Raw genomic sequence first — 56233 nt, 5'->3', positions numbered from 1 at the left:
ATTTCTTCCTGTTCCGTGGCCTGACCTTTGCGCACCACACAGGCATACAGGTCGTGGGACACCGCCGAAGCGCCGGAAAGCGCAAGGCCGGCGACCACGGCAAGGATGGTGGCGAACGCCACGGCGGAGATGAAGCCGAGGAACAGGTTGCCGCCCACGGCCTGTGCCAGGTGCACGGCGACCATGTTGCCGCCGCCGATGATCGCGCCGGCGGCATCACGGTAGGCAGGCTCGGTGCCGACCATGACGATGGCGCCGAAGCCGATGACGATCAGCAGCAGGTAGAAGTAGCCGATGAAGCCAGTGGCATAGAACACGCTCTTGCGCGCTTCCTTGGCGTCGCTGACGGTGAAGAAGCGCATCAGGATATGCGGCAGACCCGCCGTGCCGAACATCATGCCCAGCCCCAGCGAAATCGCATCCACCGGGTTCGACAGCAAGCCGCCCGGCGCCATGATCGCCTGGCCCTTGGCATGCACGGCCACGGCACTGGCGAACATCGCCTCGGTGCTGAAGCCGAAGTGCTTGAGCACCATGAAGGCCATGAAGGTGGTGCCCGACAGCAACATGACTGCCTTGATGATCTGCACCCAGGTGGTGGCCAGCATGCCGCCGAAGGTGACGTAGGCGACCATCAGCACGCCGACCAGCATCACCGCGTACAGGTAGTCGATGCCGAACAGCAATTCGATCAGCTTGCCGGCGCCGACCATCTGCGCCACCAGGTACATCAGCGCCACGGCCAGGGTGCCGAACGCCGAGCTCAGGCGTACCGGGGTTTGCGCCAGGCGGTACGAGACCACATCGGCGAAGGTGTACTTGCCCAGGTTGCGCAGGCGCTCGGCGATCAGGAACAGGATGATCGGCCAGCCGGCCAGCACGCCCAGGGCATACAGCAGGCCGTCGTAGCCGTTCATGAACATCATCGCGGAAATGCCCAGGAAGGACGCGGCGCTGATCATGTCACCGGCGATCGCCAGGCCATTCTGCATGCCGGTCAGGCCACCGCCTGCGGTGTAGAAGTCGCTGGCCGAGCGGGTACGCAGGGCGGCCCAGCGGGTCACCAGCAGGGTGAAACAGACGAACACCATGAACATCGAGATGGCGGTCCAGTTCATTGCGCGCACTCCTGCTTGACCTTGTCGTTGAGCGGGTCGAGCACGTTATTGGCGCGGTGCACGTAGATGCCGGTGAGGGCGAACGACAGCAGCACCATGAGCACACCGACCAGCATGCCGACGGTGGTCACGCCGCCGTTCAGGGATTGGCCCAGGGTGCTGGGGGAGAACGCCACCAGCAGCACGAAGCCGTAGTAGATCACCAGCATGGCCAGGGTCAGGGTGCCGTTGAGACGGCGCTTGCGCCGGACCAGGTGCTGGAAGTCGGGGTGATTGCTGATGCTTTCGATGTGCTCGGGGGTCATGGCAAGCGATCTCTGGGTTTTGTAATTGTTTTTTGAGGTCACGCGGGGGTTGCTGGGATCGTTTGTAGGAGCGGCCTTGTGTCGCGAAAGGGCTGCGCAGCAGCCCCAAAATCTTCATCGCTGCACAAATCCTGGGGCCGCTGCGCGACCCTTTCGCGACACAAGGCCGCTCCTACAGTCAGAGCTGGTCGAAGTCGAGCACCACCTTGTCGCTCACCGGGTAGGTCTGGCACGACAGCACGTAGCCAGCCGCCACTTCGTAGTCCTCCAGCGCATGGTTGCTGTCCATCTCCACCTCGCCTTCAATCACCCGGCACTTGCAGGTCGAGCACACGCCGGCCTTGCACGAATAGGGCAACTCGGCGCCGATGGCATTGCCGGCATCCAGCACGTTCTGGGTGTTGCGCGGCAGGTCGAAGCTCAGCGCACGGCCGTCGCTGATCACGGTGATGTGGCTCAGCGCCGAATCCACCTGGCGCGCGGCCTCGCGGGCTTCACGGCGGGCTTCGCTGCCGGCGGCGGCGAACAGTTCGAAGTGGATGCGCTCCTTGGCCATGCCGTTGGCCTGAAGGCTGTCACGCACGGTTTCGGTCATGGCCTGCGGGCCGCAGATGAACGCTGCGTCGAGGCTGGCCACGTCCATCCAGCGGGAGAACAGCTGGCCGCACTTGTCGGCGTCGATGCGACCGTTGTACAGGTCGACGTCCTGCTGCTCGCGGCTGAACACGAAGATCAGGTTCAGGCGGTCCAGGTAGCGGTTCTTCAGGTCTTCGAGCTTGTCGCGGAACAATGCGCCGGAGCTCGAACGGTTGCCGTACAACAGGGTGAAGCGGCTGTGCGGCTCACTGGCCAGGGTGGTAGCGATGATCGACAGGATCGGCGTGATGCCACTGCCGGCCGCTACGCCCAGGTAGTTACCCTGGCGCGCCGGGTCCAGCGGCACGAAGAAGCTGCCGGACGGCGGCATCACTTCCAGTTGGTGGCCGGCCTTGAGCACTTCGTTGGCAAAAGCCGAAAAACGCCCGCCCGGCACGCGCTTTACCGCCACGCGCAACTCGCCATCCTGCACGGCGCTGCAGATGGAGTAGGAGCGGCGAACTTCTTCGTCGTCCAACTGGGTGCGCATGACCAGGTACTGGCCCTGGGTGAAACGGAAGGCGTCCTGCAGGTGCGCCGGCACGTCGAAGGCAATCGATACCGCGTCGCGGGTCTCAGGACGCACTTGCTTGATGGTCAGGCTGTGAAACTGGCTCATGGTGTTCTCCACGGCTCAAATGCATTTGAAATAGTCGAACGGCTCCAGGCACTCGCGGCAGCGATACAGCGCCTTGCAGGCCGTGGAGCCGAACTGGCTGAGCAGTTCGGTGTTGTCGCTGGCGCACTGCGGGCAGCACACCTGGGGCGCTTCGCCGAGCAGGCTGCGCTTGCTGGCGCTGCCTTGCGGCGGGGCGATGCCATAGACCCGCAGGCGTTCGCGGCCAAGGTCGCTGATCCAGTCGGTGCTCCAGGCCGGGGTCAGCCGGCGTTCGAGGTCTGGTGCGGCAAACCCCGCCTGTTCCAGCGCCTGGCGGATATCGCCCTCGATCACCTCGGTGGCGGGGCAGCCGGAGTAGGTCGGCGTGACCACCAGGTGCAGGTGCCCGGCGCGCCAGTCGAGGTCGCGGACAATCCCAAGGTCGACCACGCTGACCACCGGCACTTCCGGGTCCATGACCTGGCCCAGCACCTCCCAGGCGCGGGCGAGGTCGTCGCCGCGTGGCGCGCGGGCGCCACGGTCACCGACGATCAGCTCACCAGGTTGCATCGGGGTAGGCCCTTGGCAGGAACTGCATTTCGGCCAGCAACAGGCCCAGGTGCTCGGTGTGCAGGCCTTGGCGACCACTGAGGTAGAAGTGGCTGGCCGCCTTGGGCAGCGGCAGGTCGACCGTGGCGAACAGGGTGCTTACCTGCTGCAGCCAGGCCGCGCCGACCTGGGCAGGGTCGGCAGCGATACCGGCCTCGGCCAGGGCCACTTCGCTGTCGCTGCCTGCTACGAGCTCCACGGTGAAACGCCACAGGGTGGGAATCGCTTCGAGCATGCGACGGCGGCTTTCGTCGGTGCCGCCACCCAGGCGTTGCACCCACTCGGCGGAGCGGCGCAGGTGGTAGGTGACTTCCTTGAGGGCTTTGGCGGCGATGCCGGCGATACGCTCGTCGCTGGAGTCGGCCAGGCGCTGCAGCACGGCATGGTGCCAGGCGTCATAGAGGAACTGCTTGGCCATGGTCACGGCGAAATCGCCATTAGGCTGTTCGACCAGCAACAGGTTGCGGTACGCCCGCTCGTCGCGGCGAAACGCCAGGGCGTCGGCGTCGCGGCCGTCATCGAGCAGTTCGGCGGCGTACTCCAGCCAGTTGCGGGCCTGGCCAACCAGGTCCAGGCCCACGTTCATCAGGGCCAGTTCTTCTTCCAGTGCCGGTGCGTGACCGCACCATTGGCACAGGCGCTGGCCCTGGATCAGGGCGCTGTCGCCGAGCAGCAACAGGTAAGGGATGAGAGCTTGCTTGTGCATGGCCAACCTCACATGTGTCCGACTTCGTCGGGCAGTTCGTAGAAGCTGGCATGGCGGTAGACCTTGTCGTCCGAGGGCACGAACAGCGGGTCTTTCTCGTCAGGCGAAGAGGCGGTGATCAGCGCCGAAGGCACGACCCACAGGCTCACGCCTTCGCTGCGGCGGGTGTACAGCTCGCGGGCATTCTCGATGGCCATGGCGGCGTCGGCGGCATGCACGCTGCCGACATGCTTGTGGTTCAGGCCGTGCTTGCTGCGCACGAACACTTCGTAGAGGGTCCAGACAGACATTTTCAATCTCCGCATCAATCGCCGTCAGGCGGCGTTCTTGTTCTGTTGTTTGCGTGCGTAGGCCACGGCCGCTTCACGGACCCAGGCGCCATCCTCGATGGCCTTGCGCCGGGTGGCGACGCGCTCCAGGTTGCAGGGGCCGTTGCCCTTGATCACTTCGTAGAACTCGTCCCACTGGATCTCGCCGAAGTCGTAGTGGCCGCGGGCTTCGTTCCATTTGAGGTCCGGGTCGGGGGCGGTGCAGCCGAGCAGTTCGAGCTGCGGCACGGTCTGGTCGATGAAGCGCTGGCGCAGTTCGTCGTTGGTCTGGCGCTTGATCTTCCAGGCCATGGACTGGGCGCTGTTGGGCGAATGTTCATCGCTTGGGCCGAACATCATCAGGGCCGGCCACCACAGGCGGTTGATGGCGTCCTGGACCATGTCTTTCTGCGCCTGGGTGCCCTCGCGCATCATGGTCAGCAGCAGCTCGTAGCCCTGGCGCTGGTGGAAGCTCTCTTCCTTGCAGATACGGATCATGGCGCGGGAGTAGGGGCCGTAGGAGGTGCGCTGCAGCACCACCTGGTTGACGATGGCGGCGCCGTCGACCAGCCAGCCCACGGCGCCCATGTCGGCCCAGCTCAGGGTCGGGTAGTTGAAGATGCTCGAATACTTGGCCTTGCCGCTGTGCAGCTTGGCGATCTCTTCGTCGCGGTCGGCGCCGAGGGTTTCCATGGCGCTGTACAGGTACAGGCCGTGGCCGGCTTCGTCCTGGATCTTGGCCATCAGCTGCAGCTTGCGCTTGAGGCTCGGGGCACGGGTGACCCAGTTGCCTTCGGGCAGCATGCCGATGATTTCCGAATGGGCGTGCTGGGAGATCTGCCGGATCAGGGTCTGGCGGTAGGCCTCGGGCATCCAGTTCTTGGCTTCGATCTTGATTTCGGCGTCGATCTTTTCCTGGAAGTTGCGCTCTTCGGGCGACATCTCCTCCAGCGACTTGACGCGTTTGACTCCGGTTTCCACTAGCTGTGCGTACATGTTCCGACTCCTGCTAAGGCATGAGTCATTTGTAAGCGATACAAAACATAACGTCAAACAGTTTTATGTGTATCAAATAAGATTTGTGTATCGCTTTGCTGGACTTGGGGCTGCTGCGCAGCCCTTTCCCGACACAAGGCCGCTCCTACAGGGGAGGCGCAGGCCTTGTAGGAGCGGCCTTGCGTCGCGAAAGGGGCGCAACGCGCCCCCAGCTTTCTCCCAGGCAAAAAAAAGCCCCGGACTGAGCCGGGGCACAAAAGGCAGCTGATGATCAGCCGGCCAACCGTTTGTCGAACACATGGCACGCCTTGCCTTCGGAGCGCTTCAGCGTCCCGCAAGGCTGCAGCCGCACCAAGCTGCTGATACCGATGTAGGTCTTGATCTGCTTGGTCAATTCAGCTGCGATCAGCTTGCGCTGCCCTTCGTCCAGGTTCTGGCATTCCGCACGCAGTTCCACATGCACCTCGACACTGTCCAGGTTACCATTGCGATACAGATGGATCTCATAAAGCTCAGAAAGCTGTTTTATTTTAAGCACCTGCTCCTCGATCTGTGTCGGGAACACATTGACCCCACGAATGATCAGCATGTCGTCGCTGCGCCCGGTGATCTTGCCGATACGCCGCATCGGCCGCGCCGTACCCGGCAACAGGCGGGTCAGGTCACGGGTGCGGTAGCGCACCATCGGCAGCGCTTCCTTGCTCAGCGAGGTGAACACCAGCTCGCCGAGCTGACCGTCGGGCAGCACCGCGCCGGTGACCGGATCGATGATCTCGGGGTAGAAGTGGTCTTCCCAGATGGTCGGGCCGTCCTTGGTCTCGATGCACTCCATGGCCACGCCCGGGCCCATGATTTCCGACAGGCCGTAGATGTCCAGGGCATCGATGCCCAGGCGCTGTTCGATGGAGCGGCGCAACTCGTCGGTCCACGGTTCGGCACCGAAGATGCCCAGGCGCAGCTTGAGGTCGTTGGGGTCGATGCCCTGGCGCTCGATCTCGTCGGCCAGGTTGAGCATGTAGGACGGCGTGACCATGATGATGTCGGGCTGGAAGTCACGAATCAGCTGCACCTGCTTCTCGGTCTGACCGCCAGACATGGGGATCACCGTGCAACCCAGGCGCTCGGCGCCGTAGTGGGCACCCAGGCCGCCGGTGAACAGGCCATAGCCGTAGGACACGTGCACCTTGTCGCCCTTGCGGCCACCGGCGGCGCGAATGGAACGGGCGACCACGTTGGCCCAGGTGTCGATGTCGTTCTGGGTGTAGCCCACCACGGTCGGCTTGCCGGTGGTGCCGCTGGAGGCGTGCAGGCGCACCACTTCCTGCTGGGGCACGGCGAACATGCCGTAGGGGTAGTTGTCGCGCAGGTCGTTCTTGCCGGTGAAGGGGAACTTCGCCAGGTCGTCGAGTGATTTCAGGTCATCAGGGTGGGCGCCGCTTTCGTCGAAGCGCTTGCGGTAAAGCGGCACGTTGTCGTAGGCGTGCTTGAGGCTCCAGCGCAACCGTTCCAGCTGGTGTTGACGCAGCTCATCGACACTGGCGGTTTCCATCGGATCCAGCAGGGCACGATCGGCTTTATGGTACATATTCATGGCATCACTCGAATTGTTCTTGTAGACCGGCCCTGCCGAGCGAACAGCAGGGCCGTGAGTGTCATGGACGCAGCATAACCGGCGGCGTCGCGTTCAGTAACACGCCATTGGTCAGAGGCGTTCAATGACCATGGCGATGCCTTGGCCGACGCCGATGCACATGGTGCACAGGGCGTAGCGTCCGGCGGTTTCTTCCAGTTCGTGCAGGGCGGTGGTGACCAGGCGTGCGCCGCTCATGCCCAGCGGGTGGCCAAGGGCGATGGCGCCGCCGTTGGGGTTGACCCGTGGGTCGTCGTCCTGCAGGCCCAGCTCGCGCAATACGGCCAGGCCCTGGGCAGCGAAGGCCTCGTTGAGTTCGATCACATCCATGTCGTCCAGCGACAGGCCGGTCAAGGCCAGCACCTTGCGGGTCGCCGGCACCGGGCCGATACCCATGATGCGCGGCTCGACCCCAGCCACCGCCATGCCAACGATGCGCCCGCGTGCCTTCAGGCCATGGCGACGGGCTGCTTCGCTGCTGGCCAGCAGCAGTGCGCAGGCACCGTCGTTGACACCCGAGGCGTTGCCGGCGGTGACGCTGCCACCCTGGCGGAACGGCGTGCCGAGCTTGGCAAGCTGTTCGAGGGTGGTCTCGGCGCGTGGGTGTTCGTCTTGCTCGATGCGCAGGGCCGGGCCTTTGCGCTGGGCGATCTCCACCGGCACGATCTCCCGTGCCAGGCGACCGCGCGCTTGGGCGGCAGCAGCCTTGTGCTGGCTGCGCAGGGCGAAGGCGTCCTGGTCGGCGCGAGAAATGGCAAACTGTTCGGCGACGTTTTCCGCGGTTTCCGGCATCGAGTCGATGCCGTATTCGGCCTGCATCAGCTTGTTGACGAAACGCCAGCCGATGGTGGTGTCGTACAGTTCGGCGCTGCGGCCAAAGGCCTGCTCGGACTTGCCCATGACGAACGGCGCCCGCGACATCGACTCGACCCCGCCGGCCAGCATCAGGCCGGCTTCGCCGCAGCGCAGGGCGCGGGCGGCATTGCCGATGGCGTCCATGCCCGAGCCACACAGGCGGTTGATCGTGGTGCCCGGCACGTCGATCGGCAGCCCGGCCAGCAGCGTGGCCATGTGCGCGACGTTGCGGTTGTCTTCACCGGCCTGGTTGGCGCAGCCGAGGATCACATCGTCGATGGCCTGCCAGTCCAGTTCCGGGTGACGTGCGACCAGTGCCTTGATCGGCACGGCGGCCAGGTCGTCGGCCCGCACACTGCTCAGGGCACCGCCGTAGCGGCCGATTGGCGTGCGCACGGCATCGATGATCAGCGCCTCGGAAAGGGTGTGTTCAGTCATCTTGCTTCTCCTGCGCGAGCACGGTGCCGCGCACTTTGTAGGATTTGCCATGGAACAGGGCGATCAGCTCGCCACGCTGGTTTTCGATGCGCACGTCGTACAGGCCAGTGCGGCCCTTGCGGCTCTGTTCGCTGGCGGTGGCAGTGAGCAGGTCGCCGCACAGCGCCGGGGCGACATAGTCGATGCTGCAGCCCAGGGCGACGGTGGCTTCGTCATAGCTGTTGCAGGCGAAGGCGAACGCCGAGTCGGCCAGGGCGAACAGGAAGCCGCCGTGGCAGGTGCCGTGGCCCTGGATCATGTCGGCACGTACCGGCATGCTCAGGCGCGCGCGACCAGCACCGGCGTCGAGCAAGTGGATGCCTAGTGCCTGGGTGGCCTGGTCGCGGGAAAACATGGCATCGGCGCAGGCCTGGGCCAGTTCGTCAGGGGTGCGCAGGTCAGTCATGCAGGCGAGCTCCTTGGGCCTCTTTGCGGCGCAGCAACAGGGACGGGCGGTAGCGGCTTTCGCCGTAGCTGCGCTGCAGGTTGTCGAGCACGCGCAGGGTGTTGCCGATGCCGATCTGTTCGGCCCAGGCCAGCGGGCCGCGTGGGTAATTGACCCCGGCGCGCATGGCCAGGTCGATGTCGGCCGCACTGCCGACGCCCTGCAATACGGCGTCCGCCGCTTCGTTGGCGAGCATGGCCACGGTACGCAGCACCACCAGGCCAGGCAGGTCGGCCACGGCCGCCACGTGCAGGCCAGCACGCTGCAGCAGCGCCACGGCGTGATCGCGGGCTTCGGTCGTGGTATCGGCAGACCAACTGATGGCGATGCGCGAGGCGCTGCGGTAATCCAGCGCCAGGTCGACCAGCACCAGGTTGCGCAGGCCTTCTTCGCGGGCGCGCTGGCTGGCCAGGCGGCCATCGGAAAGCGCCAGGGTCGCATCGCCGACCTGGATCAGGCCGCAGCCATCACGCTGGGTGATGTCCAGCCCGTTGTCACGCAAGCGTTCGACCAGCGGCTGCATCACGCCCAGGTCACCCTCGACCACGCAGTGCTCGACTGTCAGCGGGCTGTGCAGGGCAGCGGCTTGCGGACGTTGCGCGCCTTCGGCGTAGCTGTAGAAGCCATGGCCGCTCTTGCGCCCCAGGCGACCGGCATCGACCAGCTCCTTCTGCACCAGCGAGGGCTGGAAGCGGAAGTCGCCATAAAAGGCATCGAACACCGAGCTGGTGACGGCGTAGTTGACGTCGTGGCCGATCAGGTCGGTGAGCTCGAAGGCGCCCATGCGGAAACCGCCGGCGTCGCGCAGCAGGGCATCCAGGGTGGCGCAATCCGCCGCGCCTTCCTGTAGCAGGCGCAGGCTTTCGGCATAGAACGGCCGGGCCACGCGGTTGACGATGAAGCCCGGGGTGGAGCGGGCATGTACCGGCTGCTTGCCCCAGGCCTTGGCCGTTTCATAAAGGCAGGCAGCCAGGGTGGGCTCGGTGGCCAGGCCGGAGACGATTTCAACCAGGGCCATCAATGGCGCCGGGTTGAAGAAGTGCATGCCAATGACCTGCTGGGGCCGCTTAAGGCCTGCGGCCAAACTGGTAATGGACAGCGACGAGGTATTACTGGCGAGGATGCAATCCTGCGCGCAAAGCGCTTCGAGCTGACGCAGCAGGCCTTGCTTGACCTGCAAGTTCTCGACGATGGCCTCGATCACCAGCCGGGCATCGGCCAGGGTTTCGATGGCCTCCACCGGCTGCAGGCGGTCGATGATGGCCTGCCGGGCATCGGCCTGCAGCTTGCCTTTTTCCACCAGGCGCCCGAGCTGCTGGTCGATGCCAGCCACGGCCTGGGCCGCCGCACCGGGGCGGTTGTCGTAGAGTTTTACCGGGTGCCCGGCCTGGGCCGCGACCTGGGCGATGCCGGCACCCATGGCGCCGGCACCGATCACTGCCACCAGGGCGCTAGTGTCCAATGCGTTCATGTTCAGCGCCCCTTGAATGCAGGTGTGCGCTTGTTCATGAAGGCGCTGACGCCTTCACGGTAGTCCTCGCTGCGCCCGGCCAGGCGCTGCAGGTCGCGTTCCATCTCCAGCTGCTGGTCGAAGCTGTTGTCGAAGCTGGCATTGAGGCTGCGCTTGATCAACGCCAGGCCGTAGGTTGGCTGGCTGGCCAGATGGCGCGCCAGGGCCAGGGCTTCGTCGCGCAGCTCGGCATCGTCGACCACGCGGTGAATCAACCCCCAGCGCTCGGCCTGTTCGGCGCTCAGGCGCTCACCGAGCATGGCCAGCGCTTTGGCCCGGGCCATGCCGACCAGCCGCGGCAGCAACCAGGTGCCGCCGGAATCCGGCACCAGGCCGATCTTGCAGAAGGCCTGGATGAAGCTGGCCGAACGTGCTGCCAGCACCAGGTCGCAGGCCAGCGGGATGTTCGCCCCGGCGCCTGCGGCCACGCCGTTGACGGCGCAGATCACCGGCAGCGGCAGGTCGCGCAGGGTGCGCACCATCGGGTTGTAGAAGCGCTCGATGGACTCGCCCAGGTCGGGCATCGCCGCGCCCGGCGCGACATTGCGGTCGGACAGGTCCTGGCCTGCGCAGAATCCGCGGCCTTCGCCGGTCAGCAGCAGCACCCGGGCCTGGTCGCTCTGGCGTACCTGCTTGAGGGCTTCACGGACCTCCAGGTGCATTTGCGTATTGAAGCTGTTCAGCTGCTCGGGCCGGTTCAGCGAGAGGAGGGCGACGCCGTCCTCGATGGAAAACAGGATGTGCTCGAAAGTCATCTCAGACTCGCTCCGTCAGGCGGTGAAAAGGGCAGGTCATCGGCCTTTGAACTGGGCCGGGCGTTTTTCCTGGAAGGCGCGGATGCCCTCGTCGCGATCGGCGGTGCCGGCCAGCAGGGTGAAGGCGTGGCGTTCGAAACGCAGGCCGCTGGCAAGGTCGGTGTCGCCCGCCTTGAGCAGCGCTTCCTTGGCCAGGCGTACCGCCAGCGGTGCCTTGGCGGCGATGCTGTGGGCCACCTGCAGGGCACGTTCGACGGTCAGTTCAGGTTGGGTGATCTCGCTGACCAGGCCGGCCTGCAGGGCGTGCCGGGCCGTAATGGCTTCGCCGGTCAGCACCATCTGCATCGCCAGGGGTTTGCCGACTGCGCGTAGCAGGCGCTGGGTGCCGCCTGCGCCGGGCATGATGCCAAGGTTGATTTCCGGCTGGCCGAAACGGGCATCTTCGCCTGCGATGACGATGTCGGCGCACATCACCAGCTCGCAGCCGCCGCCCAGGGCGTAGCCGTTGACGGCAGCGATCAGTGGCTTGGAAAACGCGGCGATGCGTTGCCAGTGGCCAACGCGCGGGTCGTTGAGGATGCCGACCAGGTCACGCTCGGCCATTTCGCCAATGTCGGCACCGGCGGCAAAGGCCTTGCGGCTGCCGGTGATGACCACGGCGCGGGTCTGCTCGTCGCGTTCGGCGCTGTCCAGTTCGCTGGCGAGTTCGGCCAGCAGTTCGGTGCACAAGGCATTGAGTGCCTCTGGCCGTTGCAGGGTGACCAGGCGCACACCGTGTTCAGGTGCTTGCACGTGGAGATAACGCGGCATGTGGGGTTCCTCAGGCTGCTCGCACGGCGCATCGAATGGCCGGCGTTTCTTGGAATTGTCTGCAGGGGCGACGGCTGACCGTGCCCAGGTGGAACCAGTATAAGCACTATGCGATACATGAACGCAATAGCATGCTGTCGTTTGTGTATCCTATAAGCGATTGCCAGACGTCAGTGAATTCCTTGAAGCCTGCGAATCGAGCAGGATGAATAGGGTTTGACGAAAAACCAATTTACGATACAAGATCTGCAGAAGTTGCGAATCATTTCAGGATAAACGACATGCCTTGCTACCGCCTCGATGGCTTGACCCCAGTGATCGACCCGACTGCCTATGTCCACCCCAGTGCCGTGCTGATCGGTGACGTGATCGTGGGCCCGCGTTGCTACGTAGGGCCATTGGCATCCCTGCGCGGTGATTTCGGCCGTATCGTCCTGGAGGAGGGCGCCAACCTGCAGGACACCTGCGTGATGCATGGCTTCCCGGGCGGCGACACGGTCATCGAGCGCAACGGCCACGTTGGCCATGGCGCGGTGTTGCACGGCTGTCGGGTGGGCGAGGACGCGTTGATCGGCATGAATGCCGTGGTCATGGATGGCGCCCACGTCGCGCCGCGTTGCATCGTCGCGGCCACGGCATTCGTCAAGGCCGGCTTCGCCTGCCCCGAGCAGAGCCTGGTGATGGGCGCGCCGGCGCAGGTCAAGCGCCCGCTGACCGAGCAGGAACTGGCCTGGAAACAGCGCGGCACCGCCGAGTACCACCGGCTGAGCCAACGCTGCATGGCCAGCATGGTCGAATGCCCGCCGCTGACCGAGGCCGAGGCGCAGCGCCCGCGCATGGGTGACAATGGCTTGCGGCCCAAAGGCGAGGCGGGTGCATGAACCTTCCTGCGCCGCGCCATGGCCAGGCAGCCCGCCGCACAGGTATAGTCGGTGCTTTCTCCGCGCACAGTTCCTCCATGAGCAACCTCGCCCCGCTGAACACCCTGATCACCCGCTTCCAGGAGCAGACGCCGATCCGCGCCAGTTCGCTGATCATCACCCTGTACGGCGATGCCATCGAACCCCATGGCGGCACGGTCTGGCTTGGCAGCCTGATCAACCTGCTGGAGCCGATCGGCATCAATGAACGGCTGATCCGCACCTCGATCTTCCGCCTGACCAAAGAAGGCTGGCTGACCGCCGAAAAAGTCGGCCGGCGCAGCTACTACAGCCTGACCGGCACCGGCCGGCGGCGTTTTGAAAAGGCCTTCAAGCGGGTCTACAGCCCCAGCCAGCCGGCATGGGATGGCGCCTGGACCCTGGTGCTGCTGTCGCAGCTCGACGCGGGCAAGCGCAAGGTCGTGCGTGAAGAGCTGGAGTGGCAGGGCTTTGGCGTGATGGCGCCGAACGTGCTGGGTTGCCCACGGGCCGATCGCGGCGACCTGGCGGCGACCCTGCGCGAGCTGGAGGCGAGCGACGACAGCATCGTCTTCGAAACCCACACCCAGGAGGTGCTGGCGTCCAAGGCCATGCGCGCGCAGGTACGGGAAAGCTGGCGTATCGACGAGCTGGGGCAGCAGTACAGCGAATTCATCCAGCTATTCCGCCCCCTGTGGCAGAGCCTGAAAGAGCAGGCCGAGCTCAATGCACAGGATTGCTTCCTGGCTCGCACCTTGCTCATCCACGAATACCGCAGGTTGCTGCTGCGCGACCCCCAGTTGCCGGACGAACTACTGCCAGGTGACTGGGAGGGCAGGGCCGCACGGCAGCTGTGCCGTAACCTGTATCGGCTGATCTTCGCCAAGAGCGAGGAGCTGCTCAATGCTGCGCTGGAAACGGCGGACGGCCCCTTGCCGGATGTCAACGAGAGCTTCTACAAGCGTTTCGGCGGTCTGGTCTGAGGACGCTGTCAAGCAGCGCCCAATTGGGAAAATGGCATCTGCAGGGGTTGTTGCTTGCCTAGCAACCAGTCGCAGTACCGCGCAACGCCTTGTTCAACGGTCGCTGTGGCGTCCTTGAAGCCCGCGTTGCGCAGCTGTTGCAGGTCGGCGCAGGTGTAGCACTGGTACTTGCCACGCAGGTGCTCGGGGAACTCGCTGTATTCCAGCACCCCTTCACGCAAGGCCGCCTGCAGCGACAACGGCGTGCGACCTTGCTGGCCCCGCAAACGATTGATGACGGCCAGGGCCACATCGTTGAACGGCTGGGCGCGCCCGCTGCCGACATTGAAGATGCCGCTCTGGTGCGGGTGATCGAGGAAGAACAGGTTGACCTTGACCACGTCGTCCACCGAGACGAAGTCGCGCAGGTGGCCACCACTTGGGTATTCGCCGTAACGGCCGAACAGGCTGACCTTGCCGTGGGCCTGGTACTGGTTGAAGCAGTGCAGGGCTACCGATGCCATCGCGCCTTTGTGCTGTTCGCGAGGGCCGTAGACGTTGAAGTAGCGCAGCCCGACGATCTGGCTGCGTGCACCCGGCAGTTGCCGTCGCACATATTGATCGAACAGGAACTTGGAATAGCCGTAGACGTTCAGCGGCTGCTCGTGTTCGCGTTGTTCACGGAAGTTTTGCCCCGCGCCATAGACCGCAGCCGAAGAGGCGTACAGCAGCGGAATCTGCTGCGCTTGAGCAGCGCCAAGCAGATCGCAGCTGTAGCGGTAGTTGTTTTCCATCATGAAACGCCCGTCACCTTCGACGGTGCTGGAGCAGGCGCCCTGGTGCAATACCGCGCGAACCTTGAAGAACTGGCCCTGGCGCAAGCGGTCGAGGAAGTCGTCCTTGTCCAGGTAATCAGCGATGTCGCAGTCGGCCAGGTTGCGAAACTTGTCGCCATCGGTCAGGTCGTCGACGGCGATGATCTGGGTTTCGTTGCGGCGGTTGAGCGCCTTGACCAGATTGCTGCCAATGAAACCGGCGGCGCCGGTCACGATAATCGTCATGCCTAATCCCCCAATGAGGGTGCGGAGTGCATAGTCTGGAGCAGGTCCGGTGGCTGATCCTTAATCTGGATCAATCAATCCGCCCATGGGCGATTAGGCAATATAGAAAGCAGGGCACAACTGCATTACCAAGATGACTTTTAAATAACTAAACTAAATGAATATTTAGTGTAGTTATAATTTTAGCTTATATAAGAGTCAGGGGAGGCGGCGCGCCATCCACACCGTGAGGCCACCGCAATCCGGGTCTTCCACGCGGTGGTCCAGCACTTCGAAGCCATGTTCCTGCAGTTGCGCCCTATATTCCTGCGGGTCCAGGCTGGCGTGATAAAGCGTTTCGCCCTGGAATTCACCGAGGGCCTCGCCAAGTGCCGTGCCACTGGTGAACATCAGTAACGCGCCAGGTGCCGCGTGCTGCTGGAAAATGGCGAACATGCGGCGTTGGTCATCAGGTTTGAGATGGAAAAAACTATTCCAGGCCAGGATGCCAGCGAACGTTTGATCCAGGCCCAGCGTGCGCATGTCGGCCTCAAGCCATTGCTGATTCGGGAAACGCTCGGTGCACAGCGCGATCATGTGCGTTGAAGCATCCACACCAAAGACTGCCAAACCAGCTTCGATCAGATGACGCGCAACGGGCTGGCCAGATCCGCAGCCCAAATCCAGAACGGTGGCCGAAGGCTGCAGCAGAGAACGGAAGCGTTCGATCCATTTGCGTTCAGTCAGGCGATTGCCGCGCAGTCGATCCCAGGTCGAGGCGTTGCGGTCATAGAGATCGATGATCTGATCGGCAGATGGGTGGTCAGCCATCGGGGACGTCAGTACACGGAAGAAACGATAACCCCATCCCCGGTAGCTAATTTAACCAGACAAATCAGTGAGTTGGAAATTTTCATCCCGCTATTCAGTGAGTCAGTTGGTAAAAATTACTTCCAGTATTAAGAAGTAACTTCGACCTCATCGCACCGTTAAGAGGTAAATTTGACCCTACGGCATCACTCGTCATTAGGATTCACTGAGTGGAATGACTATCTCATAGTTTTTGTTAAAAAAGCCTTGTGGATGAGAGTTTTTATAGCTTACTGGTCTTTAAGCGGCTTCGGAAGTAGCAAATCAGTCCTAAACGGCTCCATTCGTCATACTAAAGTTCAGGAAGCAATTTCGTACCTTCGTATCCACTGAGACCTATCCAAAATGCCATCACTCAAAGGGCACCGCCGCAAGCAGCTGGCAGCTAGCAGAAAGACGAGTGCTCACAACCGAAGCTTATGGATGACGTACAGCCCCAAAATGGATGCTGACCTCATCATCCTGGGTGATCTAGAGATCATCCATTGGGCTACGGAGCTTGAGACTTCTTGCGACGTGCTGACGTACCGGTTCGATGAAGACGTTAAGGTAAGCGTGGATGCGGAAGGGGTAGAGAATTTCAAGAAAGTCAGAGGCATATGGGTTGAGCACAAGGATGGCTCGATTGCACTCCACCAAATCGACCCCAGTGAGAGGCTAGTACCTGACCGAAAAACCATCCCGATTAGATACTGTCTTATAGATCAGGTCATTCGGCACGGACATCTCGTTTCAATTTCTTATGCCCGTCTAGCCTTGGAAGCCCACAAGCTTGGATTCTGGCTTAAAGTAATTACCATGGCATCACAGGTCAGGGGCTATGTGCTCGACCATGAAATAAAACTTGTTGGAACTCAAGTCCAGTTAATGAAGGAGGGCACTATCCGGTCTCTCCTTGCTGAGCTGTCTTTTTCAGATCAGGCTATCGCACTAGGGGTCATTTGTAGACTAATAATCTCAGGAAGTATTGGAGTTGAAGCGGAAAAAAATGGATTTGGTTATGACACAGTGTGGCACCAACCATGATTAGACGGTCGCGTTCGGAAATTGTGACCCTTATACAGGCATCAATGCCTTGGGAAAGTGTGTCTGAGCAATCATTGTCTCCAGAAACTGCGGCAGTTTTTAAGCATCGGAAAAAAGCGCTAGAGATGTATATGGAGGGGTGCACGATATCAGACATAATGCACCAGACCACAGTAGACGGTAGCTATCTGAAAAAAATGATCAAGCGATGTTTGACTGTGGCTCCAAACGGTTTTGTCTACGGATATAGTGCGCTGCTGCCCAATACGGCCATCAAGGTTTACAGGCGGACAAAGCTTGTCGATGCGTCGCTGTGGCAATCGGGTGCAGGCTTCGCCGGAATGTTGGGATCTACTTTTGCGCGGTACCCAGACCTTGAATCAAGACTCACAGCGCTTATTTTGAAAAAAAAACTAAAGCCAAAGCTAAAGCAAAACGACAAGAGCAAGGTAGTACATGAGTTTTCGAAAAGAGCGATAGATATTCATCTGGACTTTATAGAAATACTCAAGGAGAAAGGGCATCCGATAACAGAGTGGCCATTTAATACAACGCATAAGGGAATCAAACCCTTGACTAAGTTTTTCAACGAGGTGCGAGAAGCGCATTATGAGCGTGTCGTGCACCTTACTGGAGATAGTGGCGCGATTGCGCATGTTCCTGTAGGAACTGGCCATCGCTCACTGACCAGGTCGGCAGGCCTGATGGATATGATAGAAATTGATTCATATACATTTGATGCCATGTTTGTTTTGATTCGTGAGCACGAACATGGCCTGGAAACCTATCATGTATTGAAAAGGTTGCATGTGCTTGTGGCGGTCGAGTCTTTGACTACTGCGGTACTTTGGTATTATGTTGTGCATGGAAACGATGTGTGTGCTGAAGATGTTTTGGCGCTAATGCGGCAAATGCTGAGCGCTCAACTTCCGAAACCTGAATTCACTATCAAGAATCTAAAGTTGTTCGAGGGCGCAGGGTATCCCGCAGAATTGTTCCCGGAAATGGTGCAAGTTTTGCCATTAATTATTAAAATGGATAATGCGCTTGCGCATCTCGGTCGTAAAGTGAGCACTGAGATGAGGAAGCAAACTGGATGCATCCTCGAATTCGGCGTGCCTGGTCGACCAGAAAGACGTCCACATATAGAGCATGCGTTCAAACGACTAGCGGAAGACTTGATCCAGCGTTTTCCAAGCACTACTGGCTCCGGCCCTAATAATGGTAGAGCGGATGATCCTGAACTAGCAGCTTGCAAATTCCGGATCGCCAGTGATGACTTGGATCAGTTGGTATATACCTTTTTCGCGAACCTCAATGCGGAGCCCTCCGAAGGTTTGCGTTTCTTGTCTCCACTGGAAGCCGTTTCACAACTGGTCAAAAAAGATCATTACTTACCGAGGCTTCCGCCAAATGATGTGAGGAAGACGTTAGGAGTGGTCACTGTAACGATTTCTCGTGAGGTAAAAGGAGGGGTAAAAGATGGCCATCGCCCTTATGTCACTATTCATAAAGCCAGATATACCTCCGATCGACTGATTGATAGTCCTGAGCTCATAGGGAAAAAACTCATAATTGAAGTCCAGGACTCGGATTTGCGCGTCGTTAATGCATATCTAGAGAATGGATCACCTATAGGCCCACTCACCGTGCAGGGCGACTGGGCAGAAGTGCCGCACAGCCTAAGAACTCGAAAAGAGATAAATTCGCTCATTGCTAGAAAGATTATCTTTCGAGTTAAGGGCGTGTGTATCGTTACAGTGTATACCCGCCATCTTGAAGCAAATCTAGATAATGCTGCAGCGCGTAAGAGACAAGATAAAAAATCGGGAACTACACTCGACAGAGTACGATTTGAACAGTCTCAGAGCTCGCTTGATAATGAGTCTCTGGTTGAACGCGAAACACAGGAATTACCCATGTCTTCTCCCTCAGCGGTCGCTACGCCAATACCTAAGCGCGAATATCTTGTGCCGCCCAGTGACCTAGATCTCCTTGATTTGGTGAAAAAGCTTTGAGGGGACATCATGAATACCTATGATCCACTTGACGCTCAGCAGCAACGAAATCTCTTTTGGAATCATCCATTAGTGACGAAAAACTATGTTGCATTGACGCCGAGTATGCCTCAAGTGCTTGAGGTGGTCATGGACTCTATCGCGCTTCATAAAAAAAGCCTTGTTTTTAAGGCGTTTCCTCGAATGGGCAAAACTACGATATGCAAATTCGTGGTTAGTGCACTGGATCGTCATCCTGCCTTTAAGGATAGACCCATTAGCCTGGTTTCCGCGGATACCAATGGGGAACTGAAGCACCGGGAAAGTATCGTCATCAGCCTTGCAAAGTTTTTAAGGCTCCCTATGCCTGCCAGGCCGGTGATCGCGTCAGTGAGAACAAAAGTATTACATGAAATCGAAAGTCAGCTGCGTAATAAGTCGGGTAGGCACTGGATCCTGATTATAGATGAGCTTCAAACACTCAGCATTGAAGATTTCGAACACCTGCAATACCTCCAGAATGAGCTTGCGCTGCATAATGTCGACACAACGCTTATCGGCTTCAGCCAAACGCAAATTGATCATAAAATAACTTTGCTGGAACTGCAAAAGCGTGCGGAGTTGATTGTTCGGTTTCTCAATGAGGTATGGGATTTGCCTTGTTGCACTGATCATGGCTGGATATGTCAAACTCTTAAAGGGTATGATAATGATTTTACTTACCCGCCAGGAAGTGATTGTAGCTATACTCAGTTTTTTTTACCTCAAGCCTATGCTTCTGGTTTTCGTCTGGCTGCCGTGGCTCCAGATATTTACAAAGTGATGTTGGAGTCTTCCAAAACACTCCGTCTTCCTTTATTGCCTACTGAATTTATATTCGAAGTGTGTAGGCTAGTCTTGATTCGTTCTAGTGATCGAGATTCTGAAAGCTTCATATTGTCACGGGAAAACATAGAGTCCGCGGTGAAGGAGTCAAAGCTAAAAAGCTACGTAGATATCCTAAATAATCTTGGTGTCCTATGAGCCCTACAAATTCATTGCGCTTAACATATCTCCGGCCTTCCTTCAAATATCAGTCGTCCTGGCTTGTGTTTGTTCACTTGATGAAATGGAATCATATATTTGCGTTTGAAGACGTTCGCGATCTAATAGGTTTGCCTGGGGGCTTGGTCACCGACACGAATCGCTGGTGGGATGGTGAACATGTTCCTCATTGGGCGGTAGAAAAAGCATGTGGGCTTGGGAGCGATGAACTTAAATACTCGTATATTGATGGTTGGTTCCCCTTGCCACGGACGTGGGAGCGGGAAACATTAGAAATGAGGCCGCGACCTAGGATTAGACATTGCCCGGAATGTATTAAATACGGATATCATTCTGTAGTGTTCTACTTTGAGCACATTTCTCACTGTCCATGGCATCATTTACCTCTGCAGTATTGTCAGAATTGTTCAGATTTTTTGCACAGAAGATGGCCGGTTAAGAAAGGATTTGCAGGCGCAGCAGAAGCGTGCGAGCACATGAAAATAGTCCTTGATATTGTATCGCCGGAGAGGCTTCAAAAAAATCATATGGTTGAAATGGAGGAATGGTGCGAAGGATTTAGAGGCTGGGTAAAGCATGCGGTGAAATTGATTGGGCAGGGAGCTTATGAAATTGTGGTCGCAATACCGTCACAGTTGCAAGATGAAGAAGCAGTATTTAATTATTTGGCAGGCGGTTGTCTGTTGGGTGGTTCTTCGCCGCGTATAGACCCGCCATTTACAATACTCATAATTCCTCGATCGAAGCTCGTCTGGGAAAAGCGCTTTCATGATTTTCTTCGATTTCCCGGAATACGGACTATGATCCGGGACGCCATACGGGCGATGCAGCCGCACGCTGATATTCTTGATGTGATTGCGACAGCTAAATCTATAAGGCGTTACATTTTTCGTCGCTATATAAAGTATCATAAGAAATGCTTCGCGCGACTCGCTCGTGCAACCACAAGTGCTTGGTATACATTAGATCTTGAAGGTGCCTGCCCTTGTGTAATGGCTTATTTAATTACCTTTTCTAGGCAGTGGGGTGTTTCGCCCTGGGATTTGCTGCATGAAAAAAATAGCCATTCGAGATCATTTAATGAAAGGTTTTACGGACGGGGCGAGACGCTCGTATGCGAAGCTCAGGTGGGAATGTATAAGTTGATTGGTGATTTCTATCGGATATGGAGTGTATTACGTCATTTCAAGGAGATCAATTGTCGCACATTGGTCTTGAATTATAGGAATGATGGCGATCACCCTAGCTATATTGCGCCGAAGATATACGAAAGTACGCGGCGACACCGGGATTATATTTACTGGGATGCACTCATGTTCATGGAGAATCCAGATGTTGCGCTCGCAGAGAGTATCCCAGACTGCGTTTCCCGCCGCAGGCAACCTTTGCAAGTGCGCCTTCAACGTTGGGATTACTCTGTGTTGAGTAAAAATAAAAACATTCTCTGCGCTCTGCACTATTGCGGCGCCAATAACAATCTCCGGCTTGATTTATAGATGGAACAAATTTTGTTTTTTTTGATTAATAGTCATCGCGGTCGTGTTTTTATTGCAGCGCCTACCAGTCATTGAGCCTTACGCCAAATTCTACCAACAGTCGTCTGATGAATTCCTAACTCTCTAGCAGTTTCACTTTGACTGAAACCCTTATCCCGAAGTTTCAACGCTTCCTGGATGATGCTATCAGGAAGGCTCCATCCTGCTTTTTCCTTCACTAGCTTGCCATCTGAGAAGTGCTTTGGCATGTCTGCAACGATCCCCAGAGCATCAAGCTTTTGAATTTCCTTTTTCAGATCCGCACGACGCTCCCCGATGGACAACCGCCCATCATAGCTTGAGGCCACCATTAACAAAGCCATCGGATCGAAGCACAGCGCTTCAGCGATGTTGCCTAACATCTCCAATGTAACGCCAGTTTTGGCGTTTTCCAGACGCTGTAGGTGGCGAGGCTCGATCTTGGTCTTGATCTTTGCATACAGCTGATCACGAGACATCCCGCGGCTGGCGCGCGCGAGACGCAGCACTGCTGCGAGGGCTTCCCTCGATACCATGTCGAATCCTCAAAAGTGAGGATAAGGCCATATTGATCATATGCACGCCATGACATATAGTTCATGGCGTGCATAGGATGGCCACCTTGGGTCTCGCAACCCGCGTGGAGTCTAAGGCTAGCGCTAGCGGCCTCCAGCCAACGAATGGCAAAAAATGACGATCATGGTCGGAAGTATGGCCTTCAGTGACCGTTGCGTGTGGGCTATCCCGTCGTAGGGAGTGCCTTTCATGTGACCAGCAATGCTAGGAAGAAATGTGTTTTTGACGAAGAGCGATGAGCTCCAAGGGAGGTTCAGGATTGAGGACTCAGAAGTCCTATTCTGGAAATCGATCAACCTAAGCCGCTGCACCTACGTGTTTTTAGTCGAAGGGGTAGGTTTCGATGCAGGCGCCCTTGGCGCTACATCACAGCTTGTGTGTGACGTATCAAGGATCAAGTCGCTGTGGGAAAACGGATCACCGGAGCTCCTAAGCGTGCACAGGGTGTACGTGATTCCGCCACTAGCCCTGCGTAAGACCGGTTGCTACATGGAGCCGCTGTCTGAGATCCGAATCCGCGGCGGCAGCGAGAGGTCTCCTATCTATGAGTTCGTTACAGATACAGGTCGTGTTTTCAGCAGCGACGAGGTCTGACCATGGCTGTCACGCTGGAAGAGGTGAGTGAGTTTTTCTACGGGCAAGGGAAGGTTGTCTCGGGATGGGAGGGTGACGATGGCGCGCTGATAGAGCTCGCTGACGCGTATCACCCAGGTAAGCCGTATTGCTTGGTGCGTAAGTGGATCGTTGCCGATCTGCAACTCTCACAGGCAGAGCTGGAACGATTGAAATCTGAGGCGGTACTGCCTTTGGTGCTCTTTGCACATGAAGTAGTCCTCGACAGTCGCAATCGATTCGCCCCTGGGCATTGGGTGCGTAGCAACTTCGGGATCTCGCACAGCCAACCATGCATGTTCGAAACCAGGAGCACGGTTTACCTTCTGTTAGGTGATGGCTGCAGGAAGCGCTCTACCCTCAACACGGTTTTTTCACTGCGTCCCTAGCTCAATCCCAGAGCTAGCCCGGCTTCCCTTCGGTGAAGCCTTGGAGAAGCGATCCATACAATGCCGCTCGGAGCGTGAGAGAGCTGATGAAGGTTTTGGTGTATTCAGATTTGCATTTGGAATTTCGGGGTTTCGAGCCGCCCCAGGTCGACGCCGATTTGGTGGTGCTCGCTGGAGACATTTCAGTGCGCGGTCAGGGCGTGACCTGGGCGAACCAGACCTTCGCTTGCCCGGTCATCTACGTCCCCGGGAACCACGAATACTACAAAGGCGGACACCTGGATCGTACGCTCATAAAGATGAAGGAGGCTGCGGAGGAGCATGTGCATGTCCTCGAAAATGAATCTCTGGTCATTAGAGATACCCGCTTTCTGGTTACCACCGCCTGGACAGACTTCACCTCAACCGGCGACTACAAAGCGGCGATATACGATTGTTGGGAGTGCATGAATGACTTTAAGGTTATCCGGAGCGGGGAGGGTTTTAGGAAGCTTCGACCTGTAGATCTCATCGCTCGCAACATTACCGCTCGCGATTTTCTTGCCACCGAGCTCGCTAAGGACTTTGAGGGAAAGACGGTTGTGATCACTCACCACTGCCCGATACAGGAAGTGGCTGGTGATGGACACGTGGGCCATCTTGGTGCTGCGTATTTCAACGAGTGGCATGACCTGGTCGCTCAGGCTGATGTCTGGTTTTTTGGTCACACGCATCACGCGGTCGACACGGTCATTTCCGGCTGCCGACTCGTATCGAACCCAAGAGGGTATCCGGGCGAGCGCACCGGTTTCTCGCCGGATTTCACCATCGAGATTTAATCTGCCGTGGGACAGTCCTCTCGGTAGAGCACCAGGATTAGAAGTAGGAGCAGGAACAACGAATGTCAGATGAAGTCGTCATTGAATACCACGTCAAAGAGCTCTCGGATTTTCAGCTCAAGAGGATCTTACGGGCGATGTCTCTCAGGTACCCGTCACCCTTTACAGGCTACCTGAGCGATGTTTTCATCGCGTCCGAGCGCGCTGTAGGCATCGTTTTTTGCCACACCGATCCGGGGCAGTTTGACCAACGGGCGGATGGGCACATCCTGCAGACGTCTAGCATCGAGCATCTGAAGAAGGTAGGGCGTTACTGGGTGATCACGACGACTGAGGGAGAGTTTGTGCTGACGTCCTTCAAGCGGGGATTGGGAAGGGCGAGCTTACGAGCGCTCATAGGGGAAATGATTCCAACACCATAACCAGACGCTTCCGTGCGCTGGATGAACGATGCTGCGATCAAGCTTCCAACAGCAGGGTTCGGCGTCGGTGGATACTACTCAGGATTTTGTAATCACGAATGCGGTTGTTGGAGAGATGACCGGCATCAACCAGACCACGAATGTAGCCTTCGGCTTTGCCCCGGGCTTCGCGCAGTTCACCTTCAGATGCGCTGCAGCGAATGTCATCAACGATCAGTTGCCAGCGCTGACTCTGGCGAGCACCAATCGGGTCGTCGGAGAAGTCGGGAGCAGTGAGAAGAATTTCGTAGTAGCCAGCAACAGGTGGATTGCTCAATTGCAGCGTTCCTCAAATTTAACTTGCTGCAAGGCTAGCATGCGCACATCTAATCGCTTGTTGCTGGTCAGCCCATAGGTTGGCACCTCGTGTGTAAGCTTCCGCGGGCGTCACAGCATAGGAGGTAAAACATGGTTAAACGGCGAGCGCCGCTTTCCACGTCCAAGATTGTCGATGTCTCGCCATCAGCCATGCCCAGTACGGTAGCCAAGGCGATGCAGTTCGAATTCGATTTAGAGGTCACGGCGTACCTATCTTCGGTTGAGTACGGGCCGCATGAGCTTTTCCTGAGAGGGGTCGTCTTCGGTGACCGCCAGCGGCGTTTTGATGATGGCGATCCGATTCGCACCTCCAACATCGTGAGTTGCGAAGATCTCCAGGGATACGTAGTCGCGCGCACCCGCAACAGCACATACGTTGTCTGCGACTGGGCGGCAGATGGTGCGAGAGGGGGTTCGAAGGCCCAACACTGAAGATGGCAGATGAGCTCACGTTCGAGTGATTCAGTACATGACAGCGGCGTGAGGAAAAGCAGGTGAGGATCACAGGCGAGACCGACCCAGGTAAGGTCACAGACGTTTTCTGTGACATGTGTGGAGAATCAACACGCGTTCCAGCCGGCGATCTGCAGTTTGGAACGATGCATGCGTCATGGGGCAAGGGCTCAGCGCACTGCGGGGAAAACTATAAAGTGCACCTTTGCGAAAACTGCTTCTTCGCTCAGCTAGCACATATGAAGCGCGTTCGATGGGGGAGCGTGATGTTCGAGGACGAAGGCGACTCGATAATGCGCAACCAGGCATATGGAAGGGTTGGGCAGATGCCTGACTCCGACGGTGTCGCGGATCGATAAGCGTTCATGTGACCAGACGTTCCGAGTCATTAGGATATGAGATGGTCAGGACGCCAGTCCCGGTCTCCACGCAGCAAGAAAATGAACACTCACGGCCGATGCTACCTAGGGCAGTGGCGAAATGTATGAAGCTGCAAGTCCCTGAGCGCACCGATGCCCCTGTTCGCAACCCCTAAAACTCATATTTCTCCTTGCGCTGAATGAACGCCGCCCGACCACCCTCTAGTATTTTCGCTACCTGGTCACGGATGACGGGTACATCAATGGAACCCTGAGCCTCCATGGTCAAGGAGCCGCGATTCTCTTCTGCCGTAAAGACGCCAATCCATTCCGCGTCACCAAAGACTGGAATGTTGGCGTTGTGAGTGGCGAACAAGAACTGTCTGGATGTCTTAGCGTCGCGTAATTCCGCCACGATCCTGTCCGCAATGAAGGCGTTGTCCAGGTTGTCCTCCGGTTGATCCATCAATAATGGGTCAGGGTTATCTAGGAGGAGCATGTGAAGAATGGCCGTGCACTGCTGACCAGTCGAGAGCTTGGTCAGGGGTTTAAATACCGGTTCTACATCGTCGTGAGCGACGTTGAGGGAAATATCTACACGGTGCTCCAGATCCAGCGCTTCCATCTCCATGATCTGTGAGGGCTGCAGTTTGGTAAGCGCCTCAGCAACCAGGGGCGTGGCTCCCCATTCGAGGCAAACAACGCCAGGCCCTGCAGCGATGGATTTCACGAGTGCGGAAGGAGATAGGCCTGTTGCTTCTTCGATCCAGGCCAGCCGCCTTTCGCCGACGTTTTCAAGTTTGCAGGCAAGTAGAAAGTCACGAATTGGCGTCCGATCAGCATCCGGGACGATTTCTATCTTCAGCTTCTTTTTGAGCCGCCGGCTCATTTGTTTAGCAGCTCCGATCAGCGCGCCAATGTGCTCTGCTCTGAGGTCGGACAACTCTGCTAGAAGGTTGCGGCGCTCCTGCCGAAGATCATCCAGCTGCCCCTGATGTGTAGGCAGCTTCGTCTTCAAGGGTTTAATGCCTTCAATGTCTTGCTGCAGACGCTGATACGCCGCACCGATTTCCTGACCGCTTTTGCCGGCCATGTCAGGCAGGGCGCGAAGCTCTTTTTCAAGCTCGGTGTCATGCCCTTTGACTAACTGTTCCCAGTTGCGATGCGCAGCATCGAATGACTGGACTGCTTCGTCTACAAGGCTCTGCATGGCCTTCAGATGCACCGCACAGTCCTCAGTGAGCTTCTCCAGTGACGCTCGCATGGTCAGTAGCACATCAATGTCCGGTACGCCTTTGAGGGCCTCATCATTGATAAACGAAAGCTCCGGGAAGTGACTAACGAAGGTGGGAATCGCAGTCTCGACCTGTTTCAATGCCTGCTTGGCGCTTTTGGCCATCTCTCGCTCTCGGGCGAGCAGAGAGGTTTTGGCCAGTTTGTCTTTGACGCCGAGATCCTCGAAGCCCCGTAGCTGCTCTTCTAGGTTGGGCAGGCGATCAACCTGAGAAGAGAGATCGTCGATGTCCGCTAGTGCCTTTGAGACCTTCTGTTGGTTGGCTTTTAGTCGGCCCTGCACATTAGACAGCTTGTGTCTGTATTCGCCCTCCTGGGGTAGGAACCGTTCGAGCAACTGAATGCGGCTGGATGGATCTTGGGCAAGCTCATAAATCTCGTTTTGCCCAAAGATGTCGATGGCTGGCATCAGGTCAGCAGGTGACATGGTGGACACGTCGCCATGTTCGTCACGAACCACGGGAGGCTCACCGTAGCGACGGCTCACGGTATAGCCCCGACCGTTTTGCGAGGAGGAAACCAAGCTCAGCTCGATTCGTCCTCCTTCACGGCTGAGATTCTCCTTGATGATTTCTGTGTGCAGCTTCCGGGCTTGAATACCCTTCGGGGCACAGTCAAGGACATAGCGCACACACTCCAGCAGTGTTGATTTTCCCGTACCTCGACCGCCGATGACCGTGTTTAAGTGGTCTGAGAAGTTGATCTTCACCCCATCAAGATACCCACCCGTCACAGTTAAGCTGAGCAGGCGACCAATCGGGCTTTTTACCTGAGTCGAATTCAGCCTTATGCGTGACTCCGGATCCAGGAAGGCCACCTTGAAAGCTGAGAAGGTAGGGCGGGTCATCTTGATTAAGCAGGTTGCATTGGCTTTACCGAGGTCTTCAGGCTTCGCGACGTCTTTGGCATTGATGAGCGCCATTGGTCTTTCCCGTCGGTAGGCTGCGTCCCTACCGAGAAGTACGCGACGATAGAAATCGCCATCTTCACCTTCAAGAGCTTCCACCGAATGCGGGATTTGAGCCGCTCTGAGAGCAGGATGCTTCCAGACGTGTTGCAGCCGATGTTTCAGCAAGCCGCTGTCTTGCGTGCAGTGCGCAGCATAGATGAAGCCCCCAAGCTCCTCGATCTTGTTGATTAGCTGAATGGAGCCTAAACGAGAGGGCAAAATTCGTTCTTCAGGATCAAGAAGATCTAGGTTGCCCAGGTAGCGCTCTAGCGACTGCACTGATGTGTTTTCGTCAAACAAACAGACGAAATGGGTCTTGTCGCTGGCCGCGATTTCAAAGCCCGGAAACACCACGATTCCATGGGGCGTCAGTGCCTGACGCAATGCATCGACCGCTGCCACGCTTCCATGGTCTGCCACGCCAATCACGTTCACACCAGTTTCCTGGCACTGCTCAAGCAATGCTTGGTTGTAGGCGGCTTCGTCTATGGCCAGATCGGCGCCCCGATAGGCGGCATGGTACGAGAAGGGATTAACCTGCAGGGCGCAGCGCCAGAAACGTGCGTACATGAAATGCTCTTCCATGATAATTCCTTCATGCTAAATGCGGTGGCAGCGAACCAGCTTTACAGGAATGGCCAGACCCTGATCGTTTAATTGGACGTTCTATGCCAGCGACCTATTTCTTTGGATGCAGCGTAGCCGTTTTGAGCTATCAATGGGCAGCGTGTTGCTCGTTCTCTTCAAGGCTGGCAAGTCGGCCCAACCACGGAGAGCTCTCAGACAGGCTTTCTGGATTGGCCAGTCGACCGGGGCTGGAGGAAGATTCATGAAGGTCGGGCAGGGAAGGTGGTGAGAGCGTATGCAGGTCTAGCCGGCCAGAGCTTCTGGCTGGCTAGTGCAGAGGTTTCAGCTCGTCAGCGGCGTACCTGAACTGGGCCACGAAGTGATCCTTGAAATGATCCCAGCCTTGCACGGGGGAGTGTGACCTATCTGTCAAAGGTCAAGGTTATGATGCGTACACTCAATCGCCGTTACTGCCCCGGCAGGGGCTGGCTCCTCGTGGCTGGGATCCCGAACCCAAGCTTGAACCGTTCAGTTCGGCTAGATCTAGATAAGGATGATGTGGCATGGGCGGATGTGAAATTCAGAAAGAGGCCTTGAGCACCCATGGTGTCGATTTTGCTCACTTTCTGTCGCCTTGCTTTGAGCCTGGAATAGCGTGTGAGGAGAAGCTCAACTGCTGAGCTCGGTCGTGTGATACTCGACACGGGAGATCTCAAATACCGACACACCCTTTTTTGAGGGGACGAGATCAAACTGAGGTACCCAATCAGGTGTCTGCAGTGCGTCAAGAGGACTTCGGTCAAAAAACACATAGTTAACACCACCCTCTCGCTGAACTGAGCGAAACGAGATGCCATCAAACCTCTGTTTGTCATAGTACCGAATAAATTCAGCAAGCGCTTGCGTCACAACATAATCCGTGTCATTAGCGCGCACAGGCCGGGCGATTAAGTCGTGAAGATACTCAAGCAATAGCCGACGATCAGTTCGCTTCTGATAACCAGGCTGAAACCAGCTCATTGATTGGTGCTCAAGCGCTGTGAGCGCGGTGAAATCAAAGAACTCCAGCGGTCGGGTGGAGACGAATTCTGCCACCACCACTTTATCCCCAATCGAGGGCCGTACCTCCGCAATCCCCGTCTGTGCGTCGGCCGCGACATAAAGCAGTGGTACGCCTGAAGGGCTCATCCGGTTATTGGCAGCGCGATCCTTTGGGGGCGCTCCTAGCTCCTTAGCAGGATCATTTTGAAATGCAAGGAGCTGACCATGCGTGGAGGCAATTCGAGCTCGATAAAAGCGAGTGGCTTCTGGGGCAACCTTGACGACAGCAGCAACATCAGGGTTTTCGCGGCTACTTGCTCGCATCGCTTCAAAAATCAGGGACTCGAAAAACATGCTGGCATTGGTATTAAAAAACCTGCGACCATGCACCAGTTCAGCAGCTATACGCGTCCAATCACCTTCGACCCACCATCGCTCGTGCTCCTCAGACTCAAACGGGCTTGATACCCGGCAATACTCCTGTCCGTTGAAGTAAAAATCTTCCTCATCAGCATCAGGATCAATGAGCCGTTCGGCCACCGCATTACATACGGCTTCCGATTCGCACCGGATGGCAATACCAATTATGCGACTGAGCCCCATCTCGTAACCTGGGTGAAGTCCATGGTCGATGGCAAAATGTTCGGAAAGGTGCTTTTTGATCGTGTCTGCGATTTTCTTAGAGGTGAGCGCCTTGAGCACTGAGGAGCCGCAGCAGGTGCAGGACTGTTCCTCCGAACGTTTGGAGGCCTGTTTCTTGAGCCAAGTGTCACCAATGCAGGCCACACAAACAAACATGGATTCCTCAGCATCTTCTTTGGTGAGGATCTCATGCCAAATCTCGTCCAGTAAGGCCATTGAATTGCTTCCTTGTAGCGTTTGAGCAAGGCCAAATCGTATCACTGTCAATTAACTGCGGCACAATCTCCAAAAAACTGTATAGGTGCCGGCGATGCTCAAGCAATTACACCTCGAGCTCAATGATCAAGGGCTCCTTGCGTGTTGCGGACAATCGCCATCGGTCTAGCCCGGCAGCTGCGTTGTGAATCATGTCAGGTGAAAGCTTGAGGATTTCTTGAGCACGATGCGCGCTAAGTCGAAGCTACATGCTCGTGTGCGAGTCCTTACCTTCCATTTACCCCTATGCTGGCCAAATGGTATTGTCGGCTGATTCTCGTCTATCGCGACTTGCCCGGCAAAGGAGACGCCAGCTTGGGAGCTCTACAGAATTCGCCATTCCTATCTCGATTTGCGACGCCAAGAACAGGGGAGGACACCATACCTGGTTTCTATTCCTCTGAACTCCAAATGTGGGCGGTTCAGGCTCCGGAAGGTGAAGTCCCGATCATCGCCAACGGTGCCCTGAACGAGCTGATGACCAAGACGAAGGTCAACGCCGAGCAAGATGATGAGGCGTGCTGGCAGATTGAGTTACTGACCAAAACCTATCAGAAGGTCGAAAGCGATGATGACGATCCCAGTCCTTATCGAGGTCAATCGGATGACTCCAACCACCTGCACCAATTCGATTCGAGTAACCATCTGCTGCAGCTCGTGACTAAAACTGATGCGATCACTGAGAGAGATGATCGGTGCAATGCCAACCACATCCTCGAGCTGATCACGAAGACCAACGTCGAGCTGGAGCGCGATGACAATGGTGATCCTACGTTCGGCTTAGACACCCGTTACTACTCAGACTGACCTGGAAGCGCATCATGCTGCTGTTGGTGACAAATCGCCGGGATATCACGATGGACTACGTGGTTGCTGAACTTCGCCGGCGCGATCAGCCTTTTGTCCGCCTCAATACCGAGCAATTGCCCCAAGCGTTGTGCTCGATGGCGGGATTTCCTCGGGACGCTTGGTCTATTTCACTGGATGGGGTGGTTGTTCGTGGGTCGCAGATAACTGGGGCCTATTTCCGTAGGCCTGGAGCTCCGGTTGTATCCGACACGGTCACAGATCCTGGCGAGCGGGCCTACGCCGAAGCAGAGTGGAGCAGCTTTCTCAAAAGCCTCTACTCCCGCTTGGAGGGGCTGTGGCTGAATTCACCTACGAAGATCTTCATGGCTGAAGACAAGCCGATGCAGCTCCTCCTCGCGCAGGAGATGGGCTTCCACGTACCACAAGCATTCATCACGAACGACATCTCATGTGCTAGGGCCATTTCTGTGCTCGGCAATGCCGTTGGCAAGCCCCTGCGCCAAGCGGTGCTTGAAGGCGAGACGGAGCGCGTCATCTTCACATCCCGACTCGCTGAGATTGAGGATGATCAGGCGGACTCAATCAGGCTGACTCCATTCATTGTGCAATCAGAAATCCTCAAGCAATACGATATCCGAGTGACTGTCGTGGGAGAGCGGGTTTTCGCAACGGCGATCTGGTCGCAAGATAACGAGGAAACAGAAACTGACTGGCGCAAGGGTAGTCGGCCTGACCTTCGCCACGAAAAGATCGTTCTTGAGACTCGTGTTCAGCGTCAATGCGTGAAGCTTGTTAAGCGCCTCGGCCTCCGATACGGGGCCATCGATTTGATTTGTGATCGAGCGGGGAAATTGTGGTTCTTGGAGATCAACCCGAACGGGCAGTGGGCCTGGATCGAGAATCTAACTGGCTACCCAATTGCTTCAGCGATCGTAGACGAGCTGACGGTGAACAGCATTGCTCAAACTTAAAGAACGGCTCCGCTGGCTGTGGCCGACAGTCATCCCTCTGTCCCCTATTGAACAGGCCGCAGATGCAGAGTGGAAGCAGCAGATTGCTGCATCAGTGCGCGATGGAGATTGGACGACCGATAGCGAAGTGGTGCTGGAGGAATCTAGGCGACTCTTCGATGCAGAGGTTGACCGCCGCAAGGGTGCTGACGCTAAGGCAGGAATTTACCTCGCGGCCATCACGGCGCTGATACCCGTGTTGGTCTCGCTGCTGCCGACGCTGTGGAGTGACAAGTCGAGCAAATGGCTAGGCTGCATGGGGCTTATGCTGTTCGCGTTTGCAGTCGCCTTCTTGCTGAGTGCGGGGGCCTGGGCGTTCAGAACGCTGAAAGTTGCAGGGTTCGCCCAGCTGGGCCCAGGAGAGTTAGCCTCCACTTGGAAAGAAAGCTCGCCCAGAGCGGGGTTAGCCAAGCAGCTCGCTCGCGCCGTCCTGCACAACTACGCACTGGTCAACGAGAAGGTAACCGGCATCAAGATGACTCATGAGTACCTGCTTCGTGCCTTCCTGACCTTCACAATTCTGTTAGTGCTTCAGGTCGTGTGGCCGGTGGGTGCCTGGGTGGTAGAAGAGAGCACCAAGCTGTTGGGTACTCCACCCCCGGTTTCATTGATCATGTGTTACTCGTAATTCCGGAGCGTCCTGGCTTGCTACCGCGATAGGCGCCGCTCGGTGAAGCTGGGCAGCGAGCAGATTGTTGATTGAGCAATGCGCCCTTGTCCGTCCAAGTTTCCTCCCACTTTTAGCCCTCGTCTCGGTCATCCCGAACACGCCTCCAGGGCTGCCTGCATTCGCAATCTGGATAGTTTTTCTGAGCGCCCAGCGACCATCATGTACGAGCTGCAGACGCTGTTGAGCGCGTCACCGCAAGCGAATAAGAATAAGCACATTAAAACAATAATTTCTGCTGCCAGTTAAGCTTATGAATCTGCCATCGCCCCATTCAGTCTTTAAAGATGTTTGGTGCTGATTTTGACTATTTCGGGTGCTCATCAAGGACGACTAGCTCCTGTATCCGATAATTTTCTATATGGTGGAAAATATGAGCTGGTCAGAAGCAGATCTACAATCGAGTAGCCAGGGGACTGCAAAAGCTGGTCGCCAACTTGGAATAGGGTTCAAGCCGCGCCACCTGACGATGATGTCAATCGCAGGGGTAATTGGTGGTTCATTGTTCGTTAGCTCTGGAAGCGTAATCCATAATGCCGGGCCAGCTGCCGTTCTAGCTTACCTTGCCGGGGGCATTCTCATGATGCTGATTATGAGGATGCTAGGCGAGATGGCTACAACCTCACCCGACACTGGTTCGTTTTCAACATATGCCGATAGAGCTATCGGAAGTTGGGCAGGGTTCACGATTGGATGGCTCTACTGGCTTAGTTGGGTGTGCATAATGGCATGGGAAGCTTATGTTGCCGGCAAAATCCTCCACGGCTGGTTTCCAGCGATTAGCATGAACGCATTTGTGCTGGGAATTACTCTCCTTCTAATGAGTGTGAACTTCTTCAATGTCCGGCATTTTGGCGAGATGGAGTTTTGGTTCGCTCTCATAAAGGTGGTGGCAATTTGCAGTTTTCTTGCTATCTGCACCCTGGCGGCTATGCACGTCTGGCGGGGTGGTGAGGTAATCGGAGTTGCCAATTTGACCGCACATGGATTCGTGCCGAACGGTGTTGGAGCAGTTGTTGGTGCAATGCTTGGGGTAATGTTTGCATTTTTAGGCGCTGAGATCGCGACCATTGCGGCCTCTGAGTCTAAAAATCCTCAAGAACAAATCGCCAAAACCACCAAATCGGTCATCTGGCGAGTAGGATTGTTCTACGTAGGCTCCATTTTTCTGATCGTATGCTTGGTGCCTTGGAATGATCCGTTCCTGGGCGAGTCAGGCTACGGTGCATATCGTCGTACGCTTGAGCTGCTGGGGGTACCGGGTGCCGAATACCTAATGAATTTTGTGGTGTTGACTTCCGTAAGTAGCTGTCTTGTGTCGGCTCATTACACAGCCTCTCGGATGTTGTTTTCACTGGCTGTCCGAGGTGATGCTCCCTCGGTACTCAAGCGCACTCGTCACGCGAACGGCGCACCAATATGGGCAATCTTGGCGTCATGTGCAGTGCCGGTTGTGTTGGCTCTGATGAATTTTAGCGAGGCGTTGCGCCCCAAGGACGTTCTAGACACGCTGATGAACGTTACCGGCTCGACCGCCTTACTGGTGTATTTGGTGATCGCATTTTCGCAATTACGGATGCGACGTAAATTGCAGGAGCAGGGCACCCTGATACCCATGAAAATGTGGATGTATCCGTGGCTCACTTGGGCGGTGATCAGCTTCATCAGTATTTGCTTGGTGATGATGATGCTAAGCCCAGATTACCAATCAGTTATTTTCTCAACAGGCGGCTTGACGCTGTGCATCATGGCGGTCGGAATAATCCGACAGACACGCAGCCCAAAGAACACCGCTACCGGTGCAAGTGAAACTCAAGCGAAGGCGCTGCTACGGTAGCGTGCGGAATCACCTGCTAGCCGCCAGGCATCAACGAATGGGCCGATATGGACGCTGCTCGTCGGCCGTATCAGTTTTGAATTGCCAGATACCCACGGTTCTCCGTGGGGCTTGCCGAGGCACACGATTCTGGGGTAATTGGATGAGTGGTTGCTCAAAACAGTAAGAGGTGCTCAGCATGCCATCATTAGTCGAGTACCGATCCTACGACGTGGTTCATCAGGCTAGGTTGCTTGGGAATTGGGATCAGAAGTACACCCAGCTTTCTCCTGGGCGGTTTGAAGGTTCGGTGACTGAGCTCAGGTTGGACGGTTTGACGCTTGCACGGGAGCGCATGAACACTGCGGTTCAACAAGCCGGCAGCCTTCCGGCTAGGAGTTATGCAGTCTCGCACCCGATCAATCCACACGGCTTACATCATCTGGATTGGCGGAGAGATCTCAAAGACGGCTCTGGCCTGATGAACTCGTCTGGCCGGTATCGGGTGATGTCTTCGGAGTTTTCTGATGTTTTGGTACTCGTCGTTGCTGCTGATACGCTGGCGGAGCACCTAGATAGGCTTGGCCTAGGTGTGGTTGTCTCAAAAATTCGGACGCTCAGTCTGCCGGAGGGATTTCAAGCAATGGCCCTGGATATGCTCGATCAATCGCAGTTCGAGCTATCGGACGATTTCTGCTCGGAATCGTCAGCACGGTTGCTCGATTCGCTAGCGTCGCCTCTATGTGAAAGCTCCCAGAACGAGAGCGCGCGGACTTGGCGAACTGATCGCTTCGGCATAGTCAATGATGCTTGTGATGCAGCAGAAGAGGAGGGTTTAAGCACAGCCACCCTTCAAACCATGTGCCAAGGTGCCCGAGTGAGCCTTCGTATCCTTCAGTACGCCTTTCGCGAAGTGCTTGGTGTAACTCCTTTGAAGTGGCTTAGGATCGCGAGGCTAAATGCCGTACACAGCGATCTGATATGTCATCGTCCAACCGGGATTACTCAATGCGCCTTAGCCTATGCTTTTACCCATTTAGGCCGATTCTCCGTCGAATATCGCTCAATCTTTTATGAGACTCCTCGACAGACATTACATCGTGCCCGTTGCGACGATTAAGCTGTGGCGCAGAATCACACTGTAACACTGGGTTGGCCGCCACAGTGTTCGCAAAATGGATATTTAATTTTTCATCAAATAGTTATAAATAATTAACACGGCATCACTGATATGCTGCATGAGTAGCATGGTTGGTGCCAGTGATATCACTCAGCCATAATTTTCCCATCAGTCAGGTGACTAATATGCTTGCGAGTAAAGTAGGGGTTAACTCGTCTTTGGATCAGATGTCAGATCTGCACTTGATAGACATGCAGACTCAGCTTCATCCATTCACGGACGCTCGAGTTCATGCCGAACAAGGTGCTCTGATGATTGAGCGCGGAGATGGAATTTACGTGATTGATTCTGATGGCAAACGTTACATAGAAGGAATGTCAGGTTTGTGGAGTGTCGCTGTTGGATTTAACAATAAGCGACTGGTTGAGGCTGCAACGAAACAGCTAGATAAACTTCCGTACTACCATCAGTTCATCAACAAAACGCTATATCCTTGCATTCAGCTTTCTGAGAAATTGCTGCAGATTGCTCCAATACCAATGAGCAAGGTTTTTCTTGCCAATTCTGGCTCCGAAGCCAACGACACTGCGGTAAAGCTTGTTTGGTATTTCAATAACTCAAAGGGCCAAGCGCAAAAAAAGAAAATTATTTCACGAAAAAACGGGTACCACGGAATTACGGTTGCTGCCGCGAGCCTCACTGGACTGCCTACAACTCACAAAGCATTTGACTTGCCGCTACCGGGCTTTATTCATGTCAATGGCCCTCTTCTATATCGGGACATGAGAGTCGGTGAATCAGAGGAGTCCTATGCTGATCGGCTAGCGGATGAGCTTGAGCAAGTAATCCTGAGAGAGGGGCCTGAAACAATTGCAGCATTTTTTGGTGAGCCTGTCATGGCAGCAGGTGGTGTGCATATTCCACCTGCAACCTATTGGCAAAAGATCCAAAGCATATGCCGCAAGTATGACATTCTTATCGTCGCAGATGAGGTAATCACCGGTTTCGGTCGTACGGGTTCTATGTTCGGCTGCGAGACGTATGGCATCAAGCCAGATATCCTGGTTCTCTCTAAGCAGATCACATCTTCTTATCAACCTCTTTCCGCCGTTTTAATTAACCAACGTGTGTACGAAGGCATTGCTGATCAAAGTAGTGTCATCGGCACGTTCGCGCATGGATTTACCGGTGGCGGTCACCCCGTTGCTGCGGCCGTTGCGCTGGAGAATATCGCCGTCATAGAGGAGGAGGGTCTGGTTGAGCGTGCTGATAAGATGGGTCAACTGCTACAAAAAGCCTTGCGTGGTTTTGAGAGTCATGAACTCGTAGGGAACGTGCGTGGTGTAGGACTCATCGGGGCGGTCGAACTGGTTGCTGACAAAGACACAAAGGCTCCGTTCGGTGAGCCTGGAACCCTTGGTCGTTATCTTGTAGCTCGAGCGCAGGAAAATGGACTCGTGTTGAGAGCTATCGGCGATTCCATCGCATTTTGTCCGCCGCTGATCATTTCAGAAACCGAGATCGATCAGCTGATCAGTCGTTTCGCTCGTGCGTTGGATCAAACCGCAGCATGGTACCGTGGCAACAAATAAGTCCGCTTGTTACTGCTCCTGTGGATTCTAATGCACCTTAGAGCCACAGGAGCTCTCGGCACAGTGCTACTCACTGCCTACACACAACTGTAACCTGAGATCACGATCTCGTCAGCTGGCTCTGTCCACGACCATTGGGTGACATTCACTTGTCTATTTCGCTATCGGTCAAGCCTCGGTTCGGGATTAGGTTGCAGATACCGCTACGCAACCTCGGCGTGCTGTCGAAATTCGCATTTTTCTCGTCCCACATGTAGTCTTGTCGTACCTGTACATCAAAGGATTCACACATGTCTCGCCTCGCCGAATACCGTCGTCTTGAACAGCAGCTCGCAGCTCAGCTTGCTGAACTGGAAGCCATGAAAGATGACAATGGGCTTAAGCAAGAAATGGAGTTTGAAACCAAACTGCGCGGCCTTCTCGGAGAGTATGGCTACAGTTTGAGAGAGGTCATCAACATCCTGGATCCGCAGGCTGGCCTGCGTCAGGTGAACGCTGCTGCAAGCACCACCGGTACCCGCAAACCGCGGGAGACGAAAACCTACAAAAACCCGCATAACGGCGAGCTCGTTCAAACCAAGGGCGGGAACCACTCAGTGTTGAAAGCTTGGAAAAGCCAGTACGGCTCGGACACTGTGGAAAGCTGGCTTCAGTAAGAAGCCTGATACCAAGAGCCTCCTTCGGGAGGCTTTTTCGGTGCGTGAGTTGAGGTGTCCATCCCGCGGACGCTATCGACTACTAGGCCATGAGAACTGTGCAGTCAAAGTCCATGTCTTCGCTACAACGCAGAAGAGATAAGCGGCGAGATCTGCCTTCCTCACAAATCCTGCGCGCTCCGGCGTGAAGGAACACCCGCTTCAGAGTGAGATGAGCTTCCTGCTCGGATCTTGCTCCATGAAGAGCAGGATATCGAAAACTCGTCCTGGCTCGGCTTGAAGGGCAGGGTAATCGCTCCTTAAAACGGCGCCAGTCAAGAGTTCCTTGTTTTTCTCCCAACATTGGCCTAGCGCGAAGGGCAGACTGCAGAGCTTTTGGCCGGCGGCTTTGAGGGTGTCGCTGGGGAGCAGGTAGCGAGGGCTACCGAACCCTCGAACGCCGGCGTTCTGTAGCCCCTTTCTTACCTGGCTATCAAGCGCTGACATGAATCCCAAATCAGAACATGGAATTCCCGTTTGCTGCCTGCTCTGGTACCGCCTGGATAACGTCCCAGTGCTCGACAATTTTCCCGTCTCTGACGCGGAAAATATTCACGATCGCACGACCTCTGTCAGAGGGCCCGCTTTTTGAGTGATTGTGCAACCAGACTAGGTCACCATCGACTGCTGAACGTACGATCTGCGAAGTCGCGCCTGGATTTTTCTTGAAATAGTCTGTAAAGAAGCTCACGAAGGGGGCCTTGCCGTCAGGCACCTGAGGGTTGTGCTGCTTGTATGACGAATCTACTACTTTGGACGCTTCTGCTACCTGGTGTTTGTTAAAGAAGTCATTGTAAAAATCTACAACAAGCCGACGATTTTGCTCTGCATCGTCGGAGGGGGAGGCCTGAGCAGCTGCACCAGCCAGAAAATAGCAGGCGAGGGTGAGTGGGATTACGGCAAAAATTCTCTTACGCATCATGAGACCCCATGCTTTTTCGTCAACCCTTCCGCTGAGATGCGGGCACTCGTCAACGCTAGCCGAAATAAGCCGGCTTGGCCCGCCATAAAGCACAAACCAAGCCGATGATGATCAGGACAGCTTCGCAGCGATCTCAGCTACGCGCTTACCTAGCAGCTTCGCTGTCTCCAAATCGCCGGAACGTGGGGCTTCATCAGGAGACGCATCAGATGGGGAGACCGCCAGGGCGCCCGCAAAACCAGCAGTCCAGTTGATGTCTGAAGGGCCATGAGCCTTGGTGTTCGCAGGCATTAGCCCAGTACCTACCCAGATTTGTCCATGCTGCTGGGAAAGCGTCCAGAAGTACTCGATAGTCGAGAATTTATCGCCATTCACAGACGCGGAGTTCGTGAAGCCAGCTGCAACCTTATTCTTCCATGCTTGGCCGAACCAAGGCTTGGAGGAAGCATCGGCGAACTTCTTAAACTGCCATGCTGGCCCGCCCATGTAGGTCGGGCTGCCGTAGATAATCGCGTCCGCTTCGTTGATTTCCTCCCAAGCTGCCTCAGGCAGGTTGCCCTCTGGATCGATTGCGAAGAGCTTAGCACTCGCAAGGGAAGCGGCCCCTGCATGAACGGCTTCTGCTTGCTTGGCCGTGTGGCCATATCCGCTGAAGTAGACAACTGCAACTGTAGTCATAGCGATTTCCTTAACGAGTTGAGGATTATTGAGCGGGATTGGTAACCAGCTCATTAGGATTCGCGGATGACTATAGGGCCTGAGCGCGTAGGTGTGAAGATAGTTACCTCAGGGAAACCTACTCATTATGAACAAATCTTCATAATGATTGTATTTGGTTGAAAATTATCTACCGATGTAGTGGCTCTACGTTTCCACCAAGGTTGAGATCATAATTGCTCTGAGCCTGAAGCACTGCCTCTGCATTTTTCTCTGCCCATGAAATCGTCACCGCAACTGCATCAGCCAGAGTCGCACCCAGGTGGGTGAGAGAATACTCAACAGAAATAGGAACGGTATCGATGGGTATTCTACGAATTAACCCGTCTCGTTCAAGTCGCTTAAGAGTTTGTGACAAAACTTTTTGAGAGACACCTTCAATTTGCCGGAGCAATTCGTTGAACCGCCAAGTTCTGTCGTGCAAAAGACCTAAAATCAACATGGCCCACTTGTCCGCAACACGCTGGAGTATAAAGCGTGATGGGCACTCCGACGCATACGGGTTCCAAGGTGACGAAGTGCTCATAGATCATGATTCTCGCGTAGGTGGTGCAGGGATAGTCACAATGTCTACAGCCCATGCGACATATCCCTAAACAGTGTTCATTTCAATTTTTATGACAGATCGAATGTCATATTACCTTGAGATAGGAGGTGTTTCGCCACAAAACTTTGAATGAAAAGGCCCTGCTTCACAATTGGCGGCAGATCTTCTTCCGTCTCAAATGTCCCATCCATTTCATATGCCTCAAGCTCTCTCGAGTAGTTTGGGATTAGAGAGAGCACGTTTTCAATGAGATCTTTTTTGTCAAGCAGCCTATATCGATTACTGATGATGAATCCAAAACTATCTTCTAGGCTCCAGTGGCGAGAAAGCTTGCGCTTGGCGGTGTAGTTTTTGTGGCGATGGTAGAGGTTTGTAAAATAGACGGCGTCAACGCGTGAATAACCTTCTGGATTTGCGAAGGGTGCATCGCTAAACAGGCCGTTGTGGCCGATGAGGTAGTGCAGCCACTTTTGCATGTCTTGGGGCGTGTCACAGCAAACAGCGAGGATATTGAGCTCGCTTTCGCTTGGGCTCGGGCTGAATTTCTGGTGGGCGCTTTCCAAGAAATCCTTGAGCTTGTTGTCCAGGTTCGGCTGAACCACGAGTGGTTTTGACGATTCAGGATTGAAAAACTGGGTAAGCTCCTCTGGGAGCGTAAGGAAATCTGGATGGCGCCCCAAGAAATTAAGCTTGAACGCATCCTGGCTATCAATTTCTTCGGTCTTGGTGTAGTCCGCGCATTTGACCTCGATATTGTAAGTTACACCATCTACCGAGAAGGAGCAGTCCACATCCTTTGGGGGATTTAGCTTTGGCTCATATTTGAAGGTGGCGGGGTATGCAGCAGCAAAGTGCCCACAAATTGTAAGCTCACACGCCGTCTGCAAGTAATGCTTCTCTGAGAATGACTGTGGGTTTGGTCTCAACTTGGAATCACGAAGGTTCCTGAGTTCTTTGGTAGAAAGGAACGGCGTCAGTTTTTCCAAAAGCTGTTGCAGATCACTCTGATAGGCGACTGACGCCTCAGAGTCATTAAAGTATGCATTGTGAGGCGTAGATTGCTGGTCGTTCATGGGGCTGTACCGGTAAGAGGTCAATTCTAGGCTCGCCGCCAGATGACCAAGTAAATTTGCGCTTTGGTGGAGATGGTTCCGAGTTACCCCTGTGACTCGCCAGTTTTTATCAGCCTTAACGGGGACTTTGGTACCTTAAGCATGAATTGGGTCTCGACCATCTGACTGGTCAGCCCAGCTCCTGCAAGAACTCGGCTCCAGGTTGAGAAATCCAGGAGATCGATTGCTCGCTGAACAAGCAGGGGAGATTCCATCGGAATGAGCTCATCGAACTCTTCATGCTTGGTGAACCCTTTCCGTGCGAGGTAGGTAAATCCGCTCTTGGCTTGATCGGCGGTAAGGAGATCCAGCGCCCGAGCGCGATAAATCAGCGCCTTGAAGCTGACCTTCCAGCGAAGCTTCAGCTCTTTCAATGCTGGCCAGTTCAGGTACTTGCCCCGCATTGCCGGAAACTCCGCGGCGAAGCTCGCCCTCGGCATAAGCAGGGCACTCGCAAATTGGTTGGCTTGCTCTTCTGTTTCGCGGCAACCGGTTTCTATACCTTGGTGCATAACCAGATGACCGAGCTCGTGAGCCAGATCGAACCGCTGCCGTCCTGGATTCACTTTTGAGGTGTTGCGGACGATCAGTGGACGTTTGTTGAATAACGAGAATGCGTCAATGCGATCGTCTGCGTCAGCCAGGTTAACGACGAGCACACCTATTTTTTCCGCCAGCTTGGTAACGCTCGAGAGCGGGCCTAGGCCAATGCCTTGCTCTCTTCTAAAACGCTCAGCAACCTGTTCAATTTTCCCGGCACCGGTAACCGGCTCCTCGATCACATGAAAATCAACCGCGGGGAACGCTACCTCCTTGTCCAACTCATCAACGAGCAGCTCAAACATCTCAACCTGGGCGGCAATCGTTTTCTTCAACGTCTGGGTTGAGGTGCGCACACTGCGGAAGTGACATTGCTCAAGCTCAACACCACTCCTACGGGGGACATAAAAGAATCTTTCCTTGACGTTCAGGATTTCGCAGAGCTGCTTCAACTGTCCCGGGTTAGGAATTGAGTTGATCTCAAGCTTATGCGCGTATTGCCTAGTCACGCCAAGGAGCTCGCCGATTTCGGCAAGGGAGCGCCCCGAGGCGCACCTCGCGAGGCGTAGCTTGTCGGGTGAAAACTCGTCACCCAGAGGCAGGAGGCCTGTTGTGTCATTCATCTTTCAATTCAGCGTCTTTCGTTTCTTTCTGCCCAGCGTCCTTGTCGCGACGAACTGGCAGAGAATCATCAATTTCAACAACAGGGGAGAGCTCAGTGGTGCGGACAGAAAGCAGAGGTTCGTAATTGTGCGTCCACTTGCTGATGACATTGCGGTTGGTGTCGAAGCCCAAGACAGAGACGGTCAGCGTTGGGCCGTCTGGATTTCTATCGCTGTCGACATACAACCGCCAGGTAACGTTCCCGTCAGTGGCCGGCCCCAGCAAACTGTCGTGGTAAAGCTCAACGACGTTTTTCTCCACGCGATAACCCTTCTTGCGTGTGTCCGGGTCATCCGTAACCACCTGCATCAAAACCCCATCAATGCTGATCGTGTAATCCAACGTGTTGTTGACGAGCTTGAACCAAGGGAGGTCACCCTGGCGATGTAGGCGCCTAAACCGACCATGGATGCGACCGTAAGGAAAAATCCCTTTCGTCCAGTTGGTGTCATCTTCAGTGGATGTGGCCTCAAGCGCTTTGTAAGCAGCATCCAAAAGGTTGTTGCAGACGACATCAAGATGGGCGCGGCTGAGCTTCGGCTCAAGCTCACTTGGATGCTGATGTTCAGGCATGCATTTCTCCGAAAAAGCGTGCAAATAATCTGTAGTGTCAACCGATATTTTTGTGCATAATTTTGAGAATGTCAACCTCTGACGTTACGGGTCAGTGTGTTCAGTTGTCGTGCCAAATTGGGGCGCGCTACGTCTGCTCAAGCGCATATGGGCTTGCCGAATCTTGGGGTGATTGGGGGTTTTATGAACGTGTTCATCAGCTCTGTCGTGCGTAATTTTGAGAGCTATCGTGCGGCAGCCAAGAAGGCTGTCTTACTGCTCGGGCATGTGCCAGTGATGTGTGAGGAATTTGGTGCTCGGCCGTATTCCTCTCAGGAAGCCTGCATGACTGAAGTAGAGCAGGCGGATGTGGTGGTGCTTGTCCTGGGTGCTGACTTCGGGTTCAAAACTGAATCTGGGGAGTCGGTGACGCAGCAGGAGTTCCGACGCGCTCGAGCCACTGGCAAACCTATCCTGGCATTCCTGCATGACGTCGCGGTGGAAGGGCCGCAGCAAGAATTTCGATGGGAAGTATCTGATTACGTGGACGGGCTCTTCCGCGCCACATTTGCCAATGAGCACGAGCTGTCTGATGGTGTCATCCGGGCTCTGAGTCAGCTAAATACGAGCCGTAGTGCCGTTAGTGAGGCAGAATTCGCGCAGCGGCTGGAGATTCGAAACTCTAATAGCCGGTGGGGCGGCAGAGATCACGAAACCCGACTCGAGCTGGCTTTCCTGCCTCAGCCGGCTAACCCGGGTAGCTTGCGCTCCATCCACTCTGAACACGAATCCTATTTCTTGAAGTTTTGCCATGCTGGACTATGCACGTCAAAGCCGGCTATGAGGATTTCGACAGGGACGAACTCACAGGAATTGATGCTCCCGGCCTGGTCTGGCGGCATCACGACAGTGGTCTGTCTTGGTTGTCGATGACTCTCGCAAACCCAACGCGTCCGTCCAACCACTTCGACGGGTATTACGTATCGCCGACCCAAGTGAGGCGCTTGGCGGAAGCTGCATATGACATCCTTTGCCAAGGCCGAGGAGGGTGGTTTCAGTTGTCTCTCCACGGCGTGTCATACAAGGTTTTTGCAGAACCGCCTGCCGTTGCGACAGGGAGTTTCACTATGTCGCAACGCTCAGAGCAAGAGCTGCAGGAGCGCCGGCTACTCATCCCGGCGACCTCTGCGGCTTATGGACGATGGCTAGATGACGTGATGTTCAAGTTCAAGCGTAAGCTTTCGTCTTAAGCTGCTTTTGCGCCTGGCACTGGTATGCCAGGCGCAGTTGAGCTCAAAGCGCCTAGCTGGGTGAAACGTACAGTGCCATCCCGCGTTCCGCTACCTCCTCGAGCTTGAAAAACCTCCCAGCCGCTTTCAGTGCGGGGAAGACCACACATGCAGCGTAGGGCTCACTGTATTGAGTCGTTAATCCTTGAACGTCGAACACTATTTGGCCTGGCGGGAACCCCAGGTTTTGAGCGTGTTCAAGGTTGTGAAGTGTCCCCTCCTGTTCCCCGTTAGCCTCAGCGACTTCAATGACCTTCTGGCGGAGCGTGTCCACATCGCCGTCAGCCACTTCGGTGAAAAACTGCTGCCTGCGGTGTCTTGCGTAGCCGAATCCTGCGGCATTTGCAGAGCCAATCCGGTTCAACGCAATGCATGCGACAGTAACAAGCTCCATACCTTTCCTCCTTCGGTTTGCCGGCGCAGCTCCTACTCATAGATCAGAAAGGAAAGTCACGCCAGGATTGCTCAATTGCCTGCTGGCACCCTGCCGCCAATACAGAAATTCCGCACGCGCTTGTCTCGGATCGCCCGTCTTCCAGAACACCTGAAGAGAATCTAACCGCGGCAGGATTTTGATAACTCAATTTGCCCTCTCGCAGTACCAGGATGTCCTCCGTGCAGCTGGCGAAGCCTCCTTTCAGCATTGGAAGAAGATGCGTCACGTCCAAATTTTTATGAGTTAAGAACCCGCGATGGGTCTCGTCGGCGGGTAGCTTGCTTGCCCGAAACAACCGTTCTAGAGCTGTTCCTCACCTGGCTGACCTGCCCGTAGGGCAATCGGCAAGCAAAATTACCATATGACAAACCGTTTACACATAGGATAACTGAATGCTAATTTTTGCTCACCTGCTAGGTGGCGCCCCTGTCGGGCGTCGTTACCGGTAGTCCACGGTTTGGAGAACCAGCATGAAAAAACAAGAAATTTATGAATGCGATGTCCTGGTGGTTGGATCAGGAGCTTCGGGCATGTCTGCCGCCATTACGGCTAAGCATCATGGTTTGAACGTAGTGATGGTCGAGAAGGGTTCGACCTTTGGCGGTACTTCTGCTCGGTCTGGTGGATGGTTATGGATTCCGTGCACCTCGCTTGCTCAAGCATGGGGGCATAGCGACTCTCACGACGCGGTGAAGACGTACCTGAAGCATGAAGGAGGGAATGCCTACAACGAAGAACGCGTGGACGCTTTCCTGCGGCATGGAAGCCCGGCAGTAGATTTCTTCCTCAAACACACTGCCGTCAGATTCGATATGCCACTGGTGTTCCCGGACTACCATGCTGAAGCGCCTGGCGCCATGCAGGGCGGCCGTTCGATGGTTGCAAGACCGTTCGATGCTCGGGAGCTTGGTAAGCGCATGGAGCAACTTGAGCCACCGCTTCCTGAACAGACGGTTTTAGGGATGATGATCGGCTCAGGCCCGGACATTAAGCACTTCATGCGTGCAACCAGGTCGCTGGAGTCAGCGATTTACGCTACGAAGCGACTCTCCAAGCACATTTGGCAGACCATTAAATATGGCCGTGGGATGACGCTCACTAACGGGAATGCTCTGATTGGTCGGCTGGCCAAGTCAGCGTTTGATATGGAAATACCAATCTGGCTGCAATCCCCAGTTACTGAGCTGATTATCGAAGGCGGCGCGGTTGTAGGGGCTCGCGTGCGGAGAAATGGTGAAGAGGTAGTCGTTCGGGCGGCGAGGGGGGTCGTATTGGCTGCCGGGGGGTTCCCTCATGACATTGAGCGCCGCAAAGCTCTCTACTCGCACACTAAAACCGGCAACGAACATTGGACGCCTACTCCTAAAACCAACACCGGCGATAGCCTGAAAATGGTCGAAAAAATGGGAGGCAAGCTCAACACGAATCTCCCTAATCCTGCGGCATGGACACCAGTGTCTCTGACCACGCGTAAGGATGGAACTCAGGGTGTCATGCCGCACTTCATTGATCGTGCAAAGCCAGGTGTGATCGCGGTTACTCGGAGCGGCAAACGATTCACCAATGAAGCCGACTCGTATCACGACTATGTCCAAGCCATGATCAAAGCCTGCAGCCAAGAGCCCGAAGTATGCTCCTGGCTCATTTGTGACCACTACACGCTTCGACGTTATGGATTGGGGTGTGTAGCCCCATTCCCACTGCCAATAGGCAGGCACCTGAAAACTGGCTACCTGATCAAGGGCAAAACATTGGGTGCGTTGGCGAAAGCAGCAGGGATTAACGAGCAGCAGCTGGTAGAAACCGTCACCCAATTCAATGTCTCCGCGTCAGCGGGCCATGACCTTGAGTTCGGCAAAGGCTCAAAAGCGTACAACCGCTATCAAGGAGATGCCTACCGTGCGCCAAACCCTTGCGTCGCACCTATCGAGCGCGGGCCTTTCTATGCAGTGAAGATCGTCCCAGGAGACATTGGTACCTACGCCGGCATCGCAGTGGATCGCAACTGCCAGGTACTCGGAGCGGATGACCGGCCGATCCAAGGGCTATTCGCTGTGGGTAATGACTCTGCAAGCATCATGGGAGGCAACTATCCGGGAGCGGGTATCACCTTGGGCCCTGCGCTGACCTTTGGTTACGCCGTAGGGATTCACTTAAGCAATGCTGCACGAGTGGATGACGCCAGCTTGGTGAGAAAAACCGGTTGATAAGGGCGACATTGAATCGAGTCGTACGTCACCCGCAATGAACGATCAAATAACAACAAAGGTTTACCATGAAAAAACTGAGTGAAACTCGCCTGTCTGTTGCCGGAAAGCTGGTCTTGATTACTGGTGCGGCTCAAGGAAATGGCAAGGCTGTCGCGCACGGTCTCGCCGAGCAAGGCGCCAAAGTCGTCATTGTCGACATTGATGGCGAAGGTGCTACGAAAACAGCCGAAGCGATCTGCGGCGTAGGCAATCAGGCGTGGGGCTTTGGGCTGGACGTTAGTGATCAGGAGGCTTGTGAGCGTCTGGCCGCGGTGATTGTGGGTGAGATCGGTGACATCGATGTGCTGATCAATAACGCTGGGATTTTGAAGCGAGTAGTATTTGAATCACCAGCTGTTTCGCAGGCTTTAGCTGACACGCTGGCGGTGAACGTGACGGGGCCTTTCAATGTCACAAAGGCCTTTCTTCCTTCCCTGAAGAGAACCAAAGGCAACGTGATCAATGTCGCGTCGATTCAGTCCTTCGTCGCAGCCACTACGTCGCCTACCTATGCGATTTCAAAGGGCGCAGTGGCTCAGATGACCCGAACCCTGGCAGCGGAACTGGCGGAATTTGAAATCCGAGTAAATGCGGTTGCGCCTGGCATGTTCGCTACCGCCATGTCTGCAAGTACACGCGGAAACGAAAACGCCCTCAGCACCTTCTTGCAGCATGTTCCGATGAGACGTGCAGCTGATCCCGATGAGCTCGTTGGGCCTATTACGTTTCTTGCTTCCGCCGCGGCTAGCTACGTTACAGGTGTCGTTCTGCCTGTAGATGGGGGCTACCTCGTCCATTGATCCCGGCATTTCACCTGCAGAGAAGCCTTTAGGAACGGCACAATGTAACTGTGTCTGTTGATTGCGGTAGACGGTTGGAGGCGATACAGTGCCGCTTTTAACGCATTGACCAGTTATCGCATGCAGAACAGAGCAGGTATTCAGGAAGGGACACTGCTTGCTGATGGAGACATTCGATGAAGTCGTCTCAGCGGGGAGTGCAAAGCGTTGAGATGGCGGGGCTGATCCTGCGCACGATTGTGGAGCAGTCCCGTCCTCTCAGCCTCAAGGAAATCGCAGACCTTGTCGAAACCCCTCCGTCACAGGTCTATACCTACCTCGTTAGCTTGACGCGTGTAGGTCTTCTCAAGCGCAATGACTACACCCAAGCGTTTGAGCCGGGGCAGCTTTCGTTCCGGCTCGGCGTTTCGGCTCTTTATCGGCTTCCGAAAGTCAGCGAAGCGATTCCAATCGTCAATGAGATTGGACGCCGCCTGGAAGTCAACGTATTTGTGGCTGTCTGGAGTCGACACGGCCCGATCGTAGTGCACTATGCGGAACACGGTACGGTGCTGAGTATCGGCTTTCGTCTTGGTACGGTTCTTTCTTTAACCAGGACTGCAACAGGCCGACTGTTCGCTGCCTACCAGCCTCAGGAACTGTCGGCGTCTGTAATCGAAAATCAGACCTTCACCAGAGACAGCCTCGAGACATTCCAGTCCGAAGAATTCAAAGAAGTCTTGGATGAAATTCGGAGTGCCGGAAGATCTGTCGCACAAGGCTACCCAACCCCTTCGGTATCTACCATATCCATTCCCGTCTTTAACGATGCAGGGTGTCTCTTGCTCACAATGACAGCATTTTCCGCAGCCGCCAGCTTCGATTTGGCACGGATTGCTGAGGTAACCAATGAGATGCGCGCGGCATCTGAGCGTCTCATTAATGGATATGCGGAAGGCAAGCCATGAGCGAGCATGACGAGAAAAGCCCTCGCGGCATCCAATCTGTTGAGGTGGCGGCTGAGCTGTTAGAGGCGCTAACGCTTCTTCAAAAACCTGTATCTTTGAAGGAGTTTGCCTCAGCTGTAGGCATGAGTTCTGCGCGTGCGTTTCCCTATTTGGTCAGCTTGGTACGCTCCGGCCTGGTTTTCAAAGATGAAGAGACAGGTCTCTACGAGCCTGGATTGGTCGCACGAGATCTAGGAGTGCTGGGGTTGCACTTCCTCAGTCCCACCCATGAGGCGGAGCCGGTCGTCAAAGAGCTCGCTGCAGCCACGGGCCACGCAGTTGTACTCAGCGTTTGGGGATCTCTTGGCCCTACTGTGGTACGAATGGAGGAGGCTCGCTTCAGTCTTTACTCTGAGATCCGACTTGGCTCGGTGATGTCGCTGACAAATTCTTCGATCGGTCGTACATTCTCGGCCTGGCTGCCCCAATCGGCCTTGCAGAAAAACCTGTTGCTTGAAGAGATCCGTGATGCGGGCTCTAGTACTGCGCGCCTCGATCTCCCTAGCTACCTTGAGCAACTCTCCTTGATTCGCGAACGCGGCGTGGATGTCCAACGAGATCGCCCGATGCCAGGGTTGAGCTCGCTGAGCGCACCTGTGTTCGGGCTCAACGGAGAAATCGTATTTACCCTTACTGTATTTGACGACACGAATGCCATGAACCTTTCGGTGGATGGCGAAACTTCGCTTACGCTTCAGAGAAGTACTCAGAAGCTTTCCAGGCAATTGGGTCATTATTCGACCCCTTGAGCTTCGGCCTCTGTAACCGTACCTGGACATCCAAACCTTTGCCCCTTTCCAGGTAGCCCGGCGCTAAGCATGCTCAGCCCAGAAGTGGGGCTGAGTGACGTTTGCTAGCAGCGAAGTAACAATATTCTTAAGCGCTACGGGTCTGAATCCACAGCAAATGCCATGAAAAGTGCAACGCTTTTACAGCGTTGTTTTGGTCTGCGCTTGTCCAAAACGACGGAAAAACACGCCGTCTTAGGCCAATTTAGTCGATCGGCCTCCCTTCGCCTTGTAAGACGTAGGTCACCCCACTGGACTGTCAGCCTGTCTATCTCAAGCGCTTTGGGGAGCGTCTTTGAGCCGTTCTGAAGGGCCATCAAACGAAGTGAACCAAGCCGATTAAGGCCGCGGGGGCGCGCCTGAATGGGGGTCGGACTTATGGAATTTGCAATTGACAATATGATTTGCTATTGGCAAATTCAGCCCCGCGGTTCCGGCTTACGCCGGATTCGGCACAGCGGAGGCACGACTCCGGCAGGATGCCCCGAGACGCCTTCAAAGGTCGTTGAGATAAAAATAAGAGAGTCACGATGATGAATACGCAATCTATAGGCACGCCTGTGGGTCAGGGAGTGTCGGCATCCGGTGAGGCGCTGCTTTTTCGTAAGGTTTTACGGCGGTTGCTGCCATTCTTATTCCTTGCCTACTTTTTTTCTTTCCTAGATCGAGTAAACATTGGTTATGCCAAGCTTCAGATGCAGCCGCTACTGGGTTTTACTGATTCCCAGTATGGACTGGCTGCGGGCATATTCTTTCTGGGATACGCTTTCTTTGAGATTCCAAGCAATCTGCTGATGGAGAAAACCGGCGCGAGAGCCACGCTGACCCGCATCATGGTGCTGTGGGGTATCACCTCAGCGTTGACTATGTTTGTATCAACCTCACTGCACCTCTACATTCTCAGATTCTTCTTGGGTGTATTTGAGGCAGGGTTCTTTCCAGGTGTAATTCTCTATCTCAGCTATTGGTTCCCCAGCTACATGCGTGGACGGGTAACATCCCTCTTACTTTTAGCGACACTGGCAGCACCAATCGTCGGCGGGCCGATTTCTGGTCTCATCATGCAAAACATGGAAGGTATTTACGGCTGGGCAGGTTGGCAGTGGATGTTTTTGCTTGAAGCACTACCCATCATTTTCATTGGGATATGCTGCTTCTTCTATCTCAGTGATAAACCGTCCCACGCCACTTGGCTGACTGCAGAAGAAAAAGCCATTCATCAAGAAATTATGGTTCGTGATAGCGCCGCTAATGTGAGTGCCGGTGGTCATGGTAAGGAAGCGATTTTCTCGGCGCTGACAGATCCTCGAGTCTATCTTTTGGCATTCCTGGCGTTTAGTGCATATTGCGGCTCATATGCATTTAACTTTTGGCTTCCTACCATGATCCAGCAGATGGGCATAAAAGATGTTTCAACCATCGCGCTTTATGCCGTAGTTCCTTTCTCGATGGCGGCTCTAGGGATGCTGGTGATAGGGCGGAGTTCTGATCTGAGGCGGGAGCGTCGCTGGCACTATGCTTTGAGTATGATTTTTGCGGCAGTGATGTTGGCAGCAGCCAGTATTTGGCAGCACTCCCTCGTCGTTTCACTACTGCTCCTGGGCTTGGCAGGTTTTGGCTTCAGCGGCGGTGTCACTGTTGCATGGGCGCTGCCTGCGACGTACCTAAAAGGAAGAGCGGCTGCGGCAGGCATCGCGCTGGTCAGTTCACTGGCAACGCTCAGCGGCTTTGTTGCCCCATGGCTAATTGGTGTCGCACGTGACTTGACCGGTAGTAGTAGTGCAGGGCTAGTCAGCATTAGCGGTATGATGCTGCTTTCAGCGCTTGCCATGATTTTCATCATCCCAAGTCGAGCAACATACGTCGCACCTAATCCGAACTGAGAACACTCATGTCAGCCACCTCGCTCGGTGGTGATGGCGTTCGTCGTGTGTATTATAAAAACAAGAAGATTAATCATGGCAAAAATTAACAACGGCCTTGTGCCACTGATGGCCATTGCAATTGCAATGGCACATACGGTACTCGCGACAGCTGCTGAAAGTAACGGGCTGATCGGTGATAGCCATCTGGATGTACTGGCAAGAAATTTCTACTTCAATCGAGATCTTCGTAACGGCTTATCTAACAATTTGGGTCGAAATGCATTCAAGCCGGCCGATGAACGTAATGGTTATCGTGAAGAATGGGCGCAGGGCTTCATAACAAATTTTGTATCGGGTTTCACTCCTGGCTTGGTGGGGGTCGGAGCTGATGGTCATTTACTTGCGGCCTTCAAACTAGACAGCGGAGGAGGGCGAGCGGGCTTGAATCTTCTCAACGTCAACAGCGAGGGGCATCCTAGTGACAGCTACGCTGAAATCGGAGGGTCACTAAAAGTCCGCGCATCTAAAAGCGTGCTTCGCTACGGCTCACAGATGCCGGCCACGCCAGTTTTCGCGGTGAGCACTGTCAGACTACTTCCGGCGATTGCAACTGGGTGGTCGTTGAATATTAATGAAATAGACAATCTAAATATTGACGCTGGTCGCTTTACATCCATTAGTGGCGTGGATTCCACTAATAGTGATGATGACCTGACTACGGACTATGCGGTAGGAATTCACTCCAAGCGAATTGACTATCTGGGGTTAAACTACAAAGAGGGTGAGTTTTCTGCCAGCATTTACGGCTCAGAACTTCGAGATGTATGGCGTCAATATTATTTCGGTGGAAAATATAGGATCGTCCTTTCTCCTGATCGGTCTGTGTCTTTCAACTTTAACTCATATAGAACTACCAGCTACGGTGCGGAAAATGGTGGGGAAATTAATAATTTCGCTTGGTCGCTGATGTCAGGTTATAGCCAATCGGGTCACACCTTTAGCGTAGGTTATCAAGCCTTGTATGGCGACGAGCCACTTGATTGGGTGGGCTTTGGAACGATGGGAGGAAACGTTCTCATGGGTAACGCGGTTCAGTACGCGACTTTCACTGAAGCCAACGAAAAATCTTGGCAGATCCGCTACGACCTTAATCTGGCGGCTTACGGGGTACCTGGGTTGGCGTTCATGACGCGCTATGTCCGTGGAGATGGAATGGACAACGATGGGAGTTCCAACACCCGGTACACGGCCAGGCACATCTACGATGATGACAAGGACAACAAACACTGGGAGCGCGATATCGAGATCAAATATGTCATTCAAAGCGGGCCCGCAAAAGACCTATCGCTGCGGTTACGGCAAGCGACTCATCGCGCCACCACGGGTTACCGATACCTTGACGTAGATGAATATCGATTCATTGTTGAGATGCCTATCAACGTGTTTTGAGCCGTTTGGATTCCCCCTCCGCACCTCACTTTGAGTCATTGACACCCAGCTGGCGATTGCACTCAGTGGGACGATAGGTCAGCGCAATGCTGATCATCTACATGCGCAATCAGCGATCGCCAGCCGATGATGCTGGCGAATCGCACTCAGCTTCCTGGTCGTCCCATACGCCTCCCGAGCGCATACCCATATGACCATCGCTGACAGCCTTGGGGGTAGTACAGAGCTCTCTCCCGCCCAAGGCGGGGGTCTGAAGTGTCTGCCAGCCCTCATCCTGAGTCCCTCAAATGTTGAGAAAGATCCGACTGCGTTGGACTGTCAGACGCGATCTCACCTGCGACGCTTGACCGCACCTCATTACGGATTTACGATTTGCGTAATCGAGTTACGAAAAATAAAACGCACACAGCGACGCAGGAGGAACGATGAGCACCAACGACAGCGGCATCGGGTATCAGTCAGGATTCGGCAACCAATTTTCCAGTGAAGCAATCGCGGGCACGCTGCCGATTGGCCAGAACTCCCCCCAGCGGGTAGCTCATGGTCTCTATGCGGAGCTGTTCTCTGGCACTGCCTTTACGATGCCTCGCCATGAAAGCCGTCGTACTTGGATGTATCGAATCCGTCCATCTGCATCCCACCCGACTTTCAAAGCGATTCCTTCACCTATCCCAGAGGGTAATTTGGCACCAGCCAACCCCAACCGTATGCGTTGGGATGCGCTTGAAGTGCCGGCAGAGCCTACTGACTTCGTGGACGGCCTCCGCGCAATGGTTGCGAACTCCAGCCTGGATCATCCCAGTGGAATCACAATCTTCCATTACGTAGCAAATCGTTCGATGGAGCGAGCGTTTTACAGCGCCGACGGCGAGCTCTTGATCGTGCCTCAGTTGGGTAAGCTTTTGCTCGTGACTGAGCTGGGACGTATTGAGCTGCAGCCGCTGGAGATTGCTGTCATCCCTCGTGGCATGAAATTCAAGGTGGAGCTGCTCGGCGCATCGGCCCGCGGTTATATTGCCGAGAACCATGGTGCTCCGTTGCGACTACCCGACCTGGGGCCAATCGGAAGCAACGGCCTGGCCAATCCTCGCGACTTCCTCACTCCAAATGCTTGGTTTGAGTCCGAGCAATCGCCAACTCGATTGGTGCAAAAATTCCAAGGGAGCTTCTGGGAAGCTGAACTGGATCACTCGCCGTTCGACGTGGTCGCTTGGCATGGCAACAACGCTCCGTACAAATACGACCTGCGACACTTCAACACCATCGGTTCCATAAGCTTCGACCATCCAGATCCATCCATTTTCACTGTGTTGACTTCCCCCACGAGCGTTCCTGGACTCGCGAACCTTGATTTCGTGATTTTCCCTCCTCGCTGGTTGGTCGCGGAAAACACCTTCCGTCCGCCATGGTTCCACCGCAACCTGATGAACGAGTACATGGGGTTGATCGAGGGTGAATACGACGCCAAGGCTGATGGCTTTACCCCCGGTGGCTCCTCCCTGCATAGCTGCATGAGCGCTCACGGCCCAGACGCCCAAACCTCCGAACGCGCCATGGCAGCCAACCTGGAACCTCAGAAGCTTGATGGCACCATGGCCTTCATGTTTGAGACACACCAGGTACTCCGCCCTACGAAATTTGCGCTGGCTAGCCCCGCGTTGCAGGGCAATTACGACGCATGCTGGGAAGGCATCGCTGGAAAATTTGAAAGCACAAATTCCTAATTGAGAGAGTAGTGATGAACAGCTGGGTAACTTCGGCCAATGGCCATCCTGATTTTTCGCTGGCCAACCTGCCATTCGGTGTTTTCAGCGTTCAAGGCGGCGAGCGCCGCACTGGCGTTGCTATCGGTGACTTCATCTATGACCTTAAAGTCGCCCTCGAAGCTGGCCTGCTGACCGGCGCAGCTGAGGCAGCGGCGGAGGCTGCGGTAGGCGGATCACTCAACAGTTTCTTCGCCCTGCCACGCCAAGACCGCAAGGCCTTGCGTGAGCGTTTGATTGAGCTGCTCGGCGAGAACGGGGCTGAGGTCGAAATTCAGCGCCAATTCGGTGATCGATTGCTGATCGAGGCTTCTCGCTGCAATCTGCATGTGCCTGCTCGCATCCAGGACTACACAGACTTTTACGTTGGCATCCATCACGCCGAAAACGTGGGCAAACTCTTCCGCCCGGACAATCCGCTGCTGCCCAACTACAAATATGTGCCAATCGGCTACCACGGCCGTGCATCAACCATCGTTCCGTCCGGCCAGCCTTTTGTACGTCCTTCAGGGCAAATCAAGCTTCCTGATAGTGATGTTCCAATCCATGCACCTTCCCGCCGCCTGGATTATGAGCTCGAACTGGGTCTTTGGATTGGCCGTCCTAACGGTCTGGGCGAGCCGATCGACATCCGCGATGCACGCGAACATATTGCTGGATTCTGCCTGTTGAATGACTGGTCGGCCCGCGATATTCAGGCCTGGGAATATCAGCCGCTGGGCCCATTCCTTTCCAAGAGTTTCGCGTCGACCATTTCACCATGGGTCGTGACTGCCGAAGCACTTGAACCTTTCCGCACGGCCCAGCCTGCTCGGCCGTCCGGTGACCCAGCTCCGCTTCCTTATCTGCTGGATGAGGAAGATCAGAGCACGGGTGCTTTTGATATTCGTCTCGAAGTTCTGCTCCTAACCGCAAGCATGCGAGAGGAGGGTGCCGCACCATACCCGCTCAGCGCAAGCACTACGCTTAACATGTATTGGACGTTCGCGCAGATGGTGACTCATCACACTGTGAATGGTTGCCAGCTTAACCCGGGTGACCTGTTCGGTACCGGCACGCTGTCTGGGCCCACCACCGAGTCGATGGGCTCTCTGCTAGAGATGACGCAAGGCGGCAAGCACCCTATAACGCTTCCAAACGGTGAAAGCCGGACGTTCCTCGAGGACGGTGACGAGATCATTCTGAGAGCTCGCTGCGCTCAAGATGGCATTGGGTCGATCGGCTTCGGTGAGTGCCGTGCGGTGGTTCTCCCTGCCCGGGAGATCCGTTGATGATCCTTTACTCCTATTACCGGTCGACGTCTTCGTACCGGGTAAGGATTGCTCTGGAACTGAAGGGGCTGTCGTATGACGTTTGCCCCATCAATCTGATCAAGGACGGCGGAGAACACCACTCCGCTAGCTATCTGGAGATCAACCCCCAAGGCCGCGTGCCTGCCTTGGTAGATGAGTCGGTTCGGGTTATTCAATCACCGGCGATTATCGAATACCTGGAAGAGGCATACGCTGACAAGCCGTTGCTAACTGGTAGCCCAGCAGATCGAGCGTTGGCGCGCTCGATTGCAGGCATCATTGGTTGCGATATCCATCCTCTACACAACGTGTCTGTGCTGAACAAGCTACGAGCGGCTGGACACGATGAGGCCTTCGTCAATCAGTGGATTCAGGACTGGATCTATAGCGGCTTCCAGGCAGTGGAGGCCCTGATTGGCGAAAACGGTTGGGCACTCGGTGAAAAGCCTGGTCTCGCTGACGTGTACCTTTTACCGCAAATTTACGCGGCCCGTCGATTCGGCTTGGATCTGACTGAATTCCCCCGAATTTCGAGGGTTGAAGCACTGGCCGCGGATCATCCAGGGTTCCAGCGTGCACATCCTGCGAACCAGGTCGACACACCGCCTCCGACGTAAAAAGAGCAATTCTTACGTGGCCTCACAAGAATAATCGGATTGCCATGATGAATAACCAGATTGAAGCCTTCCGTGCGGCATTGGATCAACGAC

The 56233-nt window shown here is 55.5% G+C and carries 54 protein-coding genes and 1 pseudogene (2 of these 55 only partly in view); 29 read left to right on the top strand and 26 right to left on the bottom strand.

Annotated features, from left to right (window positions below):
* From ACIPZB_RS07285 to paaF, 13 genes and pseudogenes are all read right to left on the bottom strand, one after another.
* A pseudogene (locus ACIPZB_RS07285) lies at positions 1-1124 on the bottom strand (cation acetate symporter) (its annotated part extends 445 nt beyond the left edge of the window); the annotation flags it as partial.
* Entirely contained in the window at positions 1115-1423 is a 309-nt protein-coding gene (locus ACIPZB_RS07280) for a DUF485 domain-containing protein (protein WP_400639567.1), read from the bottom strand. The gene ACIPZB_RS07280 and the pseudogene ACIPZB_RS07285, both read right to left, overlap by 10 nt.
* Positions 1424-1601: 178 nt before the next feature.
* A complete protein-coding gene (gene paaE / locus ACIPZB_RS07275; RefSeq protein WP_400639566.1) occupies positions 1602-2678 on the bottom strand; it encodes a 1,2-phenylacetyl-CoA epoxidase subunit PaaE in 1077 nt (358 codons plus the stop codon).
* A 15-nt stretch (positions 2679-2693) separates the two neighbouring features.
* Entirely contained in the window at positions 2694-3227 is a 534-nt protein-coding gene (gene paaD / locus ACIPZB_RS07270) for a 1,2-phenylacetyl-CoA epoxidase subunit PaaD (RefSeq protein ID WP_008096380.1), read from the bottom strand.
* The gene (gene paaC / locus ACIPZB_RS07265; RefSeq protein ID WP_400639565.1) at positions 3214-3972 is read right to left on the bottom strand and encodes a 1,2-phenylacetyl-CoA epoxidase subunit PaaC; all 759 of its coding nucleotides are present in this window, start codon (positions 3970-3972) and stop codon (positions 3214-3216) included. Before paaC ends, paaD begins: the two co-directional genes overlap by 14 nt.
* An 8-nt stretch (positions 3973-3980) precedes the next feature.
* Positions 3981-4262 (bottom strand): 1,2-phenylacetyl-CoA epoxidase subunit PaaB, encoded by a 282-nt coding sequence (gene paaB / locus ACIPZB_RS07260; protein ID WP_008096376.1) that lies wholly within the window; start codon positions 4260-4262, stop codon positions 3981-3983.
* Positions 4263-4286: 24 nt separating this feature from the next.
* Positions 4287-5276: a 1,2-phenylacetyl-CoA epoxidase subunit PaaA gene (gene paaA / locus ACIPZB_RS07255; protein ID WP_400639564.1), complete on the bottom strand. Its 990-nt coding sequence runs from the start codon at positions 5274-5276 to the stop codon at positions 4287-4289.
* Between the two features lie 271 nt (positions 5277-5547).
* Positions 5548-6867: a phenylacetate--CoA ligase PaaK gene (paaK, locus tag ACIPZB_RS07250; RefSeq protein ID WP_008096371.1), complete on the bottom strand. Its 1320-nt coding sequence runs from the start codon at positions 6865-6867 to the stop codon at positions 5548-5550.
* A 111-nt stretch (positions 6868-6978) separates the two neighbouring features.
* A complete protein-coding gene (gene pcaF / locus ACIPZB_RS07245) occupies positions 6979-8199 on the bottom strand; it encodes a 3-oxoadipyl-CoA thiolase (RefSeq protein WP_400639563.1) in 1221 nt (406 codons plus the stop codon).
* Complete coding sequence (gene paaI / locus ACIPZB_RS07240; protein ID WP_400639562.1) at positions 8192-8644, bottom strand: hydroxyphenylacetyl-CoA thioesterase PaaI; 453 nt, start codon at positions 8642-8644, stop codon at positions 8192-8194. Before paaI ends, pcaF begins: the two co-directional genes overlap by 8 nt.
* Positions 8637-10154: a 3-hydroxyacyl-CoA dehydrogenase PaaH gene (gene paaH, locus ACIPZB_RS07235; protein ID WP_400639560.1), complete on the bottom strand. Its 1518-nt coding sequence runs from the start codon at positions 10152-10154 to the stop codon at positions 8637-8639. The genes paaI and paaH overlap by 8 nt, the downstream gene beginning before the upstream one ends.
* Positions 10155-10156: 2 nt before the next feature.
* The gene (gene paaG / locus ACIPZB_RS07230) at positions 10157-10948 is read right to left on the bottom strand and encodes a 2-(1,2-epoxy-1,2-dihydrophenyl)acetyl-CoA isomerase PaaG (protein ID WP_400639559.1); all 792 of its coding nucleotides are present in this window, start codon (positions 10946-10948) and stop codon (positions 10157-10159) included.
* A gap of 36 nt (positions 10949-10984) precedes the next feature.
* Positions 10985-11758 (bottom strand): 2,3-dehydroadipyl-CoA hydratase PaaF, encoded by a 774-nt coding sequence (gene paaF, locus ACIPZB_RS07225; RefSeq protein WP_400639558.1) that lies wholly within the window; start codon positions 11756-11758, stop codon positions 10985-10987.
* Between the two features lie 281 nt (positions 11759-12039).
* On the opposite strand from paaF, the gene paaY reads away from it, so the two are divergent.
* Positions 12040-12639, top strand: coding sequence for a phenylacetic acid degradation protein PaaY (gene paaY, locus ACIPZB_RS07220; RefSeq protein WP_400639557.1), 600 nt, complete (start codon positions 12040-12042; stop codon positions 12637-12639).
* Between the two features lie 77 nt (positions 12640-12716).
* A complete protein-coding gene (gene paaX, locus ACIPZB_RS07215; RefSeq protein ID WP_400639555.1) occupies positions 12717-13640 on the top strand; it encodes a phenylacetic acid degradation operon negative regulatory protein PaaX in 924 nt (307 codons plus the stop codon).
* 8 nt (positions 13641-13648) lie between these two features.
* Here the strand turns inward: paaX and rfaD are convergent, their stop codons facing one another.
* Positions 13649-14680: an ADP-glyceromanno-heptose 6-epimerase gene (rfaD, locus tag ACIPZB_RS07210; RefSeq protein WP_400639554.1), complete on the bottom strand. Its 1032-nt coding sequence runs from the start codon at positions 14678-14680 to the stop codon at positions 13649-13651.
* 198 nt (positions 14681-14878) lie between these two features.
* A complete protein-coding gene (locus tag ACIPZB_RS07205) occupies positions 14879-15490 on the bottom strand; it encodes a class I SAM-dependent DNA methyltransferase (RefSeq protein ID WP_400639553.1) in 612 nt (203 codons plus the stop codon).
* A gap of 462 nt (positions 15491-15952) precedes the next feature.
* Here ACIPZB_RS07205 and ACIPZB_RS07200 point away from each other — a divergent pair, with 462 nt between their 5' ends.
* The 4 genes from ACIPZB_RS07200 to ACIPZB_RS07185 all read left to right on the top strand — a co-directional run bounded on the left by ACIPZB_RS07200 (position 15953) and on the right by ACIPZB_RS07185 (position 21092).
* On the top strand, positions 15953-16555 hold the full coding sequence (locus tag ACIPZB_RS07200) for a hypothetical protein (protein WP_400639552.1): 603 nt from the start codon (positions 15953-15955) through the stop codon (positions 16553-16555).
* A gap of 44 nt (positions 16556-16599) precedes the next feature.
* Positions 16600-18573 carry a hypothetical protein gene (locus ACIPZB_RS07195; RefSeq protein WP_400639551.1) on the top strand — a complete coding sequence of 658 codons (1974 nt, stop codon included), beginning with the start codon at positions 16600-16602 and terminating at the stop codon, positions 18571-18573.
* Positions 18574-18582: 9 nt separating this feature from the next.
* On the top strand, positions 18583-19575 hold the full coding sequence (locus ACIPZB_RS07190) for an ATP-binding protein (RefSeq protein ID WP_400639550.1): 993 nt from the start codon (positions 18583-18585) through the stop codon (positions 19573-19575).
* Between the two features lie 497 nt (positions 19576-20072).
* On the top strand, positions 20073-21092 hold the full coding sequence (locus ACIPZB_RS07185; RefSeq protein WP_400639549.1) for a hypothetical protein: 1020 nt from the start codon (positions 20073-20075) through the stop codon (positions 21090-21092).
* Between the two features lie 68 nt (positions 21093-21160).
* On the opposite strand, the gene ACIPZB_RS07180 is transcribed toward ACIPZB_RS07185, so the two are convergent.
* Complete coding sequence (locus tag ACIPZB_RS07180; RefSeq protein WP_400639547.1) at positions 21161-21646, bottom strand: helix-turn-helix domain-containing protein; 486 nt, start codon at positions 21644-21646, stop codon at positions 21161-21163.
* 256 nt (positions 21647-21902) lie between these two features.
* On the opposite strand from ACIPZB_RS07180, the gene ACIPZB_RS07175 reads away from it, so the two are divergent.
* The 4 genes from ACIPZB_RS07175 to ACIPZB_RS07160 all read left to right on the top strand — a co-directional run bounded on the left by ACIPZB_RS07175 (position 21903) and on the right by ACIPZB_RS07160 (position 23927).
* A complete protein-coding gene (locus ACIPZB_RS07175; RefSeq protein WP_400639546.1) occupies positions 21903-22280 on the top strand; it encodes a hypothetical protein in 378 nt (125 codons plus the stop codon).
* Positions 22281-22282: 2 nt separating this feature from the next.
* Entirely contained in the window at positions 22283-22687 is a 405-nt protein-coding gene (locus ACIPZB_RS07170) for a DUF6957 family protein (protein ID WP_400639545.1), read from the top strand.
* An 86-nt stretch (positions 22688-22773) separates the two neighbouring features.
* A complete protein-coding gene (locus ACIPZB_RS07165) occupies positions 22774-23505 on the top strand; it encodes a metallophosphoesterase (protein WP_336084869.1) in 732 nt (243 codons plus the stop codon).
* A 62-nt stretch (positions 23506-23567) separates the two neighbouring features.
* On the top strand, positions 23568-23927 hold the full coding sequence (locus ACIPZB_RS07160; RefSeq protein WP_336084871.1) for a hypothetical protein: 360 nt from the start codon (positions 23568-23570) through the stop codon (positions 23925-23927).
* Positions 23928-23964: 37 nt separating this feature from the next.
* On the opposite strand, the gene ACIPZB_RS07155 is transcribed toward ACIPZB_RS07160, so the two are convergent.
* The gene (locus tag ACIPZB_RS07155) at positions 23965-24243 is read right to left on the bottom strand and encodes a hypothetical protein (protein ID WP_336084873.1); all 279 of its coding nucleotides are present in this window, start codon (positions 24241-24243) and stop codon (positions 23965-23967) included.
* 131 nt (positions 24244-24374) lie between these two features.
* Between ACIPZB_RS07155 and ACIPZB_RS07150 the strand changes: the two genes are divergently transcribed.
* Positions 24375-24716 carry a hypothetical protein gene (locus tag ACIPZB_RS07150; RefSeq protein ID WP_336084875.1) on the top strand — a complete coding sequence of 114 codons (342 nt, stop codon included), beginning with the start codon at positions 24375-24377 and terminating at the stop codon, positions 24714-24716.
* Between the two features lie 552 nt (positions 24717-25268).
* On the opposite strand, the gene ACIPZB_RS07145 is transcribed toward ACIPZB_RS07150, so the two are convergent.
* Together ACIPZB_RS07145 and ACIPZB_RS07140 are read right to left on the bottom strand one after the other, a co-directional pair.
* Positions 25269-27923 (bottom strand): TrlF family AAA-like ATPase, encoded by a 2655-nt coding sequence (locus ACIPZB_RS07145; protein WP_400639544.1) that lies wholly within the window; start codon positions 27921-27923, stop codon positions 25269-25271.
* A 651-nt stretch (positions 27924-28574) separates the two neighbouring features.
* Positions 28575-29804 carry an RES family NAD+ phosphorylase gene (locus ACIPZB_RS07140; protein WP_400639543.1) on the bottom strand — a complete coding sequence of 410 codons (1230 nt, stop codon included), beginning with the start codon at positions 29802-29804 and terminating at the stop codon, positions 28575-28577.
* A 354-nt stretch (positions 29805-30158) separates the two neighbouring features.
* Between ACIPZB_RS07140 and ACIPZB_RS07135 the strand changes: the two genes are divergently transcribed.
* From ACIPZB_RS07135 to ACIPZB_RS07105, 7 genes are all read left to right on the top strand, one after another.
* On the top strand, positions 30159-30650 hold the full coding sequence (locus tag ACIPZB_RS07135; protein ID WP_400639541.1) for a hypothetical protein: 492 nt from the start codon (positions 30159-30161) through the stop codon (positions 30648-30650).
* A 14-nt stretch (positions 30651-30664) separates the two neighbouring features.
* A complete protein-coding gene (locus ACIPZB_RS07130) occupies positions 30665-31624 on the top strand; it encodes a hypothetical protein (protein WP_400639539.1) in 960 nt (319 codons plus the stop codon).
* Positions 31611-32291 carry a hypothetical protein gene (locus ACIPZB_RS07125; protein WP_400639538.1) on the top strand — a complete coding sequence of 227 codons (681 nt, stop codon included), beginning with the start codon at positions 31611-31613 and terminating at the stop codon, positions 32289-32291. The genes ACIPZB_RS07130 and ACIPZB_RS07125 overlap by 14 nt, the downstream gene beginning before the upstream one ends.
* A gap of 412 nt (positions 32292-32703) precedes the next feature.
* A complete protein-coding gene (locus ACIPZB_RS07120; RefSeq protein ID WP_400639537.1) occupies positions 32704-34167 on the top strand; it encodes an amino acid permease in 1464 nt (487 codons plus the stop codon).
* Between the two features lie 178 nt (positions 34168-34345).
* On the top strand, positions 34346-35266 hold the full coding sequence (locus ACIPZB_RS07115) for a helix-turn-helix domain-containing protein (RefSeq protein WP_400639536.1): 921 nt from the start codon (positions 34346-34348) through the stop codon (positions 35264-35266).
* A 185-nt stretch (positions 35267-35451) separates the two neighbouring features.
* Positions 35452-36858, top strand: coding sequence for an aspartate aminotransferase family protein (locus tag ACIPZB_RS07110; RefSeq protein WP_400639535.1), 1407 nt, complete (start codon positions 35452-35454; stop codon positions 36856-36858).
* A 290-nt stretch (positions 36859-37148) separates the two neighbouring features.
* Positions 37149-37514: a histone-like nucleoid-structuring protein, MvaT/MvaU family gene (locus tag ACIPZB_RS07105; RefSeq protein WP_400639534.1), complete on the top strand. Its 366-nt coding sequence runs from the start codon at positions 37149-37151 to the stop codon at positions 37512-37514.
* A 496-nt stretch (positions 37515-38010) separates the two neighbouring features.
* On the opposite strand, the gene ACIPZB_RS07100 is transcribed toward ACIPZB_RS07105, so the two are convergent.
* The 6 genes from ACIPZB_RS07100 to ACIPZB_RS07075 all read right to left on the bottom strand — a co-directional run bounded on the left by ACIPZB_RS07100 (position 38011) and on the right by ACIPZB_RS07075 (position 42627).
* Positions 38011-38472: an ester cyclase gene (locus ACIPZB_RS07100; RefSeq protein ID WP_400639532.1), complete on the bottom strand. Its 462-nt coding sequence runs from the start codon at positions 38470-38472 to the stop codon at positions 38011-38013.
* Positions 38473-38586: 114 nt separating this feature from the next.
* On the bottom strand, positions 38587-39153 hold the full coding sequence (locus tag ACIPZB_RS07095; RefSeq protein ID WP_400639531.1) for a flavodoxin family protein: 567 nt from the start codon (positions 39151-39153) through the stop codon (positions 38587-38589).
* A gap of 169 nt (positions 39154-39322) precedes the next feature.
* Entirely contained in the window at positions 39323-39718 is a 396-nt protein-coding gene (locus ACIPZB_RS07090; RefSeq protein WP_400639530.1) for a winged helix-turn-helix transcriptional regulator, read from the bottom strand.
* An 89-nt stretch (positions 39719-39807) separates the two neighbouring features.
* On the bottom strand, positions 39808-40812 hold the full coding sequence (locus ACIPZB_RS07085; RefSeq protein ID WP_400639529.1) for a hypothetical protein: 1005 nt from the start codon (positions 40810-40812) through the stop codon (positions 39808-39810).
* Between the two features lie 83 nt (positions 40813-40895).
* Entirely contained in the window at positions 40896-42014 is a 1119-nt protein-coding gene (locus ACIPZB_RS07080; RefSeq protein WP_400639528.1) for an XRE family transcriptional regulator, read from the bottom strand.
* Positions 42007-42627: a hypothetical protein gene (locus ACIPZB_RS07075; protein WP_400639527.1), complete on the bottom strand. Its 621-nt coding sequence runs from the start codon at positions 42625-42627 to the stop codon at positions 42007-42009. Before ACIPZB_RS07075 ends, ACIPZB_RS07080 begins: the two co-directional genes overlap by 8 nt.
* 183 nt (positions 42628-42810) lie before the next feature.
* On the opposite strand from ACIPZB_RS07075, the gene ACIPZB_RS07070 reads away from it, so the two are divergent.
* Complete coding sequence (locus tag ACIPZB_RS07070) at positions 42811-43539, top strand: DUF4062 domain-containing protein (protein WP_400639526.1); 729 nt, start codon at positions 42811-42813, stop codon at positions 43537-43539.
* A 369-nt stretch (positions 43540-43908) separates the two neighbouring features.
* Here the strand turns inward: ACIPZB_RS07070 and ACIPZB_RS07065 are convergent, their stop codons facing one another.
* Complete coding sequence (locus tag ACIPZB_RS07065) at positions 43909-44289, bottom strand: hypothetical protein (RefSeq protein ID WP_400639525.1); 381 nt, start codon at positions 44287-44289, stop codon at positions 43909-43911.
* Positions 44290-44801: 512 nt separating this feature from the next.
* On the opposite strand from ACIPZB_RS07065, the gene ACIPZB_RS07060 reads away from it, so the two are divergent.
* From ACIPZB_RS07060 to ACIPZB_RS07015, 10 genes are all read left to right on the top strand, one after another.
* A complete protein-coding gene (locus tag ACIPZB_RS07060) occupies positions 44802-46538 on the top strand; it encodes an FAD-dependent oxidoreductase (RefSeq protein WP_400639524.1) in 1737 nt (578 codons plus the stop codon).
* A 68-nt stretch (positions 46539-46606) separates the two neighbouring features.
* A complete protein-coding gene (locus ACIPZB_RS07055; RefSeq protein WP_336084905.1) occupies positions 46607-47380 on the top strand; it encodes an SDR family oxidoreductase in 774 nt (257 codons plus the stop codon).
* Between the two features lie 176 nt (positions 47381-47556).
* Positions 47557-48327, top strand: coding sequence for an IclR family transcriptional regulator (locus tag ACIPZB_RS07050; RefSeq protein WP_336084907.1), 771 nt, complete (start codon positions 47557-47559; stop codon positions 48325-48327).
* Positions 48324-49115 (top strand): IclR family transcriptional regulator, encoded by a 792-nt coding sequence (locus ACIPZB_RS07045; protein WP_336084909.1) that lies wholly within the window; start codon positions 48324-48326, stop codon positions 49113-49115. The genes ACIPZB_RS07050 and ACIPZB_RS07045 overlap by 4 nt, the downstream gene beginning before the upstream one ends.
* Before the next feature lie 569 nt (positions 49116-49684).
* Entirely contained in the window at positions 49685-51037 is a 1353-nt protein-coding gene (locus tag ACIPZB_RS07040; RefSeq protein ID WP_400639522.1) for an MFS transporter, read from the top strand.
* 75 nt (positions 51038-51112) lie between these two features.
* Entirely contained in the window at positions 51113-52468 is a 1356-nt protein-coding gene (locus tag ACIPZB_RS07035; RefSeq protein WP_400639521.1) for an OprD family porin, read from the top strand.
* A gap of 425 nt (positions 52469-52893) precedes the next feature.
* Complete coding sequence (gene hmgA, locus ACIPZB_RS07030; protein ID WP_336084915.1) at positions 52894-54192, top strand: homogentisate 1,2-dioxygenase; 1299 nt, start codon at positions 52894-52896, stop codon at positions 54190-54192.
* A gap of 14 nt (positions 54193-54206) precedes the next feature.
* On the top strand, positions 54207-55502 hold the full coding sequence (gene fahA / locus ACIPZB_RS07025; protein ID WP_336084917.1) for a fumarylacetoacetase: 1296 nt from the start codon (positions 54207-54209) through the stop codon (positions 55500-55502).
* A complete protein-coding gene (maiA, locus tag ACIPZB_RS07020; protein WP_336084919.1) occupies positions 55502-56140 on the top strand; it encodes a maleylacetoacetate isomerase in 639 nt (212 codons plus the stop codon). The genes fahA and maiA overlap by 1 nt, the downstream gene beginning before the upstream one ends.
* 47 nt (positions 56141-56187) lie before the next feature.
* A protein-coding gene (locus tag ACIPZB_RS07015; RefSeq protein ID WP_400639520.1) for an MFS transporter crosses the window boundary here: on the top strand, positions 56188-56233 show its start. 1322 nt of this gene lie beyond the right edge of the window; the window shows 46 of its 1368 coding nt (coding positions 1-46); it begins with the start codon at positions 56188-56190; its stop codon lies off the right edge, out of view.

Source organism: Pseudomonas sp. NPDC089396 (assembly GCF_044749545.1).
Taxonomy (GTDB): domain Bacteria; phylum Pseudomonadota; class Gammaproteobacteria; order Pseudomonadales; family Pseudomonadaceae; genus Aquipseudomonas.
Note: the sequence above shows the minus strand (reverse complement) of the source record. Positions and strands in the feature narration are given on the sequence as shown.

What these genes read in the sequence shown, in the direction of transcription:
- ACIPZB_RS07085 (WP_400639529.1), bottom strand. Translation starts at nt 40,812, where the DNA reads ATGAACGACCAGCAATCTACGCCTCACAATGCATACTTTAATGACTCT.
- ACIPZB_RS07040 (WP_400639522.1), top strand. Translation starts at nt 49,685, where the DNA reads ATGATGAATACGCAATCTATAGGCACGCCTGTGGGTCAGGGAGTGTCG.
- paaD (WP_008096380.1), bottom strand. Translation starts at nt 3,227, where the DNA reads ATGCAACCTGGTGAGCTGATCGTCGGTGACCGTGGCGCCCGCGCGCCA.
- ACIPZB_RS07105 (WP_400639534.1), top strand. Translation starts at nt 37,149, where the DNA reads ATGTCTCGCCTCGCCGAATACCGTCGTCTTGAACAGCAGCTCGCAGCT.
- ACIPZB_RS07190 (WP_400639550.1), top strand. Translation starts at nt 18,583, where the DNA reads ATGAATACCTATGATCCACTTGACGCTCAGCAGCAACGAAATCTCTTT.
- ACIPZB_RS07140 (WP_400639543.1), bottom strand. Translation starts at nt 29,804, where the DNA reads ATGGCCTTACTGGACGAGATTTGGCATGAGATCCTCACCAAAGAAGAT.
- ACIPZB_RS07165 (WP_336084869.1), top strand. Translation starts at nt 22,774, where the DNA reads ATGAAGGTTTTGGTGTATTCAGATTTGCATTTGGAATTTCGGGGTTTC.
- ACIPZB_RS07075 (WP_400639527.1), bottom strand. Translation starts at nt 42,627, where the DNA reads ATGCCTGAACATCAGCATCCAAGTGAGCTTGAGCCGAAGCTCAGCCGC.
- paaB (WP_008096376.1), bottom strand. Translation starts at nt 4,262, where the DNA reads ATGTCTGTCTGGACCCTCTACGAAGTGTTCGTGCGCAGCAAGCACGGC.
- ACIPZB_RS07280 (WP_400639567.1), bottom strand. Translation starts at nt 1,423, where the DNA reads ATGACCCCCGAGCACATCGAAAGCATCAGCAATCACCCCGACTTCCAG.
- ACIPZB_RS07090 (WP_400639530.1), bottom strand. Translation starts at nt 39,718, where the DNA reads ATGAGCACTTCGTCACCTTGGAACCCGTATGCGTCGGAGTGCCCATCA.
- ACIPZB_RS07050 (WP_336084907.1), top strand. Translation starts at nt 47,557, where the DNA reads ATGAAGTCGTCTCAGCGGGGAGTGCAAAGCGTTGAGATGGCGGGGCTG.
- ACIPZB_RS07115 (WP_400639536.1), top strand. Translation starts at nt 34,346, where the DNA reads ATGCCATCATTAGTCGAGTACCGATCCTACGACGTGGTTCATCAGGCT.
- ACIPZB_RS07160 (WP_336084871.1), top strand. Translation starts at nt 23,568, where the DNA reads ATGTCAGATGAAGTCGTCATTGAATACCACGTCAAAGAGCTCTCGGAT.
- ACIPZB_RS07130 (WP_400639539.1), top strand. Translation starts at nt 30,665, where the DNA reads ATGCTGCTGTTGGTGACAAATCGCCGGGATATCACGATGGACTACGTG.
- ACIPZB_RS07170 (WP_400639545.1), top strand. Translation starts at nt 22,283, where the DNA reads ATGGCTGTCACGCTGGAAGAGGTGAGTGAGTTTTTCTACGGGCAAGGG.
- ACIPZB_RS07065 (WP_400639525.1), bottom strand. Translation starts at nt 44,289, where the DNA reads ATGGAGCTTGTTACTGTCGCATGCATTGCGTTGAACCGGATTGGCTCT.
- paaA (WP_400639564.1), bottom strand. Translation starts at nt 5,276, where the DNA reads ATGTACGCACAGCTAGTGGAAACCGGAGTCAAACGCGTCAAGTCGCTG.
- ACIPZB_RS07205 (WP_400639553.1), bottom strand. Translation starts at nt 15,490, where the DNA reads ATGGCTGACCACCCATCTGCCGATCAGATCATCGATCTCTATGACCGC.
- ACIPZB_RS07100 (WP_400639532.1), bottom strand. Translation starts at nt 38,472, where the DNA reads ATGCGTAAGAGAATTTTTGCCGTAATCCCACTCACCCTCGCCTGCTAT.
- pcaF (WP_400639563.1), bottom strand. Translation starts at nt 8,199, where the DNA reads ATGACTGAACACACCCTTTCCGAGGCGCTGATCATCGATGCCGTGCGC.
- ACIPZB_RS07055 (WP_336084905.1), top strand. Translation starts at nt 46,607, where the DNA reads ATGAAAAAACTGAGTGAAACTCGCCTGTCTGTTGCCGGAAAGCTGGTC.
- paaI (WP_400639562.1), bottom strand. Translation starts at nt 8,644, where the DNA reads ATGACTGACCTGCGCACCCCTGACGAACTGGCCCAGGCCTGCGCCGAT.
- ACIPZB_RS07070 (WP_400639526.1), top strand. Translation starts at nt 42,811, where the DNA reads ATGAACGTGTTCATCAGCTCTGTCGTGCGTAATTTTGAGAGCTATCGT.
- ACIPZB_RS07195 (WP_400639551.1), top strand. Translation starts at nt 16,600, where the DNA reads ATGCCTTGGGAAAGTGTGTCTGAGCAATCATTGTCTCCAGAAACTGCG.
- ACIPZB_RS07110 (WP_400639535.1), top strand. Translation starts at nt 35,452, where the DNA reads ATGCTTGCGAGTAAAGTAGGGGTTAACTCGTCTTTGGATCAGATGTCA.
- paaE (WP_400639566.1), bottom strand. Translation starts at nt 2,678, where the DNA reads ATGAGCCAGTTTCACAGCCTGACCATCAAGCAAGTGCGTCCTGAGACC.
- ACIPZB_RS07120 (WP_400639537.1), top strand. Translation starts at nt 32,704, where the DNA reads ATGAGCTGGTCAGAAGCAGATCTACAATCGAGTAGCCAGGGGACTGCA.
- paaG (WP_400639559.1), bottom strand. Translation starts at nt 10,948, where the DNA reads ATGACTTTCGAGCACATCCTGTTTTCCATCGAGGACGGCGTCGCCCTC.
- ACIPZB_RS07200 (WP_400639552.1), top strand. Translation starts at nt 15,953, where the DNA reads ATGACGTACAGCCCCAAAATGGATGCTGACCTCATCATCCTGGGTGAT.
- ACIPZB_RS07145 (WP_400639544.1), bottom strand. Translation starts at nt 27,923, where the DNA reads ATGGAAGAGCATTTCATGTACGCACGTTTCTGGCGCTGCGCCCTGCAG.
- hmgA (WP_336084915.1), top strand. Translation starts at nt 52,894, where the DNA reads ATGAGCACCAACGACAGCGGCATCGGGTATCAGTCAGGATTCGGCAAC.
- paaF (WP_400639558.1), bottom strand. Translation starts at nt 11,758, where the DNA reads ATGCCGCGTTATCTCCACGTGCAAGCACCTGAACACGGTGTGCGCCTG.
- ACIPZB_RS07185 (WP_400639549.1), top strand. Translation starts at nt 20,073, where the DNA reads ATGAAAATAGTCCTTGATATTGTATCGCCGGAGAGGCTTCAAAAAAAT.
- paaX (WP_400639555.1), top strand. Translation starts at nt 12,717, where the DNA reads ATGAGCAACCTCGCCCCGCTGAACACCCTGATCACCCGCTTCCAGGAG.
- ACIPZB_RS07180 (WP_400639547.1), bottom strand. Translation starts at nt 21,646, where the DNA reads ATGGTATCGAGGGAAGCCCTCGCAGCAGTGCTGCGTCTCGCGCGCGCC.
- rfaD (WP_400639554.1), bottom strand. Translation starts at nt 14,680, where the DNA reads ATGACGATTATCGTGACCGGCGCCGCCGGTTTCATTGGCAGCAATCTG.
- paaY (WP_400639557.1), top strand. Translation starts at nt 12,040, where the DNA reads ATGCCTTGCTACCGCCTCGATGGCTTGACCCCAGTGATCGACCCGACT.
- fahA (WP_336084917.1), top strand. Translation starts at nt 54,207, where the DNA reads ATGAACAGCTGGGTAACTTCGGCCAATGGCCATCCTGATTTTTCGCTG.
- paaC (WP_400639565.1), bottom strand. Translation starts at nt 3,972, where the DNA reads ATGCACAAGCAAGCTCTCATCCCTTACCTGTTGCTGCTCGGCGACAGC.
- paaK (WP_008096371.1), bottom strand. Translation starts at nt 6,867, where the DNA reads ATGAATATGTACCATAAAGCCGATCGTGCCCTGCTGGATCCGATGGAA.
- maiA (WP_336084919.1), top strand. Translation starts at nt 55,502, where the DNA reads ATGATCCTTTACTCCTATTACCGGTCGACGTCTTCGTACCGGGTAAGG.
- ACIPZB_RS07035 (WP_400639521.1), top strand. Translation starts at nt 51,113, where the DNA reads ATGGCAAAAATTAACAACGGCCTTGTGCCACTGATGGCCATTGCAATT.
- ACIPZB_RS07080 (WP_400639528.1), bottom strand. Translation starts at nt 42,014, where the DNA reads ATGAATGACACAACAGGCCTCCTGCCTCTGGGTGACGAGTTTTCACCC.
- ACIPZB_RS07045 (WP_336084909.1), top strand. Translation starts at nt 48,324, where the DNA reads ATGAGCGAGCATGACGAGAAAAGCCCTCGCGGCATCCAATCTGTTGAG.
- ACIPZB_RS07150 (WP_336084875.1), top strand. Translation starts at nt 24,375, where the DNA reads ATGGTTAAACGGCGAGCGCCGCTTTCCACGTCCAAGATTGTCGATGTC.
- paaH (WP_400639560.1), bottom strand. Translation starts at nt 10,154, where the DNA reads ATGAACGCATTGGACACTAGCGCCCTGGTGGCAGTGATCGGTGCCGGC.
- ACIPZB_RS07060 (WP_400639524.1), top strand. Translation starts at nt 44,802, where the DNA reads ATGAAAAAACAAGAAATTTATGAATGCGATGTCCTGGTGGTTGGATCA.
- ACIPZB_RS07095 (WP_400639531.1), bottom strand. Translation starts at nt 39,153, where the DNA reads ATGACTACAGTTGCAGTTGTCTACTTCAGCGGATATGGCCACACGGCC.